We start from the raw sequence: 56,541 nt of genomic DNA on the forward strand, positions 1-56,541 counted from the left end.
CTCACGCTGCGCGCCGTCGGCGGGCTGACCACCCGCCAGATCGCCCAGGCCTACCTGGTGCCGGAGGCGACCATGGCGCAGCGCATCAGCCGCGCCAAGCGCACCGTCTCCGGCGTGCGCTTCGACCGGCCCCGCGACGTCGCCACCGTGCTGCGGGTCCTCTACCTGGTCTTCAACGAGGGCTACTCCGGCGACGTCGACCTTGCCGCCGAGGCCATCCGGCTCACCCGTCAGCTCGCGGCCGTGATCGACCACCCCGAAGTGGCGGGGCTGCTCGCTCTGATGCTGCTCCACCACGCCCGGCGCGCCTCCCGGACGGCGCCCGACGGAAGCCTGGTGCCACTGGCCGAGCAGGAGCGCGGCCGGTGGGACACCGAGTCGATCGCCGAAGGGGTCGAGATCCTGCAGGCGGCCCTCGCCCGTGACCGGCTGGGTGAGTTCCAGGCCCAGGCCGCGATCGCAGCCCTGCACGCCGACGCCCGCACCGCCGAGGAGACCGACTGGGTGCAGATCGTCGAGTGGTACGACGAGCTCGCGCGCCTGACCGACAGTCCCGTCGTCCGGCTCAACCGCGCGGTGGCCGTCGGTGAGGCGGACGGACCGCGCGCCGGGCTGGCGGCACTCAAGGAGCTGGACGAGTCACTGCCCCGCCACGCCGCGGTGGCGGCCCACCTCCACGAACGCGAGGGTGACCTGGCCACGGCGGCGCGGCTGTACACCGAGGCGGCCCACAAGGCACCCAACCTCGCCGAACGCGACTACCTGACCCGGCAGGCCGCCCGGCTCAACGCCCGCCGACGGCACTGACGGGCCGGGCACGGCCCCGGGGCGCCGCCTCCGACGGTGATCACCACAGCCGGGCGAGACGCCGGTACGAGTCCAGCAGGGCCTCGCGGTCGTAGGTGCTGGTGGTGACCAGTACCTCCTGCGCCCCCGTCTCCTTCAGCACCGTCTCCAGTTCGTGCGCGACCTGCTCCTCGGTGCCGGCGAGGTGGCCGGTGAGCCCGGCGTCGTAGAAGCCGCGTTCCCGCTCGGTCATCGTGAGGTGCTCGACGCGCTCGGCGGGCGGCAGGGGCGGGAAGGCGCCGTGGGTGCGGGAGTGGGCCATCGACCAGGCCTCCGGGATCAGAAGCCGCCGGGCCTCCTCGGGGCCGTCGGCCACGACGATCGTGCCGGAGATGACGATGTACGGCTCGGGAGCCCAGGGCGAAGGGCGGAAGTGGGCCCGGTAGTGGTCGATGCCGCGCTGCATCTTCTCCCGGTTGCGCAGGTCGCCGATCACCATCGGCAGGCCCGCGCGGGCGGCGATCTCGGCGCCCTCCCCCATGGCCAGCACGAACGGCGGCACCGTCAGGCCCTCCGCCGGCCGCGCATGCACCCCCGTCGGCGAGGTGCCGCCGAACCAGCCGAGCAGCTCCTGCAACTGCCCGGCGAAGTCGTCCGCGTCGTCCTTGTCGCGCCCCAGCGCCCTGCGCACCCCGCCGGTGAAGCCGACCGACCGGCCGAGACCCATGTCGATGCGCCCCGGGAAGAGGGACTCCAGCACCCCGAACTGCTCGGCCACGACCAGCGGTTGGTGGTTGGGCAGCATCACACCGCCCGTGCCGACCCGGATCGTCCGCGTCGCGCCCGCGACGGCGGCGGCGAGCACGGTCGGCGCGGATCCGGCGACCCCGGGCACCCCGTGATGCTCGGAGACCCAGAACCGGTGGTAGCCGGCGTCCTCCAGCTCCTGTGCCAGCCGTACGGTGTCGCGCAGCGCCTCGGCGTCGGTGTGGCCCTCGCGGGTGCGCGAGCGGTCGAGGACGGAGAAGCGGGTCGAGGCGATCGCGGAGCTCATGGAAGGTTCAACACCTGGGAGCCCGCAGGATTCCTCACCGCCCGATGTCGTGGTGGGGGCTGAACGGATCCCCAGAAGAAAATGGCGAGAGGTTCATCGACGACTCCGCACGCGTGCGTCCCGCGGTGGCCGGATGAACTGCAGCTCCAGTGTCACCGGTGGCTCGGCGACACCCGGCCCGCCCGCCGCCGCTCAGCCGGCGATCTCCTCCGTGCAGTCGTCGTCCATGGCGAACCCGACCCAGGTGGCCCGGCCGCCGGCCCTGCGCCCCGCGGCCGAGGGCTGGACGACGACGACGTTCGCCTGGTCGCAGGGGCCCAGGCAGTCCGTCGTACGGACCTGGAAACCGTGCTCGGCCGCCAAGGCGCGCAGCCGGTCCAGCTGCCAGACGTGGTCGGTGCCCGGGTGCTTGCGCGGATCGCCGCAGCAGCAGCCCCGGCACACGACGAGCGTGCAGGGGCGCTGCTGGGCTGCGCCGATCAGGGTGTGGCGGGGGGAGGGAAGGGCGGATGGCATGGCCCAAGCATGATCCATACGCCCGCTGCCCGATGCCACCGGGTGGAGCCCGCCGGACGTGTGGCTCGTACTGTGCTCCAAGTGCCGTCCGGAACAGGCGAGTTGCCCGTCGGCGCCGGTGTTCAGGCGGACATGGAGGGTCCTTCCCGGCCCGCCACCTCGAAGAGCATCTTCGCGGCGACCGTCGTCCCGTCGGTGCGGATCGTGCCGGCCACGGCCTCCGCCCGTGCCCGGGTTGCGGAGGCCAGGGCGGTGGCGAGCGCGGCCGACAGGGACTCGACGGTCGGCGTCGGGCCGTCGTGTGCCGCGCCGATGCCCAGCGCGGCGACCCTGGCAGCCCAGGACGGCTGGTCCGCGATCTGCGGAACCACCACCTGAGGCGCGCCGGCCCTGGCGGCCGCGGTCGTCGTGCCCGCGCCGCCGTGGTGCATGACGGCGGCCACCCGCGCGAACAGCGCCTGATGGTTGACCTCGCCGACCACGAAGCAGTCGTCCCGGTCGTCGACCAGAGCCAGGCCGGCCCAGCCGCGGGCGAGCAGGACGCGGCGGCCGTGCTCACGAACCGCCTCGACGGCCACCCGCGCGAGGTCCTTCGAGAGGTGCAGGGCCATGCTGCCGAAGCCCACGTACACCGGCGGAGCACCGGCGTTCAGGAACGCCTCCAGCTCCTGCGGGAGCGGACGTTCGTCCGGCAGGAACCATGCCCCCATCTGCACGATGTCGAGATGCGAGATGTCCTGCCACGGGCCCAGGACCGGATCCGCCGCCAGCCACGGCCGGCCGGTGAAGGTGTGGTCCCGGACGCTCTGCAGCGGTGGCAGGCCGATCGCCGCCCGACGGGTGTTCTCCGCCTCGCCGTACAACGCGTTCACACGCTGGTCGTCCTGCTCCCACAGCACCTTGAGGTCGCTCTCCTCCTGCGGCGACGGCGTGCCCGGGCGCGCCCCCGGACGGAGGTGCGGCGACGGCAGCCCGAACGGATGGAAACACGCGTACACGTAGGGGATGCCCAGCTTCTCCGCCACCGAGCGGGCGCCGGCCGGCATCAACCCTGTCGCCACCAGCACGTCGCATCCCTCGGCTGCCGCGGTGAGCGTGTCGAACCGTGCGGCGACCAGCTCGGGCGCGAGCCGGAACGCGTCCGCCGCGGACGGCGGCCTCGTGCCCGTCACCACCGAGCGCACCGTCGGGCCGAGCGGCACCAGCGGCACACCGGCACGGTCCAGCAGCGCCACGAACTCCTCGTCCGGAGGCGCGCACACCCGTACCTCCGCGCCGAGTTCCCGCAGCCGCACGGCGAGTCCCGCCAGCGGTTCGACATCCCCGCGCGATCCCCACGTCGACAACAGCACACGCATGGTTGGTCCCCATTTCCGCAGGTCCTGGCTTCGGCCGCCCATCCTGCGGCACCCCCCGGGTCTTGCCGCAAGCCCCCCGGTGCGCTATACGTTGAAGAGGGCAAGGAGATGGGTCTCATGGACCTCCCTGCCGCTTCTTCTGCCGCCTTGTCGTCGGCCGTCTCGTGGCCGGCTGTCTCGTCGAGGCAGACGCCCCCGCCGAACTCACCGCGGCCCTCCCCGCCTTCCTTCGGCACCCCCGCTGATCGCCGGTGTCTAGGGTGGGCGTGTGACCGACAGCAGCAAACGCCCGCTAGCCGTGTTCGATCTGGACAACACGCTCGCCGACACGGCGCACCGACAGCGGTTCCTGGAGCGCAAGCCGCGCGACTGGGACGCGTTCTTCGCCGCCGCACCTCACGACCCGCCGATCCCGGAGGGCATCTCGCTGGCGCTGGAGAGCGCGAAGGAGTGCGAGGTCGTCTATCTCACCGGCAGGCCCGAGCGCTGCCGGAGCGACACGCTCGACTGGCTCACCGCACAGGGACTGCCCGACGGGCGGGTGTACATGCGGCGCAACGACGACCGCAGGCCGGCCCGCCGCACCAAGCTGGAGATCCTGCGCCGTCTCGCCCGTACCCGGGACATCCGCGTGCTCGTGGACGACGACGAGTTGGTGTGCGAGGACGCGCAACGGGCCGGCTTCACCGTCGTACGGGCACGCTGGACGGCCCCGTCCGCCGCGCTGGAGGCCGCGCAGGAGGGGGAGGGGCGGACCTGAGGCCCCGGCCGGGGTTCTGCGGCCGGCCCGTCAGTCCGACTCGTCCAGCCGGAAGCCCACCTTCAGGCCGACCTGCCAGTGCGCGATCTGCCCCTCCTCGATCTGGCCCCTGACCTGGGTCACCTCGAACCAGTCCAGATTGCGCAGAGTCTGCGAGGCGCGGGTGACGCCGTTGCGGATGGCCTGGTCGACACTGTCGGGCGAGGTGCCGACGATCTCGGTGACCCGGTAGGTGTGGTTCGGCATGCGGGTGCTCCTCTCCGCCGTGACACCTGCGTCACGCGTCACTCCACCGTGCCCCAAGGCGCGGCCGAGCGCGACACGTCGGGGCCTTGACGGTGCTTGCGCTTGCGCCGCGCATGCCGTCGGGAGACGGGCCCCTTGGTCTGCGGCGGGCGGGCGTCCTCTTCGTGGCCGGGCGGTGGGGTCCGGGTCGTCGATGCCGAGCGGACCGTACGGCACACACTCTTCCCGGTCGTCGACATCCCGCATGCCGTCGAACAGAGCCTGCCCGGCCGCGGACTGCGCACGGACGGTCCGAACCGGGCGCCGCCCCGCCTCCGCGGGCGGTGCGCGGTGCACGCTCCCCGGCCGGAGCGGAACTTGTGGCACGCGTCACCCCGTGCGCCCCAACCTGGGCCGGAGCGCGAGATGTCCGGGGTGCCGCGCGGGTGCCCCTTGACCTCCCGCATTGGTCCATACCAAAATCCGGCACACCCGTACGAGCCGTGTGCTCGTCCCCCCATGTCGGGCCCCTTCCCCTGTCCGCCAGACAGAACAGGACCCCTCGTGAGACGTCGTCGCCTCCTCGCCCTCAGTTCCGTCGGCCTCGTCAGCGCATGCGGACTCGGACCCGGCGGTTCCGGCCGGCGTACCGTCACCGCCTGGCTGATGAAGGACAGCGCCTCGCAGGGCTTCCTGCGCCGCTTCACCGAGGCGTTCGAACGCGACCATCCGAACCTCCGGCTGGACATCCGTATCCAGCAGTGGACCGGCATCGGCCAGAAGGTGCAGCACGCGCTGGACGCCGATTCCGGGGGCGGTCCCGACGTCATCGAGGTGGGCAACACCCAGGTGCCGCAGTACGTGGAAGGGGGCCGGCTGCTCGACCTGACCCTGGAGTCGTCACTGCGCTGGGGGAGCGAGCACTGGCTGCCCGGTCTCGCCGAGCCGGGACAGTTCCTCTCCCACCAGTACGGCATTCCCTGGTACGCGGCCAACCGGGTCGTCATCTACCGCAAGGACCTGTTCGCGCAGGCCGGCATCAAGGCGTTGCCCCGTACCCGCGCGGAGTGGCTCACCGTCACCGAGACCCTCAACTCCGGTGGGAACCAGGGTATTTACCTGGCCGGGCAGGACTGGTACACGCTCGCCGGCTTCATCTGGGACGAGGGCGGCGATCTGGCGGACGACGGAGACGGCTGGCGCGGCACACTGGACACCCCGGCCGCCCAGCGAGGCATGGACTTCTACCGCCGCCTGCACGCTCTCGGCGACGGACCGCCCCGCGCGGACGAGGAACACCCGCCCCAGGCAGGCGTGTTCGCCGCGGGAAAGGTGGCGCAGATCGTGGCGGTCCCGGGGCTCGCCCGCACCGTCCTCCAGCAGAACCCCGATCTCAAGGACACCTTGGGCTTCTTCCCCGTGCCCGGCCGGACCGCCGCCCACCCCGGAGCGGTGTTCACCGGAGGTTCCGATCTCGTCGTACCGAACAACACCCGCGAACGGGACGGCGCCGTCGCCCTGGTCGGCGCACTCACCGGCGCCAAGTGGGACACGGAGCTGGCCCGCACCATGAACTACGTCCCCAACAAGAGGTCCCTCGCCGGGGCGGTGGACGGCGAGGAGGGCGTCGCGGCCATGGCGGCCGGGGCCGCGGAGGGCCGGGCGACGCCCAGTACGCCTCAGTGGGGTGCCGTCGAGGCGGACAACCCGATCAAGGACTACATGACACGAGTGCTCACCGGGGCCGACCCGGCGACGGAGGCCCGCAGGGCGTCCCGGCGTATCACCGAGGTCCTGAACAGGCTGAACTGAATGCCTGGCGCGGCGGTCGCAAGGGCGCCGCGCCAGGCTGCTGCGGCCGGTCGGATGTGCCCGGCCGCCTGTGCGGGGACGTTCCGTTCAGGACCGGCGGTTCACGCTCGCGTCGGGGCCACGGCGCGGCCCGTCTGCGGGGAGATCGGGCCGGCGCACAGATTGCGGGCGCTCAGCCCCTGCGCGATGCGGGGGATCGCGGCGACCGTGTTGGCGGGCCAGTCGTGCATGAGGATGACCTGGCCGTTGGTGAGCCGCCCGGCGGCCGCCACGATCGCGTCGGTGGAGGCGCCGTTCCAGTCCTGCGAGTCCACGTTCCAGATGATCTCGGTGAGTCCGTACCTGGCCTCGACCGCTTTCACCGTCGCGTTGGTCTCGCCGTACGGCGGGCGGAACAGTTTCGGTGTACCGCCCCCGGCGCTCGCGATGGCCTGCTGGGTCCGGGAGATCTCCGAGTCGATCTGGGCCTGGCCGAGCTGGGTGAGATGCGGGTGGGTGTAGCTGTGGTTTCCGACCCACATACCGGCGGCGACCTGGGCCCTCACCTGGGCCGGGTAGGCGGCGGCGTACTGGCCCTCGTTGAACATGGTGGCCCGCAGCCCGTTCTGCTTCAGCGCGTTGAGCAGGGCGGGTGTGTTGCCGGAGGGGCCGTCGTCGAAGGTGAGGCCGACGTATCCGCCGCAGGTGGCGGCCTGCGCGGTGGTGGCGTGCCCGAGGAAGCTCCCCGCTGCGGCCAGCGCGACGACAGCCAGGGTCGTCGACAGGCAACGTAACGGGACACTGGACGCGGCACTCATCCGGCCACCGTGATGGTGGAGCTTCCGCTGCTCTGGTATCCCTCGGTCGCCATGATCATGTAGTACTTGAAGCTGCCGAGGTTCATCCCGGAGCGGGCCCATGCGTCGAAGTGGTTGCCGGTGGTGATGGTGCCGCCCGTCCGCTTCGACTGCCGCACGCTCCAGTACTGGTTGAAGGTCCTGTTGCCTTCGACGGACGGGGCGTTGTACCGCGTCGTCTGGTAGATGTCGTACGTCCCGCCGTCGCTGCTGACGGAGCCCTTGTACGTTCCCGTCGGCCGGTAGGTGCCCCAGTTGTCGACGATGTAGTACTCGACGAGCGGGTTCGACGTCCATCCGTACAGCGACAGGTAGGCGTTCCCGGACGGGTTGAAGCTGCCCGAGTAGGACACGTTCCTTCGGGCGCCGTTGCTCCAGCCCTTGCCGGCGACGAAGTTCCCGGTGTTCCTCCAGTTGGTGCTGTAGTTGCCGCCGGAGTTCAGGGTCATGGAGACCGTGCCCTGCGCGTCCGTCCAGAACGAGTAGTAGAAGCCGTTGTTGGTGCCGGTCTGGTTCGTGGTGATGACCGTGGCGGCGTGAGCGGTGCCGGGGAGTGCCAGCGCCGACGCCGTGCCCAGCAGCAGGCCGCAGGCGGCCCGGCGGCTCATCGGGTGTGCGGGTGTGAGGTCCATGAGCGGGGTTTCCTCCTCGTGGTGCGAGGGCGGGTATTGGTCCGACAGTGTTGGCCTGTCCCCGTCAAGCGTCAATAGTTTCGGCACTGATCGCGAAACATTCGGCTTGGCCAAGACCCCTGGCAGATGCTCAAAGTGCCTCTCTACCAGGCAAGTTGCTGGACACATTCGAAGAGGATGACTTGGCCCGTCCGGAAGAGATCGCGAGGTGAAGAACGAATCTCCGAATGTTTCGATGCAATTTCCGGACGGCGGGTTTTGGCCTCTCACGCCCCGGGGCAGCCGATACGCTGAAGGACAGCCGTGAACCGGGGGCGGGGCTGGGGGGCGGGGGCCATGGATCCACGGATGCAGTTGCCGGTGGGTGGATACGTCTGCGAGCGCGAGCTCGGCCGGGGCGGGCAGGGTGTGGTGTGGCTCGCCCGGGACCGGGCGGGGCGGCAGGTCGTGGTGAAGTTCCTGCTGCCGGGCAAGGAGTACGACGAGGTCGCGCTGGCCCGCGTACGCCGGGAGTTCGGTGCGGCGAGCCGGGTCGGTGAGCTGGCCACCGCCCGGGTCCTGGACGCCGACCTGACCGGACGCCACCCGTACATCGTCAGCGAGTTCGTCCCCGGCCCCACGATCCACCAGCATGTGGCCGCCGGTGGGCCGCTGCCCTCCGGGCGGCTGCAGTCCCTGGCGCTCGCCGTCGCGCACGCGTTGGCGCAGGTGCACCGGGTGAGTGTCGTGCACAGGGACATCAAACCGTCCAACATCCTGCTCTCCGCGGACGGACCGCGGATCATCGACTTCGGTATCGCCCGCGACGACCGGCTGCTCGAATCGGCGCTCACGACACCGGGCAGTGTGCTCGGCTCACCCGCGTACATGTCGCCCGAGCAGGTCAAGTCGCTTCGGGTCACCAGCGCCTCCGATGTGTTCTCCCTCGGCGGCACGCTGTACTTCGCCGCCACGGGGCGGCATCCCTTCGAGGGAGAGAGCGATTACGAAGTGCTCGTCGCGGTCTGCGAGCGCGACGCGGATCTCACGGGGGTGCCGGAGCCGGTCCGTTCGGTCATCGCCGAGTGCCTGCGCAAGGACCCGGCGGAACGTCCCACCGCCGCCCGGCTCGCCGCCCGGCTCGCCGGGGCGGTGGAGGCGGCGGAGGGCCGGGAGGCGCAGTCGGGTGCATCAGGCCCGCCGCAACCGCCACCGTCCGGGCGGGGGAGCGGCGGCGCCGGTCCCCGCCCCCGTACGAGCGCCAGGCAGCTGCGGCTGTGGGGGTTCGCGGCCGGCAGCGCGGCGGTGGCAGTGCTGCTGGCCGTCGTGCTCAGCCTCACCTCGGGGGGATCGCCGACGAAGGGCGGCGCGCAGGCTCATGACTCGGCCTCCCCGCCCCTCTCGTACACCGATGACCTGACCGACTCGGGCGACTGGCCGCACAAGGACCCGGCCCTCGGGAGGATCACGCACAAGGGCGGGACCATGCTGGTGGATCCCGGGACCGAACTGGAGGTGTGGCCGCAGGCACCCTTCGAACCGTCCTCCTTCGCGGTACGGCTGAGCACCCAGGTGGAGTGGTACGGGGGTGAGGGCGGGGTCGGACTGTGGTGCAACGGCTCGGGGGACTACGAAAAGGGTTCCCGCTGGGCGGCCTACCTGACTACCGATCAGGAGGCCCTGATCGTGCGCGAGTTCCGCTTCAAGGGGGCTTTCCAGCATGACCGGGTCGTCGAGGTCGACCTCGCGGACCTGGGTCTGAGGGTGGAGAACCGGCAGCTGGTCGACATGTCGATGACCTGTTCCTCCGCCGGTGAGAGCCGGATCAAGGTGGAGCTGGCCGTCGACGGCACCCGGGTCGCCTCGTACACCGGAGCCGCCTTCGGCGAGCGGGGCTGCGGCGTGGCCGCCTTCCACTACAGCGCGACCGACCCGAAGGGCACGGCCTTCCACGCGGGCTTCGAGCGCTTCACCGCGTCCGAGCCGTCGGCGTGACGGCAGTGCGCTGACGCCGCACTGGCGACGGACCGACTGCACACCGGCAGCGCGAGCCGCTCGCCCGGCTCCTCCGGCGGCGACGAACCGGAACCTGGCCCTCGGGGGTATTGCGCGATCGGAGACGAGCATCCATCATCAGGAATCCTGTTACTTTAATCTTTAAGCGATAGGTGCCCTGCCATGCCACTCAGCCCCCGAATCCAGGCCAGAGCGGTCCAGCTCCTCCTGGGCCGCATGATGAGCCGCGTGCACAAGGATCTCCGCTTCACCGACATCCCGAAGCGAACCGAGTCCCTGCGGGTGGAGACCGGAGCCGGACCGGTGGCCTGTACCGTCTACCGCCCGCCGGTCACCACGGCGGCCCCCGCCCCCGTCTACATCAACTTCCACGGCGGCGGTTTCGTGCTGGCTCGCCCCGAGCAGGACGACCACATCTGCCGCTACATAGCCGCCACGGCCGGCTGTGTCGTCATCAACGTGGACTACGCCGTCGCCCCCAAGCGACCGTTCCCCGCGCCCGTCACCCAGGCGTACGACCTCACCGCGTGGGTCGCCGCGAACGGCGCCGCAGGCGACTGGGACGGTTCGCGACTCGCCGTGGGCGGACACAGCGCCGGGGCCAACCTGACCGCCGCGGTCTGCCGCATGGCGCGAGAGCGAGGCACGTTCTCGCCCAGGCTGCAGATCATCGACTCGGCGCCGCTCGACCAGGTCGCCGATCCCGCGACCAAGCAGTCCCTCATCGCCAAGCCGCTGCTCACACCCCAGATCATGCGGATCTTCACCGGCGCCTACGTGCCGGATCCTGCCGACCGCGCCGATCCCCTCGTCTCGCCCGGACTGGCCGACGACCTCGCCGGACTCCCTCCCGCCCTGGTCATCACCGCGGAGAACGACCGCCTGCGCGACGAGGGCGACGCCTACGCCAAGGCGCTGGAGGCGGCAGGCGTTCCGGTCACCCACCGTGTCTTCGAGGGCGTCGACCACTACTTCACCCACACCGGGCCGGTGCCGGCCGGGAAGGAGGCCATCGATCTGATGGCCACCACCCTGCGCGCCGCACTGAGCGGCTGACACCCGGCACGCCGAGGACATCAAGCGCCGGTGTCATCGCCCGCCGGCACCTGATGTCCTGCAACGTCACCTACCTGTCCGGGCTGGGCCGGCACTGCCCCGACGGTCACCGCACCACGCTCAGCGACAACGCGAACCGGCTCTCCTCATCTGTGCACCAGTGGGCCAACTCCAGCCCGGCCGCGGACAGTTCGGCGCGTACGCGCTCCTTGCGGAACTTCGCCGAGATCTCGGTGCGCAGGTCCTCGCCCTCGGTGAAGTCGACGGCGAGTTCGAGTGCCGGAACCTTCACGGTCTGCGCGGTGCGGGACCTGAGGCGCATCTCGATCCACTCGTTGCCGGCGTCCCAGAGTGCGACGTGGTCGAAGGCGCCGGCATCGAAGTCGGCGCCCAGCTCGCGGTTGACGACGGTCAGGACGTTCTTGTTGAAGGCCGCCGTCACTCCGGCCGCGTCGTCGTACGCGCGGACCAGGACCTTCTCGTCCTTGACCAGGTCCGTGCCGAGGAGCAGCGCGTCGCCGGGGGACAGGAGGGAGCGGACCGAGGCGAAGAACGCGGCCCGTTCGGACGGGAGCAGGTTGCCGATCGTGCCGCCGAGGAAGGCGATCAGCCGGGGGCCCTGCGTGTCCGGCAGCGTCACACTCGCCGTGAAGTCGGCGATCAGTGCGTGGACCTGGAGGCCGGGGCGCTCGGCGATCAGGGCGTGCCCGGCCTGTGTGAGCGCGCTGTCGCTGACGTCGACCGGGACATAGGTGTGCAGTCCGGTCAGCGCGTCGAGCAGGTACCTGGTCTTCTCGGAGGAGCCCGAGCCGAGTTCGATCAGGGTGCGCGCGTGGGTCGCCTCGGCGATCTCGGCGGAGCGGGCGATGAGGATCTCCCGCTCCGCGCGCGTCGGGTAGTACTCGTCGAGTTCGGTGATCTGCTCGAACAGGTCGCTGCCATGGGCGTCGTAGAACCATTTCGGCGGCAGTGTCTTGGGTGTGCCGCTGAGGCCCTGCTGGACGTCGGCGCGCAGCGCGGCTTCCGTGGCGTCCTCGGGCAGGGTGCGGGTGAGAAGGAACGGGCTCACGTAAGGGGCTCCTTCGGCAGTGCGGGTGCCAAGGCGTCGCTCGGCTCTTTGAGAGGCTCCTTGAGAGGGGTGAGCAGCACGTCCGTGCGGCTCGCCGCGAGCAGTGTGCGGTCGGGGACCTCCTGCCAGTGCGGGTCGTCGTCGTAGGGCTCGGAGGCGACGACGGTGCCGCGGCCGGGCCGGGACAGGTACCAGAGGGTGTCGCCCCAGGTGGTCGCGGTGATCGTCTCGCCGTTGGTGAGCAGCAGGTTGAGCCGGGAGCCGGGGGCCGCCTCGGCGACCTCCACCACCGTGTCGGCCAGCGCCTGCCCCTCGTCGTCGCCGCCGCGCAGCCGCGCAAGGACCAGCGCCCACACGAGCGCCGAGTCGTTGCGGGCCTCCAGCGACAGCACGTCGACGGCGGGCAGAGTCGCCACCAGGGGGGCGAGCGAACCCGGCCATCCCTTCACGGCGCCGTTATGGCTGAACAGCCAGGGCCCCGCGGCGTACGGTGCCGCGGCGGCCTCCGCGTCGGCGCCCGACAGGGTCGCGTCGCGTACGGCGGCGAGTACGGCGCCCGAGCGCACGACGCGGGCCAGATCGGCGAAGGACAGGTCCGCCCAGATGGGCCCGGCGCGGCGGTAGCGCGCCGGCACCGGGTCACCCTCGGCGTACCAGCCCACCCCGAAACCATCGGCGTTGACCGTCCCGTACCGCTGCCGCCGAGGTGCCCACGACTGCCGGTACAGGGCGTGCGCGGGCTCCACGAGGAGGCTGCCGAGCGGCTCCTGCGAACCCAGATACGCCAGGTGACGACACATCAGATGTCTCCCGCGGACCGGGCGGTGCGGAACCCGGAGAAGATCTGCCGCCGGATCGGGTAGTCCCAGTTGCGGAACGTTCCCCGGCAGGCCACCGCGTCCACGGCGAACGAGCCGCCGCGCAGCACCTTGTACTCGGGCCCGAAGAACACCTCCGAGTACTCCTTGTACGGGAACGCCTGGAATCCCGGGTAGGGCTGGAGGTCGCTCGACGTCCATTCCCACACGTCGCCGATCAACTGGCGTACGCCGAGCGGTGATTCGCCCTTCGGGTAGCTGCCGGCCGGGGCCGGGCGCAGATGCCGCTGGCCGAGGTTGGCGTGCTCCGGCGCCGGGTCGGCGTCGCCCCACGGGTAGCGCATCGAGCGCCCGCTCGCCGGGTCGTGGCGGGCGGCCTTCTCCCACTCGGCCTCGGTGGGCAGCCTGCACCCGGCCCAGCGGGCGTACGCGTCGGCCTCGTACCAGCACACGTGCAGCACGGGCTCGTCGGACGGCACGACCTCGGTGACGCCGAAGCGGCGCCGCAGCCACTGCTTGCCGTCACGGCGCCAGAACAACGGGGCGTGGATGGAGTGCCGGCGGATGTGCGCCCAGCCCTCGTCCGTCCACCAGCGCTCGTTGTCGTAGCCGCCGTCGTCGATGAACGCCTGGTACGCGCCGTTCGTCACCGGCGTCGTGTCGATGTGGAAGGACGCCACCTCGCGCCGGTGTGCCGGGCGTTCGTTGTCCAGCGCCCACGGCTCACTGGAGGTGCCCATGGTGAACGGGCCGCCGGGGACGAGGACTTCGACAGGTCCGCCGGCCAGCGGCGCCGGTTCCGGGTCCGGGGCGGTGAGGGCCTGGGGGCCCCTGCGGAGCTGATGGGTGATCAGCATCGTCTCGTCGTGCTGCTGTTCGTGCTGCGCGATCATTCCGAAGGCGAAGCCCGCCTCCGTCAGCCGCGTGCCGTGGAAGTCGGCGTTCTCCAGCAGGTCCATCACCCGCCCGCGCACGTCCGCCGCATAGGTGCGGGCCTCGGCGGGCGGCAGCAGGGGCAGCGAGGGCCGCTCGGAGCGCGGGTGCTCGAAGGCGTCGTAGAGGCCGTCGATCTCGGGCCGCATCGCCTCCCGTCCGGCGACCGCCCGCAGCAGCCACAGCTCCTCCTGGTTGCCGATGTGGGCCAGGTCCCACACCAGCGGAGACATCAGGGGCGAGTGCTGTGCGGTCAGGTCGGGCCCTTCGACACAGCTGGTCAGGAGGGTGGTGCGGGCGCGGGCGGTGGTGAGCGTCGTCAGTGCCCGCTGACGGAGTGCTTCCGCGTCGATGAAGGTGTCATCCATGACGGTGCCGTCCCTGACCGTGTCGTTCATGGAGGATTCGTCGATGGCGGGGTCGCTCATGTGCGCAGGTCCTTCCCGTGCGGCTTGGGGGTCCCTCCGGTCGGGCGAAGCCGGGACTGGGGGAGGTCCGTGCCGTGCATCCGGTCCAGCAGGTCGTCGGCGGGGCATCGGCCCTGGATGACATAGCGGTCCAGATACGCCGCCACGGCGTCCGTGACCGGTGCGGTGGCTCCGAGCCGCGGCAGGGCGTCGAGCGCCGCCGTGAAGCACACGACGGCTGCCTCCTGCAGCTCGGGGTCGGCCAGGCCGTACCGGGCCGCGTCGGTCCACAGCGGATTGTGCGGCGCCGGCAGCCCGAGCGCCCGCTCGGCCAGCGGCTTCACGGTGCGATACGCGGTCTCCGCGGCCTCCGGATCGTCGAACAGCGCCGTCGCCACGGCGAGCGGGACGATCCAGCCGTCGTCGCCGGGCTGCGCGTCGATCATGCGCAGTTCCAGGAAACCGCGTGGCCTGACCGGCGGGAACAGCGTCGTGATGTGGTAGTCGAGGTCCTCGCGGGTGGGCGGCCTGGGCGCCTGCGACCTGGTCCACTCCCGGAAGGTGAGCCCCTGCGGGACGTCCCAGGGCCCGTCGCCCCGTCGTACGCACATCACCGGCGAGTCCATGACGTGCCGCGCCCAGGAACGGCGTGGGTCGCCGTTCAGCGGGGGCGCGCCCGCCCGGGCGGCGCCTATCTCCATCCACAGCAGCTGGCGAGTCGAGCGCCAGCCGGTGGGCTCCCCTCCGGCCAGCGGGGAGTTGGCGAAGGCGGCCACCAGGACTGCTCCCACCTGGTGCGACAGCCACCAGCGCCGCCCGTGGCCGAGCGGGCCTGGCTCCTCGTATCCGGCGTCCAGGCAGACCTGGACGGAGGCCGAGGTGCACATCATGCGGCGACCGGCCGGACCGGTGCGGTCGAGGCAGGCCTCCAGGGCGTCGTAGCGCGGTTCGTGCAGGAACCGGCGTGGTGGATGCCAGGGGTCGTGGCCGAAGCCGACGAGGCCGAGATCATGCTCGCGCAGTGCTGCGCGGACGGCGTCGAGGTCGGCGGAAACGGTACCGATGCACTCCATCAGGGAGGTGGCGGGCGACGAGCTGAGTTCCAGCTGGCCGCCGGGCTCGGTGGTGAGCGCCGACCTCAGGGGCACGGACCGCAGCGAAGCGTAGGCCGCTTCGAGCCGTTCGGGTGTGACGGGGAGCTGCGGGGTGCGCAGCTCGTGGACGAGCCATTCCACTTCGACCCCGACATTGCGGGGTGGGCCGGTCTTGAAACAGATGCCCCGGACCAGTGCCTCCACCTCGGGTGAGGTGAGGGGGGTGCGGGGCTCCGTACAGTCGCTCGCCGGAGCGATGCTCGGCGTATCGGACATGGTGGGAACCTCCTGAGATTCGGCCGTGCCGCCGGCCGGTCCGTCAGGAGCCCGGACGGCAGCACTCGTCTACCCAAGACCCTCCCGCCGTATCGCACAAGGGTGCGCATCGGCACGTTCCGGCTCGGTAATCTCCTCGTTCCGAGCGTTTGCTGCGGATTTCCTGGGCGTTCGCGGACGCGGAAAACTCTGTTGCATCGCGTGTCCAGCATCGCCCAGGATCGGTGCATGAGCACGACGGGGGAGCGCGCGGGGGCGCGCGACCATGGCGCACACGGGGGTGGCGCCATGAGCGCGCGCCTGCGTGGCCTCGCACGGCAGACGGAGCAGATCGTGGCGGCCGGGACGTATCGCGCGTCCGACGGGCGCGAGGTGTCGATCACCACGGCGGTCGAGGCGGCCCGGGTCGGCACGCGCATACACGGGCCGGCCCCCCTGCGGATACCGGCGACCGCCTACGTCGACACGTTCTTCGAGGTCACGGGCGAGAGCAGCCTGGAGGCCGCGCGCCGGCTCGGTGACCGTACGGCGGTACTGAACTTCGCCTCGGCCCGCAATCCGGGCGGCGGGTTCATGAACGGCGCGCAGGCCCAGGAGAGGCACTGTGCCGCGCCTCCGCGCTCTACCGGTGTCTTCTTGAAGCCCTGGAGTTCTACGACCACCACCGCGCACACCGTGACCCGTTCTACACGGACCGTGTCATCCACTCACCCGCGGTGCCCGTCTTCCGCGACGACCGCGGCCGCCTGCTCGACGAACCCTGCACGGCGGGCTTTCTGACCGCCGCCGCTCCGAACGCGGGAGTGATCAGACGTACGGCGCCGGAGCGTGCCGGCGAACTCCCGAAGGCCCTGGCCGTCCGCGCCGAGCGGGTGCTGGAGACGGCCGCGGCCCATGGCTACCCCAGGCTGGTGCTGGGCGCCTGGGGCTGCGGAGTCTTCCATAACGAGCCGGAGCAGGTGGCGGGCGCCTTCCGTGCGCTGCTCGGTCCGGGCGGTCGCTTCTCCCGCACCTTCGAGCACGTGGTGTTCGGAATCCTGGACCGCACGACGGGCAACACGGTCCGCGGGGCGTTCGCAGGAGCGTTTCCGGAGCGTCAACTCCAGCCGTAGGGCCGCGGCGTCGGCCTCCTGAGCGTGCCTGCATTCACTCGGCTGCCGGGCGGAGAGGCCCCCGCGGACGGGGGGAAGCCGCGGGGGACTCTCGCACAGGAAGAGGGAGGAAAGGCGGCCCGAGTTCCCGGCGAGTCATTGTTCTTGCTCCGGCCTCGGCTCCGGCTTCAGGGGGCGCGGCCGATCTGCATGCCGGGGCGGCGGCGGTGGACCGTCAGGTAGGCGAGGCCCTCGGCGCCCGCGGTGATGCTGCGGGTGGAGCCGTGGGGGAGCCAGAGCAGGGTGCCCGTGGTGAGGGACTGCTGCTCGTCCCCTGGGGTGCCGCCGAGGACGCCGTCGCCCGAGACGACGAGCAGCAGCACGTCCAGGTGCGTTTCCACGTGCGGGGCGATATGGCGGCCCGGTGCCAACCGGACGACATTGGCGTCGAGTTGGCGTCCGCTCTCGGCGAGCTTCCACAGCACGCCGACATCATCGGCGGCCCCGGCCACGGCGCCGGTGTCGCACAGGATGCGCGCGGTCGCCGCCTCCGGTTCCTCACCGGTGGGTGTGCCGGCCTCGGTCATCGGCCTTCCTCCCGCGCTCGTGCGACGCCGCTCGCTCCTCGCTCTTCAGACCATTTCAGCCGGCCGGGCCCCGGCCGTCCGGTCAGTTCCACCCGTAACGCTCGTGCAGCCGGTGCCGCACCAGGTTGAACCGTCCCTGGTCCAGGGCACAGGCCTCCCGGCGCATGCCGTCCTCGTGCAGCCGCAGGACCCGGTCCACGTCGACCCAGGAGTCACGCCCTGACCGGTCCCACGGGCCGCTGCCGATCGCCACCCACTCCCGGTCGTCGTCGTGCCGCTTGCTGGACAACTGGACGGCGAGCAGGGTGCCGGCGGCCTCGCGGGCGACGACGAGGACGGGACGGTCCTTGCCACGGCCGTCGTTCTCCTCGAAGGGCACCCACGTCCATACGATCTCGCCGGGATCCGGGTCGCCGTCGTGCGCGGGGGAGTACTCGGTGCGCACCTTGCCGACCTCGCGGGGGTGGGCCTCGGTGGTGGCGGTGGGCCCGAAGCGGCCCGGGACGTTCTCATCGGTAAACGCAGTCACGCAGGCACCATAGAGGAACCGTCAGCCGGCGGAGTCCCTGCCCTCGTCGCCCAGGCGCTCGACCACGTCCCTGGCCTTCTCCACGCCGGTGTCGATCTGCTCGCTGTACTTCCCGTCCGTCTTGTCGTCGACGAGATCGCCCGCCTTCTCCATCCCGTCACCGATGGCCTCGCCGTGTTCCTCGGCGATGTCCTCCGCCTTGTCCTTGAGGTTCTTGAGGTTCTCGAACATCAGGGCCTCCCTGCTCGGAGCCGCGCGCAACCGCGCGCCGTGCGCAACCGCGCACAGAGGCGATGCTTCCCCTGCGGAACACCGCCGGGCAAGAGGGCGCGCGAAGCACACCGGGGCACACGGACGCCGGGAGCCCCCGAGACCGAGGGCCCCCGGCTGCCGTCCGGTTACACGTCCTTCTCCACCGGCACCTTCTGCGACAGCGGTGCCGCGATCCCGTTCAAGGACGGCGAAGTCCCGTTCGGGGTGGGTGCGTTCTGGTTCATCGAAGCCAGCAGCTGGCGGGCCAGGCCGAGGCCGGTACCGCCCATGGTGAGCGCCTTGGCGAGCATCTCGGCCATGCCGTCGGCACCGTTGAGCACCACCATGTTGTCGACGCTGCCGAACGCGGACGCGCCGGCCTTGACGATCTCCGGCCAGTTCTCCGCGAGTTGCTGGGCGACGACGGCCTCCTGGTTCTCGGCCAGGGCCGAGGCCCGTGCCTTGATGGCCTCCGCCTCGGCGAGGCCCTTGGCCTTGATGGCCTCCGCGTCCGCCAGGCCCCTCGCCTGAGCCGCGGCCGCCTCGGCCTCACCGGTGGCCCGGGTGGCAGCTGCCATGGCGGAGCCGCGCGACTTGGTCGCCTCGGCCTCGGCACTCGCGGCCGTCTTGACCCGGGTCGCCTCGGCCGCCGCCGCGAGCTCCGTCTCCTTCGCCTTGGCCTGCGCTGCCGAGATACGCGCGTCACGCTCGCCCTCGGCCAGCGTGCGCTTCTCGTAGGCCTTGGCGTCCGCGGGCTTGCGGACGTCCGCCTGGAGCTGCTGTTCCCGCCGGTGGGCCTCGAGTTCGGCGACCCGGGTCTCCTGGACCACGACCTCCTGCCGGGCCGCGGCGTCGGCGAGCGGACCGGCCTGGCGCGCCTTCGCGCCCGCCTTGTCACGCTCGGCCTGGTAGCCGGCCTGGAGGATCTCGCTGTCCCGGGTGGCCTGGGCCATCCGTGCGAACGACTGCTGTTCGGCCTCGGTGGCGAGACGGTTCGCCTCCGCCTGGGCGATCCGGGCGTCCCGCTGGACGGCCGCCGCGTGCGGCATCGCCAGATTCTGGATGTACCCGGTCGGGTCCTCGATCTCATGGATCTGCAGGGAGTCGACGATGAGCCCCAGCTTCTCCATCTCCGTGCCGCAGGCGGCCCGGGTCTGCCCGGTGAGTTTCTCCCGGTCGCGGATCATGTCCTCGACCGTCAACCCGCCCACGATGGACCGCAGATGACCTGCGAACACGTTGTGCACCCGCTCGGACATCAGCTTCTGCTGGTCGAGGAAGCGACGGGCCGCGTTGGCGATCGACACGTAGTCGTCGCCCACCTTGAAGATGACCACGCCCCGCACCTTGAGCGGAATGCCCTGGTGCGTCGCGCAGTCCACGTGGAGTTCGGTCTCGTTCAGGTCGAGCGACAGCTTGCGCACCGCCTGCACACCGGGCAGCACCAGCGTGCCGCGCCCGGTGACGATGCGGAATCCCATGCCCTCCCCGAGGCCCTCCGTCTTGTGCTTGGAGCCTGAGATGACCAGTGCCTCGTTGGGTTCCGCGACCCGCCACATCAGCTTGAACAGACCGATCAGAGCGAGAACGGCGGCGACCACCACTCCCGCAACGACGCCGACAATCATCGGCATACGCCCCCTTTGCATGGTGCCCTTTCGGCACCGAACGATGGGAGTGTGCTCCTCGGCGACCCCCGGGTGAAGGCGCTGACGAATCCTTGTCGTGTTCTTGACGCGGGGGCTCTCACCTGGCGCTGAACACGCTCAACTGTCGTACGCGGCCGTGACGTAGACCGTCCTTGGCGGCAGGTACTCCACCACCATCACCACCGTGCCCGGCTCGATCCGGACCGTCCCGGTGGCCGGATAGGCGAGGAAGTGCTCCGCCCCGCCCCGCACCCGGACGATCACCTCGCCGACGAGCCCGGGCCCGACCGTTCCGGTGACCCGCCCCATGAGCCCGACCATCGACGCATCGTCCATGGCCACAGGGTAAGTGCCGAACCGTCCTAGGCCGTAGGGAAGTCGGTGGCGATCTGCTGCGCGGGCCACGCCTCGTGCCAGCGCAGTTCGGCCTCCAGCTGCGCGGCCAGTGAGATCAACAGCGGTTCGCTGCCGGCCGGTCCGAGCAGTTGCGCCCCGACGGGCAGCCCGCCGTCGACGAACCCGGCGGGGACGTTCACGCCGGGCCAGCCCAGCACGTTCCACGGCCAGGCGTACGGGCAGGCGGCGATCATCGCGCGGTCCGTGGCGAAGCCGCTCAGCTGCAGCATCGAGCCGATGCGCGGCGGGGGAGCGGCCGTCGTCGGCGCGAGGACCACGTCGTACGACGCGAAGAAGCCGCCGATGCGACGGTGCAGCACCGCCTCCGCCCGCCGTGCCGCCCTGAGCGGCACCCCGCCGAGCAGCCGGCCCAGCCGGGCGGCGCCGTGGGTGCGCCGGTCGAGCAGCGCGGGGAAGGGCGCCTCCTTGACGCGTTCGGCGAGGCCGGCCGTGGCACGAGGGATGAAGGTGAGCCCGATCTGGCCGTACGGCGGATCGGCTTCCTCCACGACGTGCCCCAACTCGCCCAGTTTCTCGGCGAGTTGGACCACCCGGGCGCGTACCTGCGGCTGGAGGCGTGCGGGCAGGGCGGTGAACGGCGGCTTGAGCGCGAGGGCGATACGCAGCCGGCCGGGCTCACGGCCGGCCGCTTCGGAGGCGTTGACGGCGGGGGGCCGGTGCGGGTCGTGCTCGTGGTTGCCACTCGCCGCGTCGAGGAGGAGAGCCGCGTCCGCGACCGTTCGGGCGAGGGTGCCGTTGACCGTGATGCCCTGGAAGGACTCGCCGCGCGGCCAGGTGGAGATGCGGCCGCGCTGCGGCTTGATGCCGATGAGGTGGGTCCAGGAGGCGGGGATGCGCACGGATCCGGCGCCGTCCGAACCGAGGGCGGCCGGCACGAGACCGGCGGCGACGGCGGCGGCCGACCCGCCGGACGAGCCGCCCGGGGTGTGTTCCTGGCTCCAGGGATTACGGGTCGCGCCGAACGCGGGCCCCTCGGTGAACGGCCACTGCCCGAACTCGCAGGTGTTGGTCTTGCCGACGATCACGGCGCCGGCCGCCCGCAACCGCCGGACGGCCTCGCTGTCTTCGGCGACCGGCGGGAACTGCCCGTCGCAGCCGAAGGCGGTCGGCTCACCGGCCACGTCCGTGTCGTCCTTGACCGCCACCGGGACGCCGAGCAGCGGCCTGCGCACCCCGGCCGCCAGTTCCTTGTCCGCCGCCTCGGCCTCGGCGAGGGCGGCCTCGGCCCGCACGAGGCGGAAGGCGTTGAGGGAGGGCTGCGTCGCCTCGATCCGCGCCAGCGTCTGTTCGACGAGCGCCTGGGAGGTGACAGTGCCGTCGGCCAGCGCACGGGCGGTCTCCAGCAAGCCTGCGGAACGGTCGGGCGTCATACGGCACACCTCCGGGACGGCAATGTCTACCGAACGGTAACGTCCGAAAGCGCTTCGCCGGAACGCCCCGCGGTGACCGGCAGCCGGATGGGCGTCTACAACGGCGCCGGGGAAGAAGCACCGGCGATGAGCAGACGGGGAGTTCCCGTGCCGTCCGCGGGCACGCTCCACAGGTCGCTGCGGCCGACCTTGCCTTCGGCCGGGAGGGCGTAGGCGACGGTGTGGTCGTCGAGCCAGGTGGCCTGGTCGTCGACGCTGTGGCGTTCGGCCAGCGCCGTCTCCTTGAGGGTCCTCAGGTCGAGGACGTACTCGTGCCAGAGGTCGGTGCGGGACAGGATCCGCTTCTTGAAGGCGACGCGGGTCCCGTCGGGGGACAGGGACGGACACTCCACGTTCTCGGCCAGGGTCGTGACCGTGTGCCGGGAGAGCGAACCCCGTACCAGGTAGGTCTTGTTGGAGGTGTTGAGGGTGGCGTAGAAGGTCTCGTCGTCTGAGGCGAAGGTGACACCCCAGAAGTTGATGTCCGATGCGTGGTAGGGCTTGCCGTCCCGGAGGACGGTGAAGGTCTCCAGGCTGGGAGTCAGCCGCATGGTGCGGGTGTCCAGGATCGAGGTGCGGGTGGAGAAGAAGGCCGAGGAATAGGACTCGCCGGAGACGAAGACGGTCCAGGCGACCAGGTTGCCGCTGGGTGAGACCCGGGCTCGGCTGGGGGTGCCCGCGAGCGGGAAGGTGTGCCGGGTGCGGAGGTTCGCGTCCACGAGCAGGGCACTGTTGCTCTGCTTGAGGACACCGGTGGTGGACTGGAGGCAGACGCCCGTGCCGGCGGCCGCGTAGAAACGTGCGCACTTCAGGTCCGAGGCGATGCGCCTGCCGCCGGGGCCGGTGGCGGGAACCGAGGCGACCGCTGTGCGGTGCGGACCGGCAGCCCCGTTCACAAAGACCAGGCGGCTCTTCTGATCGAGTGTCAACGTGCCCGCGCCGACCGCGGGTCCGCCCGCCTGTGGCTGGTTCGCGCGGTCCGCGCGGGCGGCGGCGTGCAGGACGACGCCGGTTCCCACGCCCGCGAGCACCAGGACCGCCGCGACGAGTACGAGCAGGCGGCGGCGCGTGGATGTCATCTGGATCCTTGTGGTTCTTGTCGCTGACGTGGTCATCGGGTTGTTTCGGCAGGTCGCAGCACGATGCTTGCGACGCCCGCGCAGCACAGCAGGCCGATCGCCGAGCCGGCCAGTGCCGGGCCGTCTCCCCACACCGTCCAGGCGGCGCCGAAGGCGAGCGAGCAGCAGAACCGGGCCAGCGCCTGGCTGGTGCCGACGAGGGCCAGACCGCTGGCGCGCAGACGGTCGGGCACGATGGCGGCGAGGGCGGCGGGGAGCACCCCGTCCGTGGCCGCGTAGAACGTGCCGTGCAGGGCGAGTACGGCGGCGGGCAGGGCCGGTGTGGCCGGGGCCCACAGGAGGAGGGCGTAACCGGCGAGCAGAACCGCGTGCCCGGTGAGGAACACGGTGCGGCGCCCGATCCGGTCGGCCAGGGCGCCGACGGGCACGGCCAGCAGCAGGAAGACGGCGGCGGTGCCGAGCGGCAGCAGCGGGAACCACTCCTCACCGATGCCCGCGCGCCGTTGCAGGAGAAGGTAGACGAAGGCGTCGCTGACGGTGGTCAGGCCGAGGAGTGCGGCGCACCCGGCGAGCGCCCGTAGTGGGGGCAGGCGCAGCAGCGCCAGCGCTTCGCGTACCCGGACGGGCTGCCTGCCGTCCGCCACAACGGCTTCGTCAACGGCTTCGTCAGCTGCCTCGTCCGTCTTCGGGGCGGGCTGTCTGCCCGGCACGAACAGCACCAGCACGAGCACACCGAGCACGGCGACGCATGCGCTCACGCCGAACACGGCGTCGTAGCCGTCCACGGCCGCGCGCAGGATGAGGAAGGCCGCGAGCGGGCCGAGCATCGCGCCGGTGGTGTCCATCGCGCGGTGCACGCCGAAGGCCCGGCCCTGCCTCGCGGCCGGAGCGGACAGGGAGATCATCGCGTCCCGCGGGGCGGTGCGCAGGCCCTTGCCGGTCCGGTCCAGGGCGAGGACCGTGCCGAGTGTGCCGATGCTGCCCGCGAGCAGGAGCAGCGGCTTGCACAGCGCGGACAGGCCGTAGCCGAGCCCCGCCATCAGCTTGTGGTTGCGCACCCGGTCGGCGAGGTGACCGCCGGTCAGCTGGACCAGTGCGCTGACGCCGTTGTAGACGCCGTCGAGGGTGCCGAATCCCAGCGGGCTGAAGCCGAGCGTGGTGACGAGGTAGAGCGGCAGGACGGCGGTGACCATTTCCGAGGATATGTCGGTGATCAGGCTGACCGTGCCCAGCACGAGGACGACCGGGGCGACCGTGCGCCCCGGTCCGCGTCTTCGGGCCGGGTCGGTGCCCGCCTTCACAGGCGCGGAACGGTCGGTGAGGTACAAGACGTGGCTCCTGGTGCGGTGGGATCAGTTCTGCCGGCTGCTCTCGTCCCGTAGCCAGGTGCCGAAGTCCTGTGCCCGGATGGCCTTTCTGGCTCCCCGCCGGGCGGCGACCGCTGCCGCGAGGAAGACCACGACGCTCGCGAGGAGCTTCGGCTCGCCGCGGACCAAGGCCGCGAGATCAGCCTTGCTCGTGCGCGTCGAGACTTCTTCCGGTTCTTGATGCCGATCGGCCGGTTCCTGATGTGGATCGGCCGGTTCCTGACGCTGCTCGGCCGGTGTCTGATGCTGTTCGACCTGGGCGGTGGACACCGCCGCCCGGATCCGCCGCTTGATCAAGTCCCGCCAGGTGCGCGGCGGTTGGATCACGACGCGGGCCGCGTCGACCACGAGCCGTTCCTTCGGGGCGAACGCCAGGGAGGCGGCCAGGTCGTCCGCCATCAGCGGCGGCAGTGCCGCGATCCGGGCGTGCCCGGCCTTGGAGACCGCGATGACGCCCCGGCCGAACAGCCCCTCGCGGACGGCGGGGAGCCGCCGCCACACCTGGTAGTAGGCGCGTACCCGCCAAGCGCAGGCGGCGAGCGGGATCTGCCGTTCGGGGGCGGTGGCGAGGATGCCCGAGGCCTCGTCCTGCAGCGGCTCGGCCAGCGCCCGCGCCCCGGCGCCCGTGATCACCACGTCGGCGTCCACGTAGAGACGGGGAAAGCCGCGCGCGTGGTCGTCACCCGCCCGCAGAGCGGCGTGCTTCGACGGGACGGGGATCTCCACCACCCGCACGCGTGGCCCACGGGCAGCCGCGACCCGCGCGGTGTCGTCCGTGCAGCCATTGCATACGACGAGGATGTCGGTGTCGTCCTCGGGTGCGGAATCAGCCAACAGTGAATCGAGGAGTCTGCCGAGGACAGGCGCCTCATTGTGGGCCGGGATCACGATGCTGGTCACGCGGGCAGTATGCCGCCGGTGTCGCTAATGCGACATGTGTTTCATCCAACTGTTCCCGAGACCGCGCCCCGTGGTCTAGATTGACGACCGCCGGACCGGTTTGGGTGGGGAACAGGTTCTTGATGGCATCTCACGGTACGGCTTTGTGAACGAATTTGATCAGTCAGGCCAGCATGCTGGAAGCATGGGGCAGTTGGGGAACTGCCGAAGCTTCCATCACTTTCCAGTGCCGCTTCGCCGAGGGCACTTCGGTCAGGGGTAGCCGCGCATGTGGTGGGGGGCGCATGACCATTGAGGTCACGCATGAGCAAGTGGTCGTGGAACACGCGCGTCCACAAGGTCGTCGAAGACGTTGGGAACGGAAGTACCGGATCGTCCTGATGGTCGCGGACGGCTTGGCAGCCGCTACCGCGGCCTTCTTGATCCACGCTGCCTACGGCCGCTGGGCGGTGGCCTTGGTGCTGCCGCCGACCTGGATCCTGGCCATGCTGGCCCACCGCTCCTACGACCGCGGCACCCTGGGTCTGGGCACCGAGGAGTACCGACGGGTGCTGCGAGGCGCCGTCGCGCTGCCGGCACTGGCCGCGGTCGCGCACTGGCTGGTCGCCCACGATTCGGGCCTCCTTCATGACATGACCATGGCTGCGATCCCGGTCGCCGCGATCGCCCTGCCGGTCCGGTACCTGCTGCGCCGCCGGCTGCACAGACGGTGGGCGAGGGGCCGGGACCGGAGCGCGACGCTCCTGGTCGGGCCGGCGAACGGCATCGTGGAGCTGGTCGGAGTGCTGCGGCGCGGCGGCACGCACGAACTGCAGGCCGTCGGCGTGTGCCTGAGCGATCCGGAAAACGCCGCGGAGGTACGCAAGTTGGGGCTTCCCGTCCTCGGCGGATTCGGCGACATGAACGACGTCGTCCACGCCCTCGGCATCAGCACCGTGGTGGCACTGCCGGTTCCCGACTCCGATTTCTCCGTCCTGCGCCGGATGTCCTGGGCGGCGGCCGCACAGGGCGTCGACTTCCTGCTCGCCCCCGTACTGGCCGACGTGTCCACCTCACGCCTGGCGGTACGGCCCACCAACGGGGTGCCGCTGGTGCGGGTCAAGGCACCCGACCTCTCGCGGACCTCCCGGCTGCCCAAGGAACTGCTGGATCGTTCCTTCGCGGCGGCGCTCCTGCTGCTCCTCGCGCTGCCCATGCTGCTGATCGCCCTGATCGTCCGGCTGGACAGCTCCGGGGCGGCACTCTTCCGGCAGCAGCGGGTGGGCCGGTACGGCGACCACTTCACCATGCTGAAGTTCCGCACGATGCGGCCGGATTCGGAGGCCCTGAGAGCGGAACTGGAGCACCTCAACCAGAACAGCGACGGCCTGTTGTTCAAGGTGAAGCACGACCCGCGGATCACCCGGGTCGGCTCGTTCCTCCGCCGCAGCTCGCTCGACGAACTGCCACAGCTCATCAACGTCGCCCGGGGCCACATGTCGCTCGTCGGCCCCCGCCCGCCGCTGCCCGAGGAGGTCGAGGAGTACACGCCGGACGTCAAGCGCCGGCTGCTCGTCAAGCCCGGCCTCACCGGCCTGTGGCAGGTCAGCGGTCGCTCCGACCTGCCCTGGGACGAGGCGGTCCGGCTCGATCTCGGATACGTGGACAACTGGTCGATGGGCCTTGACCTGTCGATCCTGGCGCGCACCGGGTCCGCAGTGGTGCGAGGAACGGGGGCCTACTGATGGACCGAGAGAAGAGGAACCAAGTGACGGAGACCACGCAGCCGTTGGGGGTCGCGGTCGTCGGGGCCGGATACTGGGGCCCCAACCTCGTACGCAACTTCCAGGCCAGCGACCGGTTCCGGCTGCGCTGGCTGTGCGACCTCGACGTGGACCGGGCCCAACGGGTCCTCGGCGGCTACTCGACGGTCCAGGCCACCGCGGACTACGCGGCCGTCCTCGCCGACCCCGACGTGGCCGCGATCGCCGTGGCCACGCCCGCCGGCACCCACCTCGACATCGCCCTGGCCGCCCTGCGCGCCGGCAAGCACGTCCTCGTGGAGAAGCCACTGGCGGCGACCTACGCCGACGGGATGCGCTTGGTGACCGAGGCGGAGGAGCGCGGCCTCACCCTGATGTGCGACCACACCTACTGCTACACGCCCGCCGTGGGCCGCATCCGGGAACTGGTCCGCTCCGGCGAGCTCGGCGAGATCCACTTCGTCGACTCGGTCCGCATCAACCTCGGGCTCGTCCAGAAGGACATCGACGTGATGTGGGACCTGGCCCCGCACGACCTGTCGATCCTGGACTTCATCCTCCCCGACAACGTCGAGCCGGTCGCCGTCGCCGCCCACGGAGCCGACCCGATCGGGACCGGACAGGCCTGCGTGGCCTACCTGACGCTCCAGCTCAACACCGGCGCCATCGCCCACGTGCACGTCAACTGGCTGTCGCCGACCAAGGTGCGGACCACCATGGTGGGCGGCTCCAAACGCACCCTCATCTGGGACGACCTCAACCCCGCACAGCGCGTGGCCATCTTCGACCGTGGGGTGGACCTGGCCTCGCCGCAGGAGATCGGCGCGGACGAGCGCCGGGACATGCTCATCTCGTACCGCTCCGGCGACATGGTCGCGCCCGCCATCGGCGAGAAGGAAGCGCTGCGCAGCATGGTCGACGAGTTCGGCGACGCCATCAGAGCGGGCCGGGCGCCGCTGACCGACGGCAGGGCGGGCCTCAGGGTGCTGGACATCCTCGAGGCGGCGTCCCGGAGTCTCGAATTCAAGGGCGCGGTCGTCGGCCTGCGCGCCGGGCGTTGACCGATCCGAACAGCTGAGAGGTAAGTGCAGTTGAGCAGCGTACGAGGCAAGAAGATCCTGGTCACCGGGGGAGCGGGCACCATCGGCTCCAACCTCGTCGACCTCCTGGCCGAGGGCGGCGCCCGCGAGATCGTCGTACTCGACAACTTCGTGCGCGGACGGCGGGCCAACCTCGCGCGGGCCCTGCCCAGCGGTGTCGTGGAGGTCGTCGAGGGCGACGTCCGGGACGTCGAGACCGTGCGGAAGGCCACCGAGGGCGCCGACCTGGTGTTCCACCTCGCCGCCATCCGCATCACCCAGTGCGCGGAGGAGCCCCGGCTGGCCAACGAGGTCCTCGTCAACGGCACCTTCAACGTCCTGGAAGCGGCCGCGGAGGCCGGGGTCGCCAGGGTGATCGCCTCCTCCTCGGCGTCCGTCTACGGCATGGCCGAGACCTTCCCGACGACCGAGCGCCACCACCCTTACAACAACGACACCTTCTACGGCGCCGCGAAAGCCTTCAACGAGGGCATGCTGCGCAGCTTCCACGCCATGTACGGCCTGGACTACGTGGCGCTGCGCTACTTCAACGTCTACGGCCCCCGCATGGACATCCACGGCCTCTACACCGAGGTGCTCATCCGCTGGATGGAACGCATCGAGGCGGGCGAGCCGCCGCTGATCCTCGGCGACGGCACACAGACCATGGACTTCGTCGACGTCCGCGACATCGCCAGAGCCAACGTCCTGGCCGCCGAGTCGGACCTCACCGACGAGGTGTTCAACATCGCCAGCGGCACGGAGACTTCGCTGAAGGAACTCGCCGAGGGACTGCTGGAGGCGATGGGAGCCCAGGGCCTGGAGCCGGAGCACGGACCCGCCCGCGCGGTGAACGGCGTGACCCGGCGCCTAGCGGACACCTCGCACGCCGCAGGACGCCTCGGCTTCACCGCACGGATCGACCTGCGCACCGGGCTGCGCGATCTGGTCGAGTGGTGGCGCGCGGAGCGGGAGGCTGCCAAGTGAGCACCGACCGCATCCCGGTGATGATCCCCTGGCTCGGCGAGGAGGAGGCCGCCGCCGTCTCCGAAGCCGTCCTGTCCGGATGGGTCGCCCAGGGGCCGAGGGTCGCCGCCTTCGAGAAGGCCTTCGCCGAACGGGTGGGAGCCGAGCACGGCATCGCCGTCAGCTCCTGCACCACCGCCCTGCACCTGTCGCTCGTCGCACTCGGCGTCGGGCCCGGCGACGAGGTCGTGGTGCCCTCGCTGTCGTTCATCGCCACCGCCAACGCCGTCCGTTACGTCGGTGCCGAGCCGGTGTTCGCCGACGTCGAGCCGGCCACCGGAAACCTGACTCCGGCAACCGTGGACCTGGTTCGCACCCTGCGCACCAAGGCCGTCCTCGCCGTCCACCAGGGCGGTGTACCGGCCGACGTGCACACCCTGCGCGCCGCCTGCGCCGACTGGGACCTGCCCCTGGTCGAGGACGCGGCCTGCGCCATCGGCTCGACCGTCGGCGGCAAGCCCGTCGGCCACGGGGCGTTGCTCGCCGCCTGGTCCTTCCACCCGCGCAAACTGGTCACCACGGGCGAGGGCGGAATGATCACCACGGACGACGCCGAGTGGGCGGCCCGCCTGCGCCGACTGCGTGAGCACGGCATGAACGCCTCCGCGGCGGACCGCCACGCGAGCAACAAGCCGGTCCTGGAAAGCTACCTGGAAGTCGGCTTCAACTACCGGATGACCGACGTCCAGGCCGCGATCGGCCTGGTCCAGCTGGGCAGACTCGACGCGATGATCGCCCGCCGCCGCGAACTGGCGGGCCGCTACGACACGTTGCTGCACGACGTCCCCGGCCTCACACCCGTGCGCGATCCCGCGCACGGGCAGTCCAACTTCCAGTCCTACTGGGTGTTGCTGGACGAGGACTTCCCCGTCGGCCGGGACGACCTGCTCGCCGCGCTCGCCGAGGCCGGCGTCTCCGCCCGCCGCGGGATCATGGCCGCGCACCTCGAACCCGCCTACGCAGACCACCCGAGGGCACCGCTTCCGGTCACCGAACGGATCACCCGCCACTCGCTGATCCTGCCCCTGTTCCACACCATGACCGAGGCCCAGCAGGACCGTGTCGTGACCGCACTGCGCGAACAGGCCCGGAGATGAACGAACTTGTCATAGTCGGCGCGGGCGGCTTCGCCCGGGAGACCGCACAGGCCGCGGCGGACGCGGGCGAGTACAAAGTGCTCGGGCACCTCGACGACAACCCCGCCCTGCACGGCACCGAAGTGGACGGCGTGCCCGTCCTCGGCGGCTGCGACCTGGTCCACGACCTGCCCGAGGCCCGGGTGGTGATCTGTGTCGGCAACCCCGGGGACTACGCGGCCCGCGCCCGCCTGGTCCGCAGGCTCGCTCTGCCCGCGGACCGCTGGGCCACCGTGGTCCACCCGACGGCGTCGGTGTCGGCGACATCCGAAGTCGGCCCCGGCTCGGTGCTGCTCGCGTACTGCGTCCTGACCGCCGCCGTGCGGGTGGGCGCACATGTCGCCGTGATGCCCCATGTGGTCCTCACCCATGACGACATGGTCGAGGACTACGCCACGCTCGCCTCCGGCGTCCGCCTGGGCGGGGGAGCGCGGCTGGAACGGGGCGCCTATGCGGGCTCAGGGGCCCTGGTCAGGGAGGGTACGACGATCGGCGCCTGGTCGCTGGTCGGGATGGGGAGCGCCGTCCTCGGCGATGTACCGCCGGGCGAAGTGTGGGTGGGGAGCCCGGCCCGGCGGCTGCGCGCCGCGCCCGCGCCCGCGCTGGACGAACTTGCGGCTGAACAGGACCTGCGGCGCGAACAGGACTCGCGACGCGAACAGTGGGGGGACCGCTGACATGAACCACATTCCGCTCGTGGACCTCAAGGCGGCCCACGAGGAGGTCGCCGACGAGGTACGGGCCGGATTCGAGCGAATCCTGGCCAACACCGCGTTCGTCGGCGGCGACGAGGTCCGCCGGTTCGAGCGCGAATACGCCGACTTCGGCGGTGTCGGACACTGCGTGGGCGTCGCCAACGGCACCGACGCCGTCGAACTCGCCCTGCGCGCAAGCGGAGTCGGGCCCGGCGACGAGGTCGTGGTGCCCGCCAACACCTTCATCGCCACCGCGGGCGCGGTGGCGAGAATCGGCGCACGACCGGTCCTGGCGGACTGCCTGCCCGACACCTTCCTGCTCGATCCGCAGGCCGCACTGGACGCGGTCGGACCCGCCACCCGCGCGGTCGTCCCCGTCCACCTCTACGGGCAGATGGCCGACGTGGCGACGCTGACCGCGCAACTGCCGGGCCACGTACGGATCGTCGAGGACGCCGCCCAGAGCCAGGGCGCGGCCCGGGACGGCCGGACGCCGGGCAGCGGCGGCATCGCGGCCACCAGCTTCTACCCGGGCAAGAACCTGGGCGCCTACGGCGACGCGGGCGCTGTGCTCACCGACGAAGAAGAGCGCGCGGGCCTGGTGCGCGCGATCGCCAACCACGGCGGAGTCGCCAAGTACCGCCATGACGTGCCCGGTTTCAACAGCCGTCTGGACGGACTGCAGGCCGTCGTCCTGCGCGCGAAGCTGGCACGGCTGACGGACGGCAACGCGGCCCGGCGGGCGGCCGCGGCCCGCTACGACGAGCTGCTCGCCGGCCTCGCGGCCACCGGCCGGATCGTGCTCCCGGCCACGGCACCCGGCAACCTGCACGTCTGGCACCTGTACGTCGTCCAGATCGCCGACGCCGACCGCGACGACGTCGTCGGCAAGCTCAACGCCGAGGGCATCGGCGCCGGCGTGCACTACCCCGCCCCGGTCCACCTCACCCCGGCCTACCGCCAACTCGGTTACTCCCGCGGTGACTTCCCGAACGCCGAGAAGGCGGCGGACCGGATCCTGTCGCTGCCGCTGTACCCGCAGATCACCCAGGACCAGCAGCAACGCGTCGTGGAGTCGTTCACCGCCGGGCTCGGAAGCTGACCGGTCCCCGGCGTTTCACGCACCATCCCCGGCTCACGGGCCGGTCCAGCACAGCACCGCTGAGAGGTACACATGAAAAGTTGGGGCAGACGGATCCGGGGCGGGCGCCTCGCCGTCGTAGCAGGACTGATATTTGCGGTGCTCCCGCTGGCCGGGTCGGCACAGGCGGCGTCCGATCCGTGCGGGTCGGGCTCCAACCCCGTCGTCTGCGAGAACTCCAAGCCGGGCACCCCGAAGACCGACTGGTTCTCGCCCAACGCCTACGGTGACATCAAGGGCTTCTCCACCAAGGAGAGCGTCCAGGCGGGTGACACCGTCCAGTTCAAGGTTCAGTCGAAGACCTCGTACCACGTCGAGATCTACCGTCTGGGCTGGTACGGCGGCGACGGCGCGCGCGAGATGTCGACCGTGGCCCAGGCGGCCGTGACCTACCCGGCCAACTACACCACCAGGCCTGCCAGTTGCACCACCAAGAGCGCCACCGGCCTGGTCGACTGCGGCAACTGGCCCGTGACCGTGAACTGGACGGTGCCCAGCGACGCCGTGTCCGGTCTGTACATCGCGAACCTGACACAGACCGACGGCGACGGCCTGATGCCGTACCCGTTCGTGGTCCGCAAGGACTCCAGCACCTCCGACGTCGTCGTGCAGACCAGCGACGAGACCTGGCAGGCCTACAACGACTACGGCGGCCAGGACCTCTACGGCGGCACCGGGCCCGCGCCGGACGGCCGCGCCTACGAGGTCAGCTACAACCGGCCGCTGGACATCGGCGGCGACAACGGCATCTACGGCTCCGAGTACATGATGCTGTCCTGGCTGGAGCGCAACGGCTACGACGTCAGCTACACCTCCGGGGTGGACGTGTCGTCGGCGAGCGGCGCCACCCTGCTGAAGAAGCACAAGGTGTACCTGTCCTCCGGCCACGACGAGTACTGGACGCAGAGCCAGTACTCCAACGTCCTGGCGGCCCGCAAGGCAGGAGTCCGGCAGGGCTACTTCAGCGGCAACGAGGTCTTCTGGAAGACCCGGCTCACCCCCAGCATCGACGGCGCGAACACGGCCGACCGCACCCTGGTCTGCTACAAGATGACCAAGATGGCGCAGAACAACGGCATCGCCGACCCCAGCGGCATCTGGACCGGAACCTGGATGGACCCCGCCAGCACCGGCTACGGGCAGGACTACCAGCCGCCGAACATCCTCACCGGCTCCATGTTCACGGTGAACGGCTACCGCAGCGACGCCATCACCGTCCCCGGTTCCTACGGCAGGAACCGGATCTGGCGCAACACCTCCATCGCGAACCTGACGTCGAGCCAGACCGCCACGCTCCCGACGGGCACGCTCGGCTACGAGTGGGACAGCGACATCGACAACAGCACCCGGCCCACCGGGGCCATCGACGTCTCCTCCACGACGGTGGACATCAATGACGCCAAGCTCCGGATGGACTGGGGCAACGTCTACGGCAACGGCACGGCGACGCACAACCTCGTCGAGTTCCGCGACCAGGACTCCGGCGCCCTGGTGTTCGGGTCGGGGACCGTGCAGTGGTCGTGGGGCCTGACGAACGTCCCGACGTACAACCCCGACGACACGGTGGTCACCGAGGACTCCCGGATGCAGCAGGCCACGCTGAACGTCCTCGCCGACATGGGTGTGCAGCCGCTGACCCGGCAGGGCAACCTCGTCGCCGCGACGGCCACCACCGACACCACCGGCCCGTCCGTCACCGTGACGAGCCCGGCCTCCGGGGTCACCGTCCCCGCCCTGAAGCCGGTCACCATCAAGGGCACCGCCTCCGACTCCGGCGGTGTGGTGGCCCGGGTGGAGGTGTCCACGGACGGCGGATCAACCTGGAAGGCCGCCACCGGCCTCACCTCCTGGAGCTACAGCTGGACCCCGACGACGCCGGGACCGGCGTCGGTCAAGGTCCGCGCGGTCGACGACAGCGTCAACGTCGGCTCCGTCACCACCGTCCCGCTGACCGTCGGCCCCCAGGCCTGCCCCTGCAACGTCTGGCCGGCCTCGGCCGTGCCCGGCACCGTCAACGGAGGTGACGGCAGCTCCCTGGAACTCGGCGTCAAGTTCCGCACCACCGTGGCCGGTTCCATCACCGGTGTCCGCTTCTACAAGTCGCCCGCCAACACCGGCACCCACACCGGCAGCCTGTGGACCGCCTCCGGCACCCGCCTGGCCACCGGCACCTTCAGCGGTGAGACGGCCTCGGGCTGGCAGCAGCTGAACTTCGCCACCCCGGTCACCGTCAAGGCCAACACCACCTACGTAGCCTCCTACTTCGCTCCCAACGGCGGATACTCCTACGACGGCGGCTACTTCAACGACAGCGACGCGGGCCTGGCCCCGCTCACCGCACTCAAATCCGGCACCGACGGCGGCAACGGCGTCTTCCACTACGGCTCGACCAGCGCCTTCCCGTCCTCGCAGTCCTCGGGCAGCAACTACTGGGTCGACGTGGTGCTGGACACCTCGACGGCCAGTACGACCCCGCCCACCGTCAGCTCGACCTCCCCGACGTCCGGGGCGACGGGCACGTCGATCACGGCACCGGTGTCGGCCACCTTCAGTTCGGCGATCGACCCCGACAGTGTGACGTTCACCGTGAAGGACCCGGACGGCACCACCGTGCCGGGAGCGGTCACGCTGCCCGCGTCGAACAAGGTGACGTTCACTCCGTCGACAGAGCTGGAGCTGCACACCACCTACACCGCCTCCATCCGCGCCTCCGACGTCTGGGGCAACGCCATGGCGGACCCGGTGACCTGGTCCTTCACCACCAGTTCCACCCCGCCCGCGGTCACCTGCCCCTGCACACTGTGGAGCTCCTCCGCCGTGCCGGCCACGCCGGACACGACCGGTGACTCCAACTCCCTGGAGCTGGGCACCCGGTTCACGTCCTCGGCGGACGGCTGGATCACCGGCGTCACGTTCTACAAGGGCACCGGCAACACGGGCACCCACACCGGCAGCCTGTGGACCGACGGCGGTACGCTGCTGGCCGGTGGCACCTTCACCAACGAGACGGCCTCCGGCTGGCAGACGCTGACCTTCGCCACTCCTGTGGCCGTCACCGCCGACACGCCCTACGTCGTCTCCTATCACGCGCCCCACGGCAACTACGCGGTGGACGGCGGCTACTTCGCGGCAGCCCACCAGTCGTATCCGCTCACGGCCACGGCCGACACCACCGCGCACCACAACGGGCTCTACCGCTACGGCAGCGACTCGGCCTTCCCCAACGGTTCCTACGGATCCGCGAACTACTGGGTGGGCCCCGTCTTCACCGGGGAGAACCCGAGCGCGTCCCTGGCGTCGGCCACCGCCTCGGAGGTGACCGCGGCCTCGGTGGCGCACACCGCCGACGCGGCGAACGCCCTGGTCATGACCGTGGACAAGAACGCCGCGGTGTCGTCGGTGAAGGCGACCGTGACCATCGTGAAGGGTTCCGGGGCCGCCAGGAAGCTCCACGTGACGACCGTCGTCTCCTACAACCGCGCGACCCACAAGGCGACCGTCCACCTGTCCGCCCCGTTGCCGGACGGCACCCGGTTCAAGATCACGGTCAAGGCCGAGGACAAGCACCACCACACGGTGAAGTCCGACAGCTGGACCCTGACGAGCAGGACCGTCTTCAAGAAGACAAAGAACTGACCCGTCCGACCGCACCGTCGGTGGTCCGCGCCCAGCCGGGCGCGGACCACCGACGGGGATTGGCTTCCCACCGATGAGCAGCGTCAGTGTTGTGATCCCCTGCTACAAGTACGGCCACTTCCTCGCCGACTGCGTGAGCAGCGCCCTGGACGAGCAGGACGGCGTTGACGTCCGCGTACTCATCATCGACGACGCCTCGCCCGACGACTCGGCCGAGGTCGCGCTCAAACTGGCGGCCTCCGACCCGCGCATCGAGGTCCTCGTCCACGAAACCAACAAGGGCCACATCGCCACGTACAACGAAGGCCTCCTGGAATGGGCCGACGGCGACTACGTGGCCCTCCTGTCCGCCGACGACCGGCTGGTGCCGGGCGCGCTGGTCCGGGCCGCCCGGCTCCTCGACGCCCACCCCGAGGCGGGGTTCGCCTACGGGCGCCCCCTCCGCTTCCAGCACGGCGGGCCGCTGCCCAAGGCCCGCACCCAGAGCACCGGTTCAGTCGTCTACCCCGGGCAGTGGTGGCTGGAGCGGCGCTTTCGCGAGGGCACCGGCTGCATCACCTCGCCGGAGGTCGTCGTCCGCACCGGCCTCCAGCGGAAGGTCGGCGGCTACGACCCCGCCCTTCCTCACGCAGGCGACATCGAGATGTGGATGCGGCTCGCCGCCCACGCCGACGTCGGCCACATCCGCGGTGCCGACCAGGCCTTCTATCGTGTCCACGGCAAGAACATGTCCACCACCGACTTCGGCGGCCAGCTCGACGACCTGCGCCAGCGCCTGGTGGCCTTCGACTCGGTCCTCGCCAAGTGCGGCGACCGGCTGCCCCACGCCGACCGCCTGGCCGACCAGGTCCACACCCGCCTCGCCCGCTTCGCGCTGCGCCGGGCCTACCGGGCCTACGACCGCGGCCGCACCGGCGTCGTACCGGTCGACGCGTGCGTGGAGTTCGCCGAGCAGTGCCTGCCGGGATACGCGGCACTGCCCGAGTACCGCGCGCTGCGGCTGCGCAGACGCATCGGGCCGAAGGCCATGCCGTATCTGCAGCCGCTGGTGTGGTCGGCCGTGGCCGAACGCGGGCGGGAGTGGCTGTGGTGGGAGTCCTGGAAGCGCCGCGGTATCTGATGCAGAATCAGTTCAGCTCAGCCGGCCACGGGGACCGCGCCGGTCTGCCTGCGGCGGCCCGCAGGGGCCTGCCGGCGGCTCATCGCGTACCGGTCGAGCCACAGCGCGCCGACCACTCCGCCGGCCAGACCCAGCAGAGCCGTGCCCGCAAGGCCCCGGCTCTTGGCGCCCTGCACCTCGGCGACGCTCGGGGAGGTCAGGACGGAGGCGGTGATCCGCCCCGCGGCCGGCACCTGCTGAGCGGTCTGCATCTGCTCGACGTGCCGGGTGTACACGTCGATGACGCGGCGCACCGCCGTCACCGCGGCCTCGGCGCCGGAGGCCTGCGACTGCACCTGCAGGGAGGGGATCAGATAGCGGGGCGTCGCGCTGGTGCCGCTGTTGCGGGGCACGAGCTGATAGGTCCCCTGAACGCCCGCGGCGCGCAACTCCTCTGCCCCGGCGGGGGATTGCAGCTGCTGGACGACCGCGTACGAGACCACGGCGAGCGGCGGCTGCAGATTGGTCAGCTGGTTGGGCTGGTTCTGCGTCACCGGCGGCTTGAGGACGACGACCGCGGAACCGACGTACTGCGGGGTCGGCCGGATCACGCAGTACGCACCGGCCGCCGTCAGCAGCAACGCGACCACCACGACGTACCAGCGGCGGAGCAGCGCGTCGGCGACGTTCCCAGGCGACATACGAGTTCCTTCCGTCACTCCCGATACTGGCAGGACGCGCGGTGGGATGCCACCGAATGGAGGGACGCATCGTGAGTCTTGGTGAGATATGGGCAATTCTGCGCCGAAGGTGGTACTTCATGGTGCCCTTCACCGTGCTCAGCCTGATCGGCGGCGGATACCTGTACGTGACCGTCCCCGTCTCCTACCAGTCGCAGAGCTCGGTCGCGCTGCTGGACTCCTCGGCCGTGGCCCGGCTGGCCCCCACCTTCGGCAACCCCATCTCGAACGCGGGCGGTTCACTCATCGTGACGGCCGACGTGCTGATCAGGACGCTTGAATCGGCCGACGCCGCCAAGGAGTTGCACAACAGGGGAGTCACGGACCCCTACACGGCCGGCTTCGCGCCGGCCAGCGACAGCCCGCTGCTCGTGCTCGGCGTCACCGGCACCGACCGTCAGAAGGTGCTCAAGGAGACCAACACCCTGACCGCCTTCGCCGGTGAGCAGCTCAATGCCCTGCAGGCCGCCGCCAAGGTTCCGCCCGCGTACGCCGTGCAGACCGCGCCCGTCGTCCTGCCACAGACCCCGGTGGCGAAGTCCAAGAGCCGCTACCAGGGTGTCGCGGCCGTCATCATCCTCGGCGTTGTCAGCGCGTTCCTGCTGTCCATCCTGATGGAGGGCGTCTCGGTGGTCCGCCGCCGGCACCGGGTGGCCCCGCGGCGGAAGCAGGCCCGCACCCCGAAACGGGTCCGCGCGGGCATGCTCAGCCGTAGGCTCGACGCCACCGCGATCCTCACCGTCTACCTGGTGCTGGCCTTCTTCATCCCGTCGAACCTGGCCCTGCCCGCACTCGGCGGCGTGGGCACCCCCGCCAACGTCTTCGCCCTGCTCGGCCTGATGTGGTACCTGGCGACCTGGCTCGGCGGCCGCATCCTGCCCGCACCCGGCACCCGGCTGGTACGGGTCACGCTGTGTCTGCTCGGGGTGGCCGTCCTCGCGGCCTACGTCGCCGACGCCATGCGCGAAAGCTCGCACGAGGAGGTGCTCGGTGCCGACCGAGGGCTCATCGGGTTCCTGGTGTGGGTGTCGCTGGTCGTTCTGACGTCGGCGGCCGTGCAGGAGCGCGGCCGGCTGGACGTGCTGATGCGCCGGGTGGTCGTCCTGGCGTCCGTCGTCGCCGCGATCGGCTTCTACGACTTCTTCGCGGCGACCAACATCGCCGACTCCATCCACATTCCCGGCCTCCAGACCAGCGTGGCACAGGTCAGCGTCATGGACCGCGGCGCCTTCACCCGGCCCCGCGCCACCACGGCCCAGCCGCTTGAGTTCGCCGGCATGCTGGCGATCCTGCTGCCCTTCGCGATCCAGCAGGCCGCCGACCCGGTACGCCGCCACCTGCACGTACTGCGCCGCTGGGGGCCGGTGGTCCTCATGGCCGGCGCGCTGCCGCTGTCGGTGTCGCGGACCTCGATCATCGGCGTGCTGCTGGTGGCCGTGGTGATGGTGCCGCGCTGGAAGCCGGCCCGGCGCTGGGCCGCGATCGGCGTGATGACGGCCTCCGTGGCCGTGTTCAAGGTGCTCGTCCCGGGACTGATCGGCACGATCACGGGCCTGTTCGCGTCGTTCCTGTCCAACTCCGACAGCAGCACCCAGGCCCGTACCGTCAAATACAGCGCGATCGTGCCCTATCTGAAGGAACACCCGCTGCTCGGACGGGGCTTCGGCACGTTCACCCCGGACCTGTACTTCTTCACGGACAACCAGTACATGCTGGGCCTGGCCGAGATGGGAGTGCTCGGGCTCGTCGCCCTGCTCGCCCTGTTCATCACCGGCATCCACCAGGGCGGTGCGATCCGGCGGCTGGCCCGCACCGAGGCCGACCGCGAACTCGGGCAGGCGTTCTTCGCCTCGGCGCTGGTCACCCTGGTCATCAGCGCCACCTTCGACTCGCTCAGCTTCCCGATGTTCGCCGGCATGTTCTTCCTCATGCTGGGGGCGGGGGGCAGCTATCTGGGCTTCGTGCGGCGCGAGGCGGCTGCCGCGGCCGTCCCCGGCCCCCGTACGACAGCGGAAGTCCGCCTTCCCCAACTCGTGGAGTCCCGATGAGCCCCGTCGCCGTCATCGTCGTCACCTGGAACAGCGCCTCGGTGCTCCCCGGGTTCCTCGCCGCGCTCGACGACGGCATGGCCGGCCTCGACCGGCGGCTCGTCGTCGCCGACAACGACTCCGCCGACGACACCGTCCAGGTGCTCAGGAAACTGGCCCCCGACGCCACGGTCGTCCAGACCGGCCGTAACGCCGGATACGCCGCCGGGGTCAACGCCGCGCTGGGTGCCGCCGGTGACGTCGGGGCCGCGCTCATCTGCAATCCCGACATCCGTATGCGGCAGGGCTGCGCCAAACGTCTCCTCGACAGCCTCGGCGACGGCGTGGGCATCGCCGTACCCCTTCTGTACGAAGAAGGCCGGGACACGCCCCACTACTCGCTGCGCCGCGAGTCGAGCGTGCTGCGGGCCCTCGGCGAGGCGGTCATCGGCAACCGACGAGCCGGGCGCTTCCCGCTCCTGAGCGAGCTGGTCACGGACCCCGCCGCCTACCGGCGGCCCACGCGCGCGGACTGGGCCACCGGCGCGCTGATGGCCCTCTCGGCCGACTGCCTGGCTGACTGCGGTGCGTGGGACGAATCCTTCTTCCTCTACTCGGAGGAGACCGAGTACTGCCTGCGGGCGCGCGACAACGGGTACGCCACCCAGCTGGAGCCGACGGCCGAGGCCGTGCATCTGGGTGGCGACTCCCAGGTCTCGCCCCTGCTGTGGACCCTGCTCACGCTCAACCGCGTGCGGTTGTACGGGCGGCGCCACGGCGTCCTCGCCACCGCCTGCTTCCGGGGCGCCGTGTTCCTGCGCGAGGCGTCGCGGGCCGCCCTCGGCAGGAAGGCCGGCCGCGCGGCCGCGGCCGCCCTGCTCCGGCCGGGTGCGCTGCGGGCCACGCCCGGCCCGTGACGCTCAGCCGGACCAAGTCGTGTAGAAACTCCCGGGGTTGACCAGGTACCTCACGGTCGCGTGCGGTACGTGGCGCACCGTGTGGCTCCGGCTGTACCGGTAGATCAGTTCCCAGTCCTCGCGCGGGAGCACCTTCGGGGTGCGGTGCAGGCGGCTGAAGTGCAGGGTGCTGTCGCGGCGGGCGACGAAGGCGTTGGTGTCCAGGAAGGACTCGCGGGCGGCGCGGTGGCGGTCGAAGGGGACGGAGAGGGTGTCGTGTTCGGTGCCGTCCGGGAGGACTCGGCGCAGCGCCGTGTAGATGCCGTCGGGGGCGTCGGGGGAGTCCAGGGCCGCCAACGCCCGCTCCAGGTGGTCCGGTTCCCACAGGTTGTCGTCGTCGAGGAAGGCCACGTACCGGGAGCGGGTCAGGCGGATGCCCACGTTGCGGACCACGCCCGCCACGCCCGTGTTGCGGGAGAGCGAGACGGCGAACAGGCGGGGGTCGTCCGGGAGTTCGGGCAGGCCGGCGCCGTCGTCGACGACTATGACCAGCTGGTCGCGGACACTCTGGGCCAGGGCCGAGCGGACCGCCGACCGCAACGCCTCCGGGCGGCGGTGCGTGGCGATGACCGTCGCTACGAGAGCGGCGGGCGCGGCACCGGTCGTAGCCGCGAGGCGTTGCACCTCCGCCGACTCGAAGCGGCGCAGCCGCAGCGCCGAGGGCGCCAGCAGGACCTTGTTGCGGAGTTCGAACAGGACCAGCCAGCCGAAGGCGTGCTTGAGGAGTTCCCAGGGGGCGCGGACGATGCGTCTCATCAACTCTTCTCCTCAGCCGGACGGCTCGGGGGTGACCGGGGTGCCGTCGGCGTACCGGTTGCCGCGCCAGACGTTGCCGGACCCGGCGTTCCAGGCCGTGACGGAGCCGTAGACGCCGGAGTTGCGGTGGTAGCGGGTCGAGAAGACGTTGTTCGTGACCGTGATCCCGGTTGCTCCGTCGCCGCCGCCATAGAGGGCGTACGCGCCGCCCGCCAGAAGGTTGTTGTCGACGACGGTGTTGGAGACGTGGCCGGTGTCGGCGAACAGGCCGACGCTCGCGGACGCGCCCCGGTTGACGTCGACCGGGTTGAGGAGCGTGTTGTGACGGATGATCAGCTGTCCGGAGCTGCCGCCGCCGCTGATCACCGCGTCCGTGTGCTGCCACTCGCCGCCGGCGTTGCGGAAGGGCACGAGATCGTGGACGTAGTTGTCGTGGATGTTGCCCTGGCCCATGGACAGGGCGTTGCCGAAGACGGAGATGTTGCACCAGCCGACCTCGATGGAGCTGGCGCCCATGTTGGACACGGCGTAGTCCACGCCGCCGTTGTCGGGGCCCTTGCCCGGAACGGCGGTGATGGTGGTGTGCAGGATGCGCAGACCCTTGAAGCCGGGGCGCAGGTTGACTCCCCACCAGTTGGTGGACGTGATCTTGGAGTCGATGACGGTCACGTTGTCGGCGTAGATGTCGAGTGACCCGGTGATGTCCCAGCCCTTGATGACCGTGCCGTCGGTCTTGATGCTCATGTTCCCCGTGGAATGCGGCTTGAGGGCCGAACGGGGGCCGGTGGTACGGGCGTTGGGAAAGCCGGCTTCCAGGGACGTCACCGTGGTGGAGCGTGCCGAGGGCTTGGCGCTCGGGCCGTGGGCGCCGGGAGCCGAGGCTGAAGGGCTCGTGCTGGGCGTGGTCCGGGGCGAGGGGGCGGCGCTCGTCGGATCGTCGGTGGCGGCCGGGGGCCGGTCATGGGTGCTGGGAGCCTGACTGGCCGAGGAGGAGCCGGCGGACCCGGAGCAGCCCGCGGTCAGCAGGAGGGCCAGGCCGGCGAGACAGGTGCGGAGCCTGGTCATAGGGCCTCCGGAGTCCGGGAGGTGCCGCGCAGGAAGCGGCGGCTGGGCAGCACGCACACCGCGTAACTGGCCAGCGCGACCGTGCCGATGGCGAGCAGTGCGAGGACACCGTCGCCGAGAAGCCACTTCGCGGCGAGGAGTACCAGGGTCATCACGATTCCCCCGAGGAAGGGCCAGGCACAGGCTCTGGCGATGTGGGCGAGGCCGATCCCGGCCCGGCCGAGGGCGTGCAGGAAGACGGGGACGACCAGCACGGCGCCGACCAGGACATGGCCCTGGGAGACACCGACGATGCCGCCGACCCGGGCCCCGGCGATCAGCACGGGGATCAGGGCGACGACCCACAGCCCCTGGACGAGGATGAGGGAGCGGCGCTGTCCGGTGGCGACCAGGCAGTCGTAGGCGAGTTCGCAGCCGATGCGGATCAGGCCCAGGGCCATCAGCCACGGCAGGGCGTGGGCGGCGGGCAGCCACTTGTCGCCGTAGATGAGCTGGACGACGGGGCCGGAGAGGCCGCCGAGCAGGACGCACAGCGGCACGGTGCCGGTGACCAGAACCCCGAGGGCGCGGCTGAAGCCCTGGGCCAGGGCCTGCGGGGAGTCGGCGAGGCGGGAGAAGCCGGCGAAGGAGACGCGTCTGGCCGCCTCGGAGATGACGCGGACCGGCCAGCCGGACATGTTGAACGCCAGGACGTAGAAGCCGAGGGCGACTCCGCCGAGCGTGGAGCCGACGACCATGGTGTCCACGTTGACGACCGCGAGCGCGAGCAGGCTCGCGCCGGCCAGCGGGAGGCCGAACCGCAGCAGCGCGCGGGCCTGTTCGCGGTCCCAGCCGAAGTGCAGGGTACCGGGCGCGGCGATCGCGCAGCCGATGAGGGCGGCGACGTTGCCCACGACCGCCCCCCAGGCGAAGCTCATGGCCCCCCAGCCGGCGAAGGCCAGCACGAGAGTCACGGCGGTGCTGAGGACGAAGTTGAGCGCGTCGATGACCATCCGCTTGCCCTGCGCGAACTCCCGGGTCAGGAAGCCGGCGGGCACCTGTGCCACCCCGTCGATCAGCAGGCACAGGCACATCACCCGCAGCACGCCAGAGGCATGGGGCGAGTCGAGCAGCCCGGCGACCGTCGGTGCCGAGACGAACAGGGCGGCGTACAGCAGGCAGCTGGACGCGGTGGACAGAGTGAGCACGGTCGGCGCGAAACGGCGGGGATCGCCGTCCCAGCGGACCAGGGCCAGGCTGACGCCCAGTTCGTTCGCCGAGAGCAGCACCAGCAGCACGGTCTGGGCGATGCCGTACACGCCCCACTCGGCCGGTCCCAGGGCGAAGCGCGCCAGCAGGATGCCGGTGGCGAAGTTGCCCAGGCGCATGACCACGGTGTTGATCAGGCTCCAGCGGGCCGCCGAGCGGACCTTCGTCCCGAAGGAGTCGGGGGCCGGAGCGCTGCCGCTTGTCTCAGCGGTGCCACCGTCCGGGGAGAGCCCGCCGGCCGTCGCTGTCTCGTGCGCCGCAGATGTCCCGCTCGCCTCAGATCTCTCGCTGTCGGGTGTGCGAACGCTGTCCATGAGTCGACTCCTCGTCGAGCGGCTCGGCGGGCGCCACCGCCGTGGCGGACCGGCCGGCCCTCGGCTGTGCGGCCCGCCGGTTCTCGGCGGCCCGCGACCAGGCGGGCGGGCGCCGGAGGGCGATCGTCTGTTCCGCGACCGGCTCCCCGGCCGTCGGCTCGGGGACGGAGACCGGGTCCACGAGTTCTTCGGGCTGTGCGGTCTCTTCCGGCGCGGGCGCCGTGCGCGGCCGGCGGCGGGCCTCCACGTAGAAGACGCCGACCAGGCTCAGCACCAGGCCCAGACCTCCGGCCAAGACCATGTATTCGAGCCGCGTCTTGGTCTGTGCCACCGGGTTCTGGGGCGGCACGATCGTCGTCATGCGGATCATGGCCTTGGAGTTGACCTTCTGCTGCTTCTGGAACTGGTCCAGCCGGTCCTTGGCGTACGACGTCAGGAGCTTGTCCGAGGCGAGCACGGAGGCCTTGTCGGTGCCGGTGACCGTGAGCCACATCAGCGGGCCCTGGGCGTTGTCGGCCAGCTTGGCCTCGAACGTGCCCTTCGCACCGAGGCCCTTGAGGTCCCGCAGCGAGTCGTCGGAGTTGAGGTTGCGCGCCAGGCTGTCGGCCATACCGGTCAGCGAGGTCTGGGTGCTGAGGAAGGGATTGCCGTCATAGGCCACGGTGGCCTTCTGGGAGTTGAGGAGGACCACCGTGCTCTGTGACTGGTAGGTGACCGGGACCATCGTGACCACGCCGACGATGAGGCCGGCGGTCAGCAGCAGTCCCGGCAGCAGGACGTACCAGCGCCTGCGCATCACCCGGAAGATCTCAGCGAGATCCATGGTGGTCCCCCCCCCCTAGCGACCAGACGTTCGACGAGCATATGTTGCAAGCGGATCATATGGGGAAGGTTCGGTCCGTGGGGCTCGTCCGGTCGACGGGTGCCTTCTGGCCGGTGGGTCTCGGTCGGTCGGTTGATGCCGGAAGGTCTGCCGGCGCCGGCAGGTCGGTCGGCCGCGGGCGCGTGGCCGCCGTGCCTCCTGCCAGCAGTACGTCGGCGATACGGTCGCTCGCGCGGCCGTCCCACAACTCGGGCCGGCGCGGCGCGGGCGGAGCGTCCAGCACCTGGTTCACGACGGCCACGATGCGCTCCGGGTCCCGGCCAGCCAGCACGTTGGTGCCCTGCTCGACGGTGATGGGGCGCTCGGTGTTGTCGCGCAGGGTCACGCAGGGCACGCCCAGCGCGGTGGTCTCCTCCTGCACACCGCCGGAGTCGGTGAGGACCACGCGCGCGGCGTCCTGAAGGGCGATGAAGTCCAAGTACCCTGCGGGCTCCACGAGTTGAATGCCTCCCGGGACTCCGATGGCGGCCAGCTTCCCGGCCGCCCGCGGGTGCACGGGCAGCACGAGCGGGCAGCTCCCGGCGATCTCGCCGAGCGCCTTCAGGAGTCCGGCGAGGACCTCGGGGTCGTCGACGTTGGCGGGCCGGTGCAGGGTGACCAGCCCGAACTCGCCCTTGGACAGCCCGTATCGGCCAAGGACGTTCGAGGCGCGGGCCCGTTCCAGGTTGGCCAGCAGCGTGTCGATCATGACGTTGCCGACGAGGTGGACCTGGTCCTCCCGGTAGCCCTCCGCGCGCAGGTTGTCCACGGCGTCGGGGGAGGGGGCCAGCAGGTAGTCGGCGACACGGTCGGTGGCGACGCGGTTGATCTCCTCAGGCATGCCCCAGTCGCGGCTGCGCAGGCCGGCCTCGACATGGGCGAGCAGCGGTCCGGCCTTGGCGGTGACCAGGGCGCAGGCCAGCGTGGAGTTGATGTCACCGACCACGACCACGATGTCCGGCGACAACTCCTGAAGGAGCGGCTCGAACGCGGTCATCACCCGCCCGGTCTGCTCGGCGTGGGTGCCGGAGCCGACCCCGAGGAAGCGTTCGGGCGGGCGGATGCCGAGGTCGGCGAAGAACACGTCGTTCATGGCCGGGTCGTAGTGCTGGCCGGTATGGACGAGGAACACCTCGGCGCCCCGGCGTTCCAGGGCGTCCATCACCGGTTTGATCTTCATGTAGTTGGGTCGTGCTCCGGCGACACACACGATGCGCGGCATGGCCTAGAGCACCTCGATCGTGGGTCCGGACGGCAGCCGTCTGCGGCAGTCGAGGACGAAGGGAGCGTGCTCGGCGATGAGTTCGTAGTCGAAGCTGTCGTGGTCGGTGAGCAGGACCACCACGTCGGCGGCCGCCAGCTCCTTGGGCGTCGGTTCGACCCGGACCAGCCGGTTGTCCACCGGCAGGCCCTCCACGACGTGCGGGTCCGCGGCCCTGACCTGGGCCCCCATGTCGAGCAGCAGTCGGGAGATGCGCAGGGCGGGCGACTCGCGGGCGTCGCCGGTGTTCTTCTTGTACGCCAGACCGAGCAGCAGGATCCGCGAGCCGTTCACGGAACGGCGCCTGTCGTTGAAGAGGTCGCCGATCCGGCGCGTCACGTACTCGGGCATGTGGTTGTTGATGTCGTTGGCCAGTTCCACGAAGCGGAAGCTCTGGCCGAGTTCGCGCTGCACACGCCAGGAGAGGTAGGAGGGGTCGATCGGCAGGCAGTGGCCGCCGACACCCGGTCCGGGCGTGAACTTCATGAACCCGAACGGCTTGGTGGAGGCCGCGTCGATGGCCTGCCAGACGTCGATGTCCAGGTGGTGGGCGAACATGGCGATCTCGTTGACCAGCGCGATGTTCACATGCCGGAAGGTGTTCTCCAGCAGCTTGGCGAGTTCGGCCTCCTTGGGCGAACCCACCGGCACGACGGTGTCGACGAGTTGCGCGTAGAAGTCCTGAACGGCCTTGAGGGAGGTTGGGTTGACACCGGAGACGACCTTCGGGGTCTGCTGGAAGCCCCATACGGCGTTCCCCGGATCGATCCGCTCCGGGCTGTAGCCGAGGTGGAAGTCGCTGCCCGCGACCAGGCCCGAGCCCTCCTCCAGGATCGGCGCGAACAGCTCCTGGGTGGTGCCGGGGTAGGTCGTCGACTCCAGGACGACCGTCGCTCCGGGGCGCAGGTAGCGGGCGAGGGTGACCGCCGACTCCTTGATGTACCGCAGGTCCGGTGTGCCCTCGTGCAGCGGGGTCGGGACGGTCACGACGGCGATGTCGAAACCGCCGCAGTCACGCGCCGATTCACTAGGGCGGTAGCTTTCGTTGTCCAGTGCCGCGCGGATCCGCTCGGACGACACGTCCTCGACGAAGGACTCACCGGCGGCAAGGCTCTTGATCCGCCGGGCGTCGACGTCGTAGCCGATCACCTCGTGTCCGACCTCGGCGGCCCGAACGGCCAGGGGCAGGCCGACGTATCCCTGTCCGACCACGACGACACGCATCAGTGACTCCTGTTCGCGGGGACGGCCGACGGGGTGGGCCGGATCAGCTCGCGCGCCGTCATGAGGAGGAAGGAGACATTGGTGGTGAGATAGCGCCGGCCCAGGCGGCGCGGCTCCTGCAGCGCGCGGTAGAGCCACTCAAGACCCCACCGCTGCCAGGAGACCGGAGCCCGTTTGGTGACCCCGGCCAGGATGTCGAAGGAGCCGCCGACCCCGTGCACCACGCGGGCGCCCGTGCGGGCGCCGTGGGCGGCGGTGAAGATCTCCTTCTTCGGCGAGGTCATGCCAAGGAACAGCATCTGGGCGCCGCTTCGCGCGATGCCGTCCGCGATCGCCTCCTGCTCCAGGTCGTCGAAGTAGCCGTTGCGGCTGCCGGCCACCTTCAGACCGGGGAAGCGGTCGGCCACCCGGAGCAGCATCCGCTCCAGCACGTCCTGCCTGGCGCCGAGGAAGTACACGGGGATGCCCGAGGTCTCCGCCTCGGCCAGCAGCCGCAGGAACAGGTCGATTCCGGCCACCCGCTCCGGCAGCGGGGCACGCAGCACGCGGCCGGCCCACACCACGGCCTGTCCGTCGGCGAGGACGAGATCACAACCCGCCACGGCCTTGGCGAGCTGGTCGTTGCGCCGCATGTTCACCAGCTTCGCGGCGTTGACCACCCCGATCTCCAGCTGTCGGCCGTCCCGCACCGCCGCGAGGCAGCGTTGCACGGTCTCGTCCATGGTCAGTGGGTCCAGCTCGACCCCGAACAGCGTCCGACGCCCGCTCATATTCGGCCCCCCTGCCAGGCGTGGAGCATCCAGCCGAACTCGTACGGCCGGCATTCGCGATCCACGGACAGCGGGCGGTACACCCGGTCCAAGGACTTCAGCCGCAGGCCCGGAGCGACCCGGGTGGACAGACCCCGGGCGGCGCGTACGGCCTTCTTCGGGTCGCCCCGGTAGACCTTGCGCCAGGTGGCACCCAGCTCGTCGAGGATCATGGGCTCCCGGTGCTGCGAGCCGGCGAGTTCGGGTACGTCCGTCATCCAGCGCAGGCCCTTGCGGACCGCCGCGCCGAAGTCGGTGCCGCCGGCGTCGGCGAGGTCGAACAGCGCGGTCGGCGCCATCGCGTGCTGGTGGACGCTGTAGACCGGGTAGCCCTCCACGACACCGCCGGTGCGTGCGTCGTAGTGCCACCACCACTGGCCGCCGTCGCCCTGCAGCTCACAGATGCGCGCCGCGCACGCCTCGGACGCGGCCAGCGCCTCCGGGTCGCCGTCCCCGCCGGCGTGGGCGCGGGCCAGGGCCTGCAGCGGATAGGTCTGGTCGGCGAAGCAGCTCACATGCGCCCGGTACCAGGGCACCAGACCGGGTGCGGTGGCGTGCGGGAACAGCGGACTGTTTCCGATCCGGGCTCGCAGCAGACGGTCCCGAGCCGCGGTGAAACGTCTCTCCACGTCGACCGTGTCGCGAGCCGCCGCGAGGGCGGACAGCACCCATGCCGCCTCGACGGTGTACTGCGGCCGGCCCTCCACGTCCAGAGCCTCGACCCGTTCGAGGGCGTCGGACAGTTTGGGATGTTCGGTCTCGGCGGCGGACCAGGCGATGAGCGCCGCGTCGCCGAGGTTGGTCACCGCGGGCAGCGATTCGACCAGCAGACCCGCGAACTCCTGGGCCGTGCGCCCGCCGAGCACCGCACGCTGGCGGTCCTCGGGCAGATACCGGGCGCCCAGGACGGTGATGGCGGCGTAGCGGGTACTGGTGCCACGCCGTTCCAAGGTCCAGGAACCATCGGGGGCTTGCCGCCCGGCCATGGTGTGGACGAAGGCCTCCCCGCCGGGGAGCAGCATCGACGGCAGCCCCGACTCGGCGACTGCGAGCAGCCGTTGGGCGAGTGCGAGCAGCGGCGGGTCCTCGTCGCCGAGCGCCGCGAGACGTGTGTTGGTCATCGGTTGGACACACCAACCCCCTGATTTCGCGCAGAGTTGTGAGCGCCGCGACACGGGCGGTCGGGCGGTGGAGGCAAGGCAGACGTCAGGCCTCGGAGCGGATGCCGCTCCTCGCTTCAGACACAGGTGTTCCCACCCGGTAACCCCCCCTGGGCACTACTGGTTCGTGTGCTCATTGTGCTTGGGCTGCACAGTTCGCACACATGTTATGCCGGTGAATGTTCGAAGATTTGCGATTTGGCGGAAACCTGAGTCATGCGCGTTCGACGAGTTCGCCGTCCTTCTCGTCGTGCAGCGCGCCCGTCTCGGGGCACTCCCACGTGCCCGGTTCGCGCTCCCGCTCGACCAGTCGGACGCCGGCCCGGCCGACCCAGCCGATCCGGCGCGCCGGAACCCCGGCCACCAGGGCGAAGTCCGGCACGTCCCGGGTCACCACGGCACCCGCCGCGACCATCGCCCAACGGCCGACACGCACCGGCGCGACGCACACCGAGCGGGCCCCCAGTGAGGCCCCCTCGGCCACCGTCACGGCCACGGCCTCCCAGTCGCCACCGCGCTTCAACCTGCCCTGCGGGTCCACGGAACGGGGGAAGTAGTCGTTGGTGAGGACGGCCGCCGGACCGACGAACACCCCGTCACCGAGCACCGCGGGTTCGTATACCAGCGCGTGGTTCTGGAGCTTCACGTGGTCGCCGATCCGGACACCGGGGCCGACGTACGCCCCCCGGCCCACGATGCACCCGCTGCCCAGCCGGGCGTCCTCCCGAATCTGGGCAAGATCCCAGACCGTCGTTCCGTCGCCGACCGTGGCGCTGTCATCGACCTGGGCGGTCGGCTGCATCTTGAAGCTCACCGGGTTGAACCTTTCTTCTCGTCGAGCGGAACCGGAAACGCCGCCTCGCGCACCGCGCGCCAAGGACGGACGGGGTCGATTCCCGCCAGGTGCCGGCGCTCGTGCCCCAGGACGCTGTGCGAGCCGATGAAGCCGGCACCGCCGGTCACCAGGATTCTGGTTGTCATGAGGAGAGGCACCCCTGCTGTGGTCGCCGAGGACGAAACGGTGGGCGTCCGGAACGTATGAGTGAGGGGGCGCAAACGGGTACCTGGGCCACCGGACAACAGGAGCGCCGTCACGAGATCACCATACTTTCGGCGAACTCACCGAAGGAAGCATTCCGCTTACGGGCGGCTTGAACGGGGCGCCCGGCCTCGTCGTCGCCCCGGGCCGACGGCACCGCTGGACCCGTCGTCCCCGGCGTGCCGCCCATCGCCCCGCATTTATCAGGTCAAGCGTCCCGGACTCTTGACTCGTAAGGCGCCCGCCGCGATTCTCTCCATACATTGTGCGGGTCATGACAACCTCACGGGTCGGTCAATCCGCCATCTGCCGACCGAGGGACGTGGGCCGTGACGCTGACTCGACGCTGGTACCGCAGACGAAAGAACGTCACCGTGCTGTCGCTGCTCCTGCTGGTGCTGGCCATGGCCCTCGGCCCCACGCCGAGTTCGGCTGCCGCCGGCGACTGGTGGATCCCGGCCGCGCGCCCCCACCCGGACTCCCAGATCGATGTCACCGGCGAACCGTTCACCGGCACCGACTCGGCGGGCAAGGTGCGGGGGTTCGTCGACGCGCACAACCACCTGTTCTCGAACGAGGCCTTCGGCGGGCGGCTGATCTGCGGCAAGGTGTTCTCCGAGGCGGGGGTCGCGGACGCGCTCAAGGACTGCCCCGAGCACTACCCCGACGGCACACTCGCGATCTTCGACTACATCACCCACGGCGGAGACGGAAAGCACGACCCGGTCGGCTGGCCCACCTTCAAGGACTGGCCGGCGTACGACTCGATGACCCATCAGGCGGACTACTACGCCTGGGTGGAGCGGGCCTGGCGCGGCGGCCAGCGGGTGCTGGTCAACGACCTCGTCACCAACGGCGTGATCTGCTCGGTCTACCCCTTCAAGGACCGCAGCTGCGACGAGATGACGTCGATCCGCCTGCAGGCGAAGATGACGTACGCCCTGCAGGACTACATCGACAAGATGTACGGCGGCCCGGGCAAGGGCTGGTTCCGGATCGTCACCGACAGCGCGCAGGCCCAGGAGGTCATCAAGCAGGGCAAGCTGGCGGTCATCCTGGGGGTGGAGACCTCCGAGCCGTTCGGCTGCAAGCAGATCCTGGACGTTCCGCAGTGCAGCAAGGCGGACATCGACAAGGGCCTCGACGAGTTGTACGGGCTCGGCGTGCGCTCGATGTTCCTGTGCCACAAGTTCGACAACGCGCTGTGCGGCGTCCGCTTCGACTCCGGCGGGCTCGGAACGGCCATCAACGTCGGGCAGTTCCTGTCGACCGGTACCTTCTGGCAGACCGAGAAGTGCACCGGCCCGCAGCATGACAACCCCATCGGCAACGCGTCCTCCAGCGCGGAGGGGGACCTGCCGGCCGGCGTGAAGGTCCCCTCCTACGACAGTGACGCCCAGTGCAACAAGCGCGGGCTCACCGACCTCGGCGAATACGCCGTGCACGGCATGATGAAGCGCAAGATGATGCTGGAGATCGACCACATGAGCGTCAAGGCGGTCGGCCGGGTGCTCGACATCTTCGACGCCGCCTCCTACCCGGGCGTGATCTCCTCGCACAGTTGGATGGACCTCAACTGGACCGAACGCGTCTACTCGCTCGGCGGCTTCGTCGCCCAGTACATGCACGGTTCGGACGGGTTCGTCGCGGAGGCGAACCGCACCAAGGCGCTGCGCGACAAGTACCACGTGGGCTACGGCTTCGGCACCGACTTCAACGGCGTCGGCGACCATCCCGCCCCACGCGGCGCGGACGCTCCCAACAAGGTCACCTACCCCTTCAAGAGCGTCGACGGCGCTTCGGTCATCGACAAACTCACCACCGGACAGCGCACGTTCGACTTCAACACCGACGGCGGCGCCCACGCCGGCATGATCCCCGACTGGATCGAGGACATCCGCAAGAACGGTGGCCAGGACGTGGTCAACGACCTGTTCCGAGGCGCCCAGTCCTACCTCGACACCTGGGGTGCGACCGAGCAGCACCAGGCATCGGTGAATCTCGCCAACGGCAAGGCGGCGACGGCCAGTTCGTCCGAATGGAACCCCTTCACCAGCTACCAGCCGGGGCGGGCCGTCGACGGCGACAACGGCAGCAGGTGGGCGAGCGACTGGAGCGACGACCAGTGGTGGCAGGTCGACCTCGGCACCACCAACCGGGTCGGCCGCGTCACGCTGGACTGGGAGCGGGCGTACGGGAAGTCGTACCGCATCGAGGTCTCCACCGACGGCACGAACTGGCAGACCGTCTGGTCCACCACATCCGGCGACGGCGGCCTGGACACGGCCGAGTTCAACGCCACACCGGCCCGCTACGTCCGCATCCACGGCCTCGCCCGCGGCACCGGCTGGGGATACTCACTCAAGGAAGTGGGCGTCCACAGCGCCTGATTGAGGTATCGACAACCGAGGACACACATGGCACGCATGCCGTCGGCTCAGCGGCGCACACAGCTGACGGAAGCGGCGATACGGGCGATGGCCCGGGACGGCGTCGCCAAGACGACGACCCGGGCCATCGCCGCCGAAGCGGGCGTGTCCCTGAGCGTCTTCCACTACTGCTTCGACTCCAAGCAGACCCTCGTCGAGGCGGTCATCACCGCCCTCACCGACCACTCCGTGACCGTGGTCAAGCAGGCCCTGCGGCCCAGGACCACACTCGTGGAGACCGTCCGGGCAGGCTTCGAGGCCTACTGGGACCATGTCCGCGCCCATCCCGACGAACACATGCTGACCTACGAACTGACGCAGTACGCCCTGCGTGAGCCGGGGTTCGCACACCTGGCCCGACGGCAGTACGAGCTGTACGGCGACGCCTACACCGAACTGATCGGCCGGCTGCGCGGCAGCATGGACCTCCAACTCCGGGTGCCCGTCTCCACGTTGGCCCGCTATCTGGCCGCCATGACCGACGGCCTGACTCTCAACCACCTCGTTCTCGGCGACGAGTCAGCCTGGACGGACATCCTCGACACGGTCATCGACCACATCGCCGGGCTGGTCCAGGACGACGCCGAGGGGTGACCGTCCCACCGCGAACACGAGGCGCCGCGGACCAGGACGTCACGGGCCGGATCCGCTCCGCCCTCGACCAGCTCGTATGCGACGGCGGTGTCATAGGCGGCGACGGCGAGACAGAGCACGGGCAGGCCGTCTGCCGTGACCGTGTCCGGGGCGGCTCCCGCCTCCAGCAGCGCGCCCACGGTCCCTGCGTCTCCCCGCCGGACCGCCGCGACGAGCTGTGCACCGTCCACGCTTCGCTGTCTCCCCGTCTCGTACCGGATGCGCCGGGCGGCAGCCGAGCAGGTGGCACCGGTCCAGGTGAGGGTAGTTCGGCGCGGCCCCTGCCGCGACCGAATTCTCACGCCCGGCTGCGTCACTTGTTCAGGTCCTGGCCGACGTCACGCTCCAGGACGCGGCGGGCCGCCTCCGCCTCCGCGGCCGGCGGCGACAGTTCGTCGAGGGTGTCGAGGTCGTCGTCCGTGTCCAGTTCCCGCTCCCAGGCCGCAGCGAGGCGTTCCTGCTCCTGGTGTGGCCTGGCACCGACGGACTCCCGGTGCTCCGGGTCCAGGGCCGCCAGGAATCGTCCGACCGGGTTAGTCGACATGCTGGTCTCCTTGTCGCGGAAGGATGTGCCGTTCTGTCCCAGCATGGCTGAATGCGTGATGTCGGACACCAGGAGCGCCCCCACCGGGACGATCAGCGCCGCCGGCTGCCACTGTCTGTGGTCGGAGCCGATCCGGCCGTCCCGGCCGGGCCGAGCTTCTCCACCACGTTTCGCCGCCTGACCCGCACGGCCGTCGCGGAGTGGGCCGGTGCCGTCGTGGGCCGGGTTCCCCTGCGGGGTGATCGACCGGGTGTCCGGCTCACGCAACGGATGTCACCGGTGCGTCACAGCCCGCCCGGGCCCCACAACTTGAACCGCGCCCCTCGTGTCGAACCCTGCGTTGGCACCAAGACCAGTGCCGTCCGAACAGCTGACGGGCCATCAACATCCAACGGGGGAAACAGACATGAGCGTCGCCGCGCGCACCACCCGTCGTACCGCAGGCTCCGCCGCCGTCGCGGCCTACCTGACCACAGGCGACTACGACCGCGACGGTTTCGCCGACCTGGTCGTCTCCGGCTACAGCCCCGACGACGACTACGTCATGGGCTGGTCCGCCTACTACACGGGCGGTACCGGTGGCCTGAGCTTCGGGCGCGACCTGCACGGCGGCCTGGGCACGGCCTCCGGTGACATCAACGGCGACGGCTACGACGACCTCGTCGTCGGCCAGCTCAGCGCCGTGGACGAGCCCACCGGTGACGCGGACGCGCCCGGCGGCCTGGTCGGCGTCTACTACGGCGGCGAGGACGGCCCTGTCGGCACCCAGGGCCCCGGCACCGCCCCGCAGTGGTGGTCGCAGAACTCCCCGGGCGTACCCGGTGCGGCGGAGCAGGGCGACGACTGGGGCAACGACCTGTCCGTCGCGGACGTCGACGGTGACGGCTACGCCGACGTGGCCGTCGGCGCACCCGGTGAGGACGCGGACGTGGCCGTCGGCGCACCCGGTGAGGACGCGGACGGCGAAGCCGGTGCGGGCGCGGTGTGGCTGCTGCGCGGTTCCACCACGGGCCTGACCGGCACCCACGCCCAGTACTTCGACCAGAACACGCCCGGTGTCCCCGGCACCGCCGAGGCCGGTGACGGATGGGGCGCCCAGGTGCGGCTCGTGGACACCGACGGCGACGGGCGGGCCGAACTCGTGGCGGCCGCGCCCGACGAGAACGCCGGCGACGGCGCGGTGTGGCTGCTGCCCGCGAGCGGCAACGGGCTGCTCGCGGAAGGCTCCCGGTCGTACGGCGCCGCCGCCCTCGGCGGAAACGCCCACAACGCCCACTTCGGCGCGGTGATCGACGAGTAACCCTGGACGCTCGAACATGCTGCACGCCACGGGACCGGGCGGGCAGCCCGAGCGCGCCCGGTGCGCCCTGCACCGCCGCCGGTCCGGTCCGGTCCGGTTCGGGCCGTGCTCGTCAGGTGCCGGACGTGGAGGCTTCCGAGTCCTGGGGCCCTGGCAGCGGGGTGCATGCCTTACGGCCGGCCATTCTGCGGAGGTGTGCGCAGGGCGAGGAGGGCGACATCGTCCTTGCCGGGTGGCTGGACGCGGCGCAGGAGCTGGTCGGTGAAGGAGGCCAGGGGGCGGTGGGCGAGGGCGGCTGCGTGCTGCCGCAGCTGGTTCAGGCCGTCGTCGAGGGTGTGGCCCGGGGCTTCGATGAGGCCGTCCGTGTACAGGAGCAGGGTGGACTCGGGCGGCAGGAGGATGGTGGCGTCGGGACGCGGTGCGGTGAGTCCGGTGCCCAGCAGGAGACCGTGGCCGTCGGTGAGATAGTGCGCAAGGCCGTTGCGGGCGATGAGCAGGGGTGGAGGGTGGCCCGCGTTGGTCCAGGTCAGCTGCCAGCGACCGCCCCCTGTGTCGGTCAGCCGGCCGAAGACGAGGGTCGCCATGGTGACGTCGGTGATGCGCATGATCGCCCCGTCGAGTCGTTCGACGATCTGGCTGGGGGGTTCCTGCTGGGACCAGGCGTAGGCGCGGAGCATGTTGCGCACCTGGGCCATGCCGGCCGCGGCCTCCAGGTCGTGGCCGACGACGTCACCGATGGCCAGGGCGGTGGAGCCGTCGGAGAGAGTGAAGGCGTCGTACCAGTCGCCGCCGACCTGGGAGGCGTCCGGGGCGGGCAGGTAGCGGACGGTCATCTGCAGTCCGGGCACGCGCGGCATCTGGGGCAGCAGGTGGTTCTGCATGGTTTCGGCGACCTTGCGCTGTCGCTCGTAGAGCCGCGCGTTGTCCAGGGCGAGGCCGGCACGGCGGGCGATGTCCTCGATCAGGGGAAGGTCGGTGGTGGCGAAGTTCCCCGGTTTCTTGGCGCGGCCCAGGGTGAGGGCTCCCAGGACCGCGCGGCTGCTGCGGATGGGGGCGATGGCCGCGGAGTGGATGCCGGTGGCGTCGAACAGGCGACGCTGCTCGACGGCGATCCCGGAATCCGGGGCTCGCTGGTATGTCTCGGGTCCGGCCAAGGTGGAGGCTATGCCGCGCAAGGCCCGGGACAGAGGCATCGGCGACTCCTCCGGGACCGGTGGCATGGGGCCCTGCAGGTCCTCGTGGTACGTCAGCGTGTCCCCCTTGGCTTCGACCACGGTGGCGCGCCAGACCTCGTCCCGCTCGGTGATCAGATCGATGACGACCCAGTCGGCCAGCCGCGGCACGACCAGAGCCACCAGTCGGCGCAGCGCCTCGTCGGCGTCGAGGGTGGAGGTCAGCTGGGTGGTGGTCTCGGCCAGCAGAGCCAGTCGTTGGAGTTCGCTCAGCGGCGGGGCGCCCTGCTCCGGACGCAGACCGGTCGGGTGTTCCTGGCCGGGGGTGTGGAAGACGACGAGCGTGCCGGTGCCGTGGTCCTCGAAGGCGTACGAGGTGATCAGCCAGGAGATGCGGAGCAGCGAGCCGTCGGCGTGGGCGAAGTAGTCCTCGTCGGCCTGGGCGGGACGTCCGTCGTGGAACGCCTGGCGCATGCTGCACTGACTCGCGGGCAGCGGCTGGCCCTGGGGTCCGCGGTGCAGCAGGTCGTGGGCGTCCTGA

The 56,541-nt window shown here is 70.8% G+C and carries 48 protein-coding genes and 4 pseudogenes (2 of these 52 only partly in view); 19 read left to right on the forward strand and 33 right to left on the reverse strand.

Features of this window, described 5'->3' with window-relative positions:
• On the forward strand, positions 1-807 hold the 3' portion of the coding sequence (locus OOK07_RS38700; protein ID WP_266802232.1) for an RNA polymerase sigma factor. The gene continues 339 nt to the left of window position 1, outside the view; 807 of the gene's 1,146 nt are visible here — the last part of the coding sequence; its start codon lies beyond the left edge, outside the window; its stop codon occupies positions 805-807.
• Positions 808-847: 40 nt separating this feature from the next.
• Here OOK07_RS38700 and OOK07_RS38705 read toward each other — a convergent pair whose 3' ends face one another.
• The 3 genes and pseudogenes from OOK07_RS38705 to OOK07_RS38715 form a co-directional block, all read right to left on the reverse strand.
• Positions 848-1,840 carry an LLM class flavin-dependent oxidoreductase gene (locus OOK07_RS38705; RefSeq protein ID WP_266801212.1) on the reverse strand — a complete coding sequence of 331 codons (993 nt, stop codon included), beginning with the start codon at positions 1,838-1,840 and terminating at the stop codon, positions 848-850.
• 93 nt (positions 1,841-1,933) lie between these two features.
• A pseudogene (locus OOK07_RS38710) lies at positions 1,934-2,356 on the reverse strand ((2Fe-2S) ferredoxin domain-containing protein).
• 122 nt (positions 2,357-2,478) lie between these two features.
• Positions 2,479-3,714, reverse strand: a complete 1,236-nt coding sequence (locus tag OOK07_RS38715) for a glycosyltransferase (RefSeq protein WP_266801214.1) — start codon at positions 3,712-3,714, stop codon at positions 2,479-2,481.
• Between the two features lie 268 nt (positions 3,715-3,982).
• On the opposite strand from OOK07_RS38715, the gene OOK07_RS38720 reads away from it, so the two are divergent.
• Complete coding sequence (locus OOK07_RS38720; protein ID WP_266801216.1) at positions 3,983-4,474, forward strand: phosphatase domain-containing protein; 492 nt, start codon at positions 3,983-3,985, stop codon at positions 4,472-4,474.
• Between the two features lie 30 nt (positions 4,475-4,504).
• Here OOK07_RS38720 and OOK07_RS38725 read toward each other — a convergent pair whose 3' ends face one another.
• Positions 4,505-4,720: a dodecin gene (locus OOK07_RS38725; protein WP_266801218.1), complete on the reverse strand. Its 216-nt coding sequence runs from the start codon at positions 4,718-4,720 to the stop codon at positions 4,505-4,507.
• Between the two features lie 498 nt (positions 4,721-5,218).
• Here OOK07_RS38725 and OOK07_RS38730 point away from each other — a divergent pair, with 498 nt between their 5' ends.
• Complete coding sequence (locus tag OOK07_RS38730) at positions 5,219-6,511, forward strand: extracellular solute-binding protein (RefSeq protein WP_406313051.1); 1,293 nt, start codon at positions 5,219-5,221, stop codon at positions 6,509-6,511.
• 101 nt (positions 6,512-6,612) lie between these two features.
• On the opposite strand, the gene OOK07_RS38735 is transcribed toward OOK07_RS38730, so the two are convergent.
• Positions 6,613-7,308 (reverse strand): polysaccharide deacetylase family protein, encoded by a 696-nt coding sequence (locus OOK07_RS38735; protein ID WP_266801222.1) that lies wholly within the window; start codon positions 7,306-7,308, stop codon positions 6,613-6,615.
• Entirely contained in the window at positions 7,305-7,979 is a 675-nt protein-coding gene (gene xynA, locus OOK07_RS38740; RefSeq protein WP_266801224.1) for an endo-1,4-beta-xylanase XynA, read from the reverse strand. Before xynA ends, OOK07_RS38735 begins: the two co-directional genes overlap by 4 nt.
• A gap of 348 nt (positions 7,980-8,327) precedes the next feature.
• On the opposite strand from xynA, the gene OOK07_RS38745 reads away from it, so the two are divergent.
• Both OOK07_RS38745 and OOK07_RS38750 read left to right on the forward strand, forming a co-directional pair.
• The gene (locus OOK07_RS38745) at positions 8,328-9,953 is read left to right on the forward strand and encodes a serine/threonine-protein kinase (RefSeq protein WP_266801226.1); all 1,626 of its coding nucleotides are present in this window, start codon (positions 8,328-8,330) and stop codon (positions 9,951-9,953) included.
• Positions 9,954-10,136: 183 nt separating this feature from the next.
• Positions 10,137-11,030: an alpha/beta hydrolase gene (locus OOK07_RS38750; RefSeq protein WP_266801228.1), complete on the forward strand. Its 894-nt coding sequence runs from the start codon at positions 10,137-10,139 to the stop codon at positions 11,028-11,030.
• Between the two features lie 106 nt (positions 11,031-11,136).
• Here the strand turns inward: OOK07_RS38750 and egtD are convergent, their stop codons facing one another.
• From egtD to egtA, 4 genes are read right to left on the reverse strand one after another with little or no spacing between them, the layout of a single operon-like run.
• Entirely contained in the window at positions 11,137-12,099 is a 963-nt protein-coding gene (egtD, locus tag OOK07_RS38755; protein WP_266801231.1) for an L-histidine N(alpha)-methyltransferase, read from the reverse strand.
• Positions 12,096-12,899 carry an ergothioneine biosynthesis protein EgtC gene (egtC, locus tag OOK07_RS38760; protein WP_266801234.1) on the reverse strand — a complete coding sequence of 268 codons (804 nt, stop codon included), beginning with the start codon at positions 12,897-12,899 and terminating at the stop codon, positions 12,096-12,098. Before egtC ends, egtD begins: the two co-directional genes overlap by 4 nt.
• A complete protein-coding gene (gene egtB / locus OOK07_RS38765; RefSeq protein ID WP_406313417.1) occupies positions 12,899-14,218 on the reverse strand; it encodes an ergothioneine biosynthesis protein EgtB in 1,320 nt (439 codons plus the stop codon). The genes egtC and egtB overlap by 1 nt, the downstream gene beginning before the upstream one ends.
• Before the next feature lie 56 nt (positions 14,219-14,274).
• Complete coding sequence (gene egtA / locus OOK07_RS38770) at positions 14,275-15,627, reverse strand: ergothioneine biosynthesis glutamate--cysteine ligase EgtA (RefSeq protein ID WP_266801240.1); 1,353 nt, start codon at positions 15,625-15,627, stop codon at positions 14,275-14,277.
• 288 nt (positions 15,628-15,915) lie between these two features.
• Here egtA and OOK07_RS38775 point away from each other — a divergent pair.
• Positions 15,916-16,739: pseudogene (locus OOK07_RS38775) on the forward strand (TIGR02452 family protein).
• A 167-nt stretch (positions 16,740-16,906) separates the two neighbouring features.
• Here the strand turns inward: OOK07_RS38775 and OOK07_RS38780 are convergent.
• The 9 genes from OOK07_RS38780 to OOK07_RS38820 all read right to left on the reverse strand — a co-directional run bounded on the left by OOK07_RS38780 (position 16,907) and on the right by OOK07_RS38820 (position 24,907).
• The gene (locus OOK07_RS38780) at positions 16,907-17,305 is read right to left on the reverse strand and encodes a cupin domain-containing protein (RefSeq protein WP_266801243.1); all 399 of its coding nucleotides are present in this window, start codon (positions 17,303-17,305) and stop codon (positions 16,907-16,909) included.
• An 82-nt stretch (positions 17,306-17,387) separates the two neighbouring features.
• Complete coding sequence (locus tag OOK07_RS38785) at positions 17,388-17,834, reverse strand: type II toxin-antitoxin system PemK/MazF family toxin (RefSeq protein ID WP_266801246.1); 447 nt, start codon at positions 17,832-17,834, stop codon at positions 17,388-17,390.
• A 21-nt stretch (positions 17,835-17,855) separates the two neighbouring features.
• Entirely contained in the window at positions 17,856-18,065 is a 210-nt protein-coding gene (locus tag OOK07_RS38790; RefSeq protein WP_266801248.1) for an antitoxin, read from the reverse strand.
• A gap of 167 nt (positions 18,066-18,232) precedes the next feature.
• Complete coding sequence (locus OOK07_RS38795; RefSeq protein ID WP_266801250.1) at positions 18,233-19,720, reverse strand: flotillin family protein; 1,488 nt, start codon at positions 19,718-19,720, stop codon at positions 18,233-18,235.
• 132 nt (positions 19,721-19,852) lie between these two features.
• A complete protein-coding gene (locus OOK07_RS38800; protein ID WP_266801252.1) occupies positions 19,853-20,071 on the reverse strand; it encodes an NfeD C-terminal domain-containing protein in 219 nt (72 codons plus the stop codon).
• A 26-nt stretch (positions 20,072-20,097) separates the two neighbouring features.
• Positions 20,098-21,522 carry an amidase gene (locus tag OOK07_RS38805; RefSeq protein WP_266801254.1) on the reverse strand — a complete coding sequence of 475 codons (1,425 nt, stop codon included), beginning with the start codon at positions 21,520-21,522 and terminating at the stop codon, positions 20,098-20,100.
• A gap of 95 nt (positions 21,523-21,617) precedes the next feature.
• On the reverse strand, positions 21,618-22,640 hold the full coding sequence (locus OOK07_RS38810; RefSeq protein ID WP_266801256.1) for a TolB family protein: 1,023 nt from the start codon (positions 22,638-22,640) through the stop codon (positions 21,618-21,620).
• A gap of 32 nt (positions 22,641-22,672) precedes the next feature.
• Positions 22,673-23,968 (reverse strand): MFS transporter, encoded by a 1,296-nt coding sequence (locus OOK07_RS38815; RefSeq protein ID WP_266801258.1) that lies wholly within the window; start codon positions 23,966-23,968, stop codon positions 22,673-22,675.
• 24 nt (positions 23,969-23,992) lie between these two features.
• Positions 23,993-24,907 (reverse strand): glycosyltransferase family 2 protein, encoded by a 915-nt coding sequence (locus tag OOK07_RS38820; RefSeq protein WP_266801260.1) that lies wholly within the window; start codon positions 24,905-24,907, stop codon positions 23,993-23,995.
• Between the two features lie 380 nt (positions 24,908-25,287).
• Between OOK07_RS38820 and OOK07_RS38825 the strand changes: the two genes are divergently transcribed.
• The 8 genes from OOK07_RS38825 to OOK07_RS38860 all read left to right on the forward strand — a co-directional run bounded on the left by OOK07_RS38825 (position 25,288) and on the right by OOK07_RS38860 (position 36,482).
• Positions 25,288-26,631, forward strand: coding sequence for a sugar transferase (locus OOK07_RS38825; RefSeq protein WP_323178169.1), 1,344 nt, complete (start codon positions 25,288-25,290; stop codon positions 26,629-26,631).
• 23 nt (positions 26,632-26,654) lie between these two features.
• A complete protein-coding gene (locus tag OOK07_RS38830; RefSeq protein ID WP_266801264.1) occupies positions 26,655-27,710 on the forward strand; it encodes a Gfo/Idh/MocA family protein in 1,056 nt (351 codons plus the stop codon).
• A 24-nt stretch (positions 27,711-27,734) separates the two neighbouring features.
• Complete coding sequence (locus OOK07_RS38835) at positions 27,735-28,715, forward strand: NAD-dependent epimerase/dehydratase family protein (protein WP_266801266.1); 981 nt, start codon at positions 27,735-27,737, stop codon at positions 28,713-28,715.
• Entirely contained in the window at positions 28,712-29,851 is a 1,140-nt protein-coding gene (locus OOK07_RS38840; protein WP_266801268.1) for a DegT/DnrJ/EryC1/StrS family aminotransferase, read from the forward strand. Before OOK07_RS38835 ends, OOK07_RS38840 begins: the two co-directional genes overlap by 4 nt.
• Positions 29,848-30,567 (forward strand): acetyltransferase, encoded by a 720-nt coding sequence (locus OOK07_RS38845; protein WP_266801270.1) that lies wholly within the window; start codon positions 29,848-29,850, stop codon positions 30,565-30,567. Before OOK07_RS38840 ends, OOK07_RS38845 begins: the two co-directional genes overlap by 4 nt.
• A 1-nt stretch (position 30,568) precedes the next feature.
• Entirely contained in the window at positions 30,569-31,687 is a 1,119-nt protein-coding gene (locus OOK07_RS38850; RefSeq protein ID WP_266801272.1) for a DegT/DnrJ/EryC1/StrS family aminotransferase, read from the forward strand.
• A gap of 138 nt (positions 31,688-31,825) precedes the next feature.
• A complete protein-coding gene (locus OOK07_RS38855; protein WP_266801274.1) occupies positions 31,826-35,362 on the forward strand; it encodes a DUF4082 domain-containing protein in 3,537 nt (1,178 codons plus the stop codon).
• Between the two features lie 73 nt (positions 35,363-35,435).
• Positions 35,436-36,482, forward strand: coding sequence for a glycosyltransferase family 2 protein (locus tag OOK07_RS38860; protein WP_266801276.1), 1,047 nt, complete (start codon positions 35,436-35,438; stop codon positions 36,480-36,482).
• A 17-nt stretch (positions 36,483-36,499) separates the two neighbouring features.
• On the opposite strand, the gene OOK07_RS38865 is transcribed toward OOK07_RS38860, so the two are convergent.
• Positions 36,500-37,162, reverse strand: a complete 663-nt coding sequence (locus OOK07_RS38865; protein ID WP_266801278.1) for a hypothetical protein — start codon at positions 37,160-37,162, stop codon at positions 36,500-36,502.
• Between the two features lie 119 nt (positions 37,163-37,281).
• On the opposite strand from OOK07_RS38865, the gene OOK07_RS38870 reads away from it, so the two are divergent.
• On the forward strand, positions 37,282-39,249 hold the full coding sequence (locus OOK07_RS38870; protein ID WP_266801280.1) for an O-antigen ligase family protein: 1,968 nt from the start codon (positions 37,282-37,284) through the stop codon (positions 39,247-39,249).
• Positions 39,246-40,145: a glycosyltransferase family 2 protein gene (locus OOK07_RS38875; RefSeq protein WP_266801282.1), complete on the forward strand. Its 900-nt coding sequence runs from the start codon at positions 39,246-39,248 to the stop codon at positions 40,143-40,145. The genes OOK07_RS38870 and OOK07_RS38875 overlap by 4 nt, the downstream gene beginning before the upstream one ends.
• 3 nt (positions 40,146-40,148) lie before the next feature.
• On the opposite strand, the gene OOK07_RS38880 is transcribed toward OOK07_RS38875, so the two are convergent.
• From OOK07_RS38880 to OOK07_RS43535, 11 genes and pseudogenes are all read right to left on the reverse strand, one after another.
• Positions 40,149-40,940 (reverse strand): glycosyltransferase family 2 protein, encoded by a 792-nt coding sequence (locus OOK07_RS38880; protein ID WP_266801285.1) that lies wholly within the window; start codon positions 40,938-40,940, stop codon positions 40,149-40,151.
• A 12-nt stretch (positions 40,941-40,952) separates the two neighbouring features.
• On the reverse strand, positions 40,953-42,005 hold the full coding sequence (locus OOK07_RS38885) for a hypothetical protein (protein ID WP_266801288.1): 1,053 nt from the start codon (positions 42,003-42,005) through the stop codon (positions 40,953-40,955).
• Positions 42,002-43,567, reverse strand: coding sequence for an oligosaccharide flippase family protein (locus OOK07_RS38890; protein WP_266801290.1), 1,566 nt, complete (start codon positions 43,565-43,567; stop codon positions 42,002-42,004). The genes OOK07_RS38885 and OOK07_RS38890 overlap by 4 nt, the downstream gene beginning before the upstream one ends.
• Positions 43,530-44,390 carry a YveK family protein gene (locus tag OOK07_RS38895; RefSeq protein WP_266801292.1) on the reverse strand — a complete coding sequence of 287 codons (861 nt, stop codon included), beginning with the start codon at positions 44,388-44,390 and terminating at the stop codon, positions 43,530-43,532. Before OOK07_RS38895 ends, OOK07_RS38890 begins: the two co-directional genes overlap by 38 nt.
• 55 nt (positions 44,391-44,445) lie before the next feature.
• Positions 44,446-45,651, reverse strand: a complete 1,206-nt coding sequence (wecB, locus tag OOK07_RS38900; protein WP_266801294.1) for a non-hydrolyzing UDP-N-acetylglucosamine 2-epimerase — start codon at positions 45,649-45,651, stop codon at positions 44,446-44,448.
• A 3-nt stretch (positions 45,652-45,654) separates the two neighbouring features.
• Positions 45,655-46,914, reverse strand: a complete 1,260-nt coding sequence (locus OOK07_RS38905; protein ID WP_266801295.1) for a nucleotide sugar dehydrogenase — start codon at positions 46,912-46,914, stop codon at positions 45,655-45,657.
• Positions 46,914-47,684, reverse strand: a complete 771-nt coding sequence (locus OOK07_RS38910) for a WecB/TagA/CpsF family glycosyltransferase (protein WP_266801297.1) — start codon at positions 47,682-47,684, stop codon at positions 46,914-46,916. The genes OOK07_RS38905 and OOK07_RS38910 overlap by 1 nt, the downstream gene beginning before the upstream one ends.
• Positions 47,681-48,844, reverse strand: a complete 1,164-nt coding sequence (locus tag OOK07_RS38915; protein ID WP_266801299.1) for a hypothetical protein — start codon at positions 48,842-48,844, stop codon at positions 47,681-47,683. Before OOK07_RS38915 ends, OOK07_RS38910 begins: the two co-directional genes overlap by 4 nt.
• A gap of 253 nt (positions 48,845-49,097) precedes the next feature.
• Complete coding sequence (locus OOK07_RS38920) at positions 49,098-49,685, reverse strand: acyltransferase (protein ID WP_405673709.1); 588 nt, start codon at positions 49,683-49,685, stop codon at positions 49,098-49,100.
• Positions 49,686-49,693: 8 nt separating this feature from the next.
• On the reverse strand, positions 49,694-49,864 hold the full coding sequence (locus OOK07_RS38925; RefSeq protein WP_266801304.1) for a hypothetical protein: 171 nt from the start codon (positions 49,862-49,864) through the stop codon (positions 49,694-49,696).
• 42 nt (positions 49,865-49,906) lie between these two features.
• Positions 49,907-49,978, reverse strand: a pseudogene (locus OOK07_RS43535) (sugar phosphate nucleotidyltransferase); the annotation flags it as partial.
• A gap of 273 nt (positions 49,979-50,251) precedes the next feature.
• On the opposite strand from OOK07_RS43535, the gene OOK07_RS38930 reads away from it, so the two are divergent.
• Together OOK07_RS38930 and OOK07_RS38935 are read left to right on the forward strand one after the other, a co-directional pair.
• A complete protein-coding gene (locus OOK07_RS38930; RefSeq protein WP_266801307.1) occupies positions 50,252-52,312 on the forward strand; it encodes a galactose-binding domain-containing protein in 2,061 nt (686 codons plus the stop codon).
• A gap of 27 nt (positions 52,313-52,339) precedes the next feature.
• A complete protein-coding gene (locus OOK07_RS38935) occupies positions 52,340-52,945 on the forward strand; it encodes a TetR/AcrR family transcriptional regulator (protein ID WP_266801309.1) in 606 nt (201 codons plus the stop codon).
• A gap of 352 nt (positions 52,946-53,297) precedes the next feature.
• Here OOK07_RS38935 and OOK07_RS43360 read toward each other — a convergent pair whose 3' ends face one another.
• Positions 53,298-53,528, reverse strand: coding sequence for a hypothetical protein (locus tag OOK07_RS43360; RefSeq protein ID WP_323178170.1), 231 nt, complete (start codon positions 53,526-53,528; stop codon positions 53,298-53,300).
• A 463-nt stretch (positions 53,529-53,991) separates the two neighbouring features.
• Here OOK07_RS43360 and OOK07_RS38945 point away from each other — a divergent pair.
• Positions 53,992-54,828: pseudogene (locus tag OOK07_RS38945) on the forward strand (integrin alpha); the annotation flags it as partial.
• Positions 54,829-54,998: 170 nt separating this feature from the next.
• Here OOK07_RS38945 and OOK07_RS38950 read toward each other — a convergent pair.
• On the reverse strand, positions 54,999-56,541 hold the 3' portion of the coding sequence (locus OOK07_RS38950; protein WP_266801316.1) for a SpoIIE family protein phosphatase. The gene runs 185 nt beyond the window's last position; the window shows 1,543 of its 1,728 coding nt (coding positions 186-1,728); its start codon lies beyond the right edge, outside the window; its stop codon occupies positions 54,999-55,001.

Source organism: Streptomyces sp. NBC_00078 (assembly GCF_026343335.1).
Taxonomy (GTDB): Bacteria; Actinomycetota; Actinomycetes; order Streptomycetales; family Streptomycetaceae; genus Streptomyces.

What these genes read in the sequence shown, in the direction of transcription:
- OOK07_RS38795 (WP_266801250.1), bottom strand. Translation starts at nt 19,720, where the DNA reads ATGCCGATGATTGTCGGCGTCGTTGCGGGAGTGGTGGTCGCCGCCGTT.
- OOK07_RS38825 (WP_323178169.1), top strand. Translation starts at nt 25,288, where the DNA reads ATGGTCGCGGACGGCTTGGCAGCCGCTACCGCGGCCTTCTTGATCCAC.
- OOK07_RS38910 (WP_266801297.1), bottom strand. Translation starts at nt 47,684, where the DNA reads ATGAGCGGGCGTCGGACGCTGTTCGGGGTCGAGCTGGACCCACTGACC.
- OOK07_RS43360 (WP_323178170.1), bottom strand. Translation starts at nt 53,528, where the DNA reads ATGTCGACTAACCCGGTCGGACGATTCCTGGCGGCCCTGGACCCGGAG.
- OOK07_RS38875 (WP_266801282.1), top strand. Translation starts at nt 39,246, where the DNA reads ATGAGCCCCGTCGCCGTCATCGTCGTCACCTGGAACAGCGCCTCGGTG.
- egtB (WP_406313417.1), bottom strand. Translation starts at nt 14,218, where the DNA reads ATGGATGACACCTTCATCGACGCGGAAGCACTCCGTCAGCGGGCACTG.
- OOK07_RS38895 (WP_266801292.1), bottom strand. Translation starts at nt 44,390, where the DNA reads ATGGATCTCGCTGAGATCTTCCGGGTGATGCGCAGGCGCTGGTACGTC.
- OOK07_RS38800 (WP_266801252.1), bottom strand. Translation starts at nt 20,071, where the DNA reads ATGGACGATGCGTCGATGGTCGGGCTCATGGGGCGGGTCACCGGAACG.
- OOK07_RS38750 (WP_266801228.1), top strand. Translation starts at nt 10,137, where the DNA reads ATGCCACTCAGCCCCCGAATCCAGGCCAGAGCGGTCCAGCTCCTCCTG.
- OOK07_RS38915 (WP_266801299.1), bottom strand. Translation starts at nt 48,844, where the DNA reads ATGACCAACACACGTCTCGCGGCGCTCGGCGACGAGGACCCGCCGCTG.
- OOK07_RS38925 (WP_266801304.1), bottom strand. Translation starts at nt 49,864, where the DNA reads ATGACAACCAGAATCCTGGTGACCGGCGGTGCCGGCTTCATCGGCTCG.
- OOK07_RS38885 (WP_266801288.1), bottom strand. Translation starts at nt 42,005, where the DNA reads ATGACCAGGCTCCGCACCTGTCTCGCCGGCCTGGCCCTCCTGCTGACC.
- OOK07_RS38845 (WP_266801270.1), top strand. Translation starts at nt 29,848, where the DNA reads ATGAACGAACTTGTCATAGTCGGCGCGGGCGGCTTCGCCCGGGAGACC.
- OOK07_RS38705 (WP_266801212.1), bottom strand. Translation starts at nt 1,840, where the DNA reads ATGAGCTCCGCGATCGCCTCGACCCGCTTCTCCGTCCTCGACCGCTCG.
- egtA (WP_266801240.1), bottom strand. Translation starts at nt 15,627, where the DNA reads ATGTCCGATACGCCGAGCATCGCTCCGGCGAGCGACTGTACGGAGCCC.
- xynA (WP_266801224.1), bottom strand. Translation starts at nt 7,979, where the DNA reads ATGGACCTCACACCCGCACACCCGATGAGCCGCCGGGCCGCCTGCGGC.
- OOK07_RS38790 (WP_266801248.1), bottom strand. Translation starts at nt 18,065, where the DNA reads ATGTTCGAGAACCTCAAGAACCTCAAGGACAAGGCGGAGGACATCGCC.
- OOK07_RS38725 (WP_266801218.1), bottom strand. Translation starts at nt 4,720, where the DNA reads ATGCCGAACCACACCTACCGGGTCACCGAGATCGTCGGCACCTCGCCC.
- wecB (WP_266801294.1), bottom strand. Translation starts at nt 45,651, where the DNA reads ATGCCGCGCATCGTGTGTGTCGCCGGAGCACGACCCAACTACATGAAG.
- OOK07_RS38850 (WP_266801272.1), top strand. Translation starts at nt 30,569, where the DNA reads ATGAACCACATTCCGCTCGTGGACCTCAAGGCGGCCCACGAGGAGGTC.
- OOK07_RS38890 (WP_266801290.1), bottom strand. Translation starts at nt 43,567, where the DNA reads ATGGACAGCGTTCGCACACCCGACAGCGAGAGATCTGAGGCGAGCGGG.
- OOK07_RS38920 (WP_405673709.1), bottom strand. Translation starts at nt 49,685, where the DNA reads ATGCAGCCGACCGCCCAGGTCGATGACAGCGCCACGGTCGGCGACGGA.
- OOK07_RS38880 (WP_266801285.1), bottom strand. Translation starts at nt 40,940, where the DNA reads ATGAGACGCATCGTCCGCGCCCCCTGGGAACTCCTCAAGCACGCCTTC.
- OOK07_RS38810 (WP_266801256.1), bottom strand. Translation starts at nt 22,640, where the DNA reads ATGACATCCACGCGCCGCCGCCTGCTCGTACTCGTCGCGGCGGTCCTG.
- OOK07_RS38905 (WP_266801295.1), bottom strand. Translation starts at nt 46,914, where the DNA reads ATGCGTGTCGTCGTGGTCGGACAGGGATACGTCGGCCTGCCCCTGGCC.
- OOK07_RS38780 (WP_266801243.1), bottom strand. Translation starts at nt 17,305, where the DNA reads ATGACCGAGGCCGGCACACCCACCGGTGAGGAACCGGAGGCGGCGACC.
- OOK07_RS38860 (WP_266801276.1), top strand. Translation starts at nt 35,436, where the DNA reads ATGAGCAGCGTCAGTGTTGTGATCCCCTGCTACAAGTACGGCCACTTC.
- OOK07_RS38870 (WP_266801280.1), top strand. Translation starts at nt 37,282, where the DNA reads ATGGTGCCCTTCACCGTGCTCAGCCTGATCGGCGGCGGATACCTGTAC.
- egtC (WP_266801234.1), bottom strand. Translation starts at nt 12,899, where the DNA reads ATGTGTCGTCACCTGGCGTATCTGGGTTCGCAGGAGCCGCTCGGCAGC.
- OOK07_RS38805 (WP_266801254.1), bottom strand. Translation starts at nt 21,522, where the DNA reads ATGACGCCCGACCGTTCCGCAGGCTTGCTGGAGACCGCCCGTGCGCTG.
- OOK07_RS38730 (WP_406313051.1), top strand. Translation starts at nt 5,219, where the DNA reads ATGTCGGGCCCCTTCCCCTGTCCGCCAGACAGAACAGGACCCCTCGTG.
- OOK07_RS38935 (WP_266801309.1), top strand. Translation starts at nt 52,340, where the DNA reads ATGGCACGCATGCCGTCGGCTCAGCGGCGCACACAGCTGACGGAAGCG.
- OOK07_RS38715 (WP_266801214.1), bottom strand. Translation starts at nt 3,714, where the DNA reads ATGCGTGTGCTGTTGTCGACGTGGGGATCGCGCGGGGATGTCGAACCG.
- OOK07_RS38865 (WP_266801278.1), bottom strand. Translation starts at nt 37,162, where the DNA reads ATGTCGCCTGGGAACGTCGCCGACGCGCTGCTCCGCCGCTGGTACGTC.
- OOK07_RS38735 (WP_266801222.1), bottom strand. Translation starts at nt 7,308, where the DNA reads ATGAGTGCCGCGTCCAGTGTCCCGTTACGTTGCCTGTCGACGACCCTG.
- OOK07_RS38745 (WP_266801226.1), top strand. Translation starts at nt 8,328, where the DNA reads ATGCAGTTGCCGGTGGGTGGATACGTCTGCGAGCGCGAGCTCGGCCGG.